Source organism: Curtobacterium sp. LFS079, assembly GCF_047977865.1.
GTDB lineage: Bacteria > Actinomycetota > Actinomycetes > Actinomycetales > Micrococcaceae > Arthrobacter.
The window spans coordinates 224232-280412 of sequence record NZ_JBFPFO010000001.1 but is presented as its reverse complement, the minus strand read 5'-3'; the positions used below and the strand labels follow the sequence as shown (position 1 = coordinate 280412).

General features: G+C 66.1%; 55 protein-coding genes and 1 tRNA gene (2 of these 56 running past the window's edge). 24 read left to right on the top strand and 32 right to left on the bottom strand.

Going from position 1 to position 56181, the window contains the following annotated elements:
• The 4 genes in view from ACNQPB_RS01330 to ACNQPB_RS01315 are tightly spaced (at most 29 nt apart) and all read left to right on the top strand, a layout consistent with a single transcriptional unit that may run on beyond the window.
• Nucleotides 1-360, top strand: partial view of a carbohydrate ABC transporter permease gene (locus tag ACNQPB_RS01330; protein ID WP_498748458.1) — the final stretch only. 645 nt of this gene lie to the left of the window's left edge; the window shows 360 of its 1005 coding nt (coding positions 646-1005); its start codon lies off the left edge, out of view; the stop codon is at nt 358-360.
• A complete protein-coding gene (locus tag ACNQPB_RS01325; RefSeq protein WP_498748457.1) occupies nt 357-1268 on the top strand; it encodes a carbohydrate ABC transporter permease in 912 nt (303 codons plus the stop codon). Before ACNQPB_RS01330 ends, ACNQPB_RS01325 begins: the two co-directional genes overlap by 4 nt.
• 6 nt (nt 1269-1274) lie before the next feature.
• The gene (locus tag ACNQPB_RS01320) at nt 1275-3335 is read left to right on the top strand and encodes a beta-galactosidase (protein ID WP_498748455.1); all 2061 of its coding nucleotides are present in this window, start codon (nt 1275-1277) and stop codon (nt 3333-3335) included.
• Between the two features lie 29 nt (nt 3336-3364).
• Nucleotides 3365-4147, top strand: coding sequence for a DeoR/GlpR family DNA-binding transcription regulator (locus ACNQPB_RS01315; protein WP_498748453.1), 783 nt, complete (start codon nt 3365-3367; stop codon nt 4145-4147).
• Between the two features lies 1 nt (nt 4148).
• On the opposite strand, the gene ACNQPB_RS01310 is transcribed toward ACNQPB_RS01315, so the two are convergent.
• The 4 genes from ACNQPB_RS01310 to ACNQPB_RS01295 all read right to left on the bottom strand — a co-directional run bounded on the left by ACNQPB_RS01310 (nt 4149) and on the right by ACNQPB_RS01295 (nt 8234).
• Nucleotides 4149-4793: a LacI family DNA-binding transcriptional regulator gene (locus ACNQPB_RS01310; RefSeq protein WP_498748452.1), complete on the bottom strand. Its 645-nt coding sequence runs from the start codon at nt 4791-4793 to the stop codon at nt 4149-4151.
• 11 nt (nt 4794-4804) lie between these two features.
• Complete coding sequence (gene galE, locus ACNQPB_RS01305) at nt 4805-5818, bottom strand: UDP-glucose 4-epimerase GalE (protein ID WP_498748450.1); 1014 nt, start codon at nt 5816-5818, stop codon at nt 4805-4807.
• A 153-nt stretch (nt 5819-5971) separates the two neighbouring features.
• The gene (locus ACNQPB_RS01300) at nt 5972-6991 is read right to left on the bottom strand and encodes a LacI family DNA-binding transcriptional regulator (protein ID WP_498748448.1); all 1020 of its coding nucleotides are present in this window, start codon (nt 6989-6991) and stop codon (nt 5972-5974) included.
• A 10-nt stretch (nt 6992-7001) separates the two neighbouring features.
• Nucleotides 7002-8234 carry a Gfo/Idh/MocA family protein gene (locus ACNQPB_RS01295; protein WP_498748446.1) on the bottom strand — a complete coding sequence of 411 codons (1233 nt, stop codon included), beginning with the start codon at nt 8232-8234 and terminating at the stop codon, nt 7002-7004.
• Nucleotides 8235-8425: 191 nt separating this feature from the next.
• On the opposite strand from ACNQPB_RS01295, the gene ACNQPB_RS01290 reads away from it, so the two are divergent.
• The 5 genes from ACNQPB_RS01290 to ACNQPB_RS01270 all read left to right on the top strand — a co-directional run bounded on the left by ACNQPB_RS01290 (nt 8426) and on the right by ACNQPB_RS01270 (nt 14538).
• Nucleotides 8426-9385 carry a carbohydrate ABC transporter permease gene (locus ACNQPB_RS01290; RefSeq protein WP_498748444.1) on the top strand — a complete coding sequence of 320 codons (960 nt, stop codon included), beginning with the start codon at nt 8426-8428 and terminating at the stop codon, nt 9383-9385.
• Nucleotides 9386-9394: 9 nt separating this feature from the next.
• A complete protein-coding gene (locus ACNQPB_RS01285; protein ID WP_498748442.1) occupies nt 9395-10360 on the top strand; it encodes a carbohydrate ABC transporter permease in 966 nt (321 codons plus the stop codon).
• Between the two features lie 67 nt (nt 10361-10427).
• Nucleotides 10428-11780, top strand: a complete 1353-nt coding sequence (locus ACNQPB_RS01280; RefSeq protein WP_498748441.1) for an ABC transporter substrate-binding protein — start codon at nt 10428-10430, stop codon at nt 11778-11780.
• Between the two features lie 94 nt (nt 11781-11874).
• Complete coding sequence (locus ACNQPB_RS01275; protein ID WP_498749061.1) at nt 11875-14085, top strand: alpha-galactosidase; 2211 nt, start codon at nt 11875-11877, stop codon at nt 14083-14085.
• A gap of 138 nt (nt 14086-14223) precedes the next feature.
• Nucleotides 14224-14538 (top strand): hypothetical protein, encoded by a 315-nt coding sequence (locus tag ACNQPB_RS01270; RefSeq protein WP_498748439.1) that lies wholly within the window; start codon nt 14224-14226, stop codon nt 14536-14538.
• Here the strand turns inward: ACNQPB_RS01270 and ACNQPB_RS01265 are convergent.
• Nucleotides 14533-14856 carry a putative quinol monooxygenase gene (locus ACNQPB_RS01265; RefSeq protein WP_498748437.1) on the bottom strand — a complete coding sequence of 108 codons (324 nt, stop codon included), beginning with the start codon at nt 14854-14856 and terminating at the stop codon, nt 14533-14535. The genes ACNQPB_RS01270 and ACNQPB_RS01265 overlap by 6 nt on opposite strands.
• Nucleotides 14857-14929: 73 nt before the next feature.
• Here ACNQPB_RS01265 and aroQ point away from each other — a divergent pair, with 73 nt between their 5' ends.
• On the top strand, nt 14930-15394 hold the full coding sequence (aroQ, locus tag ACNQPB_RS01260; RefSeq protein ID WP_498748435.1) for a type II 3-dehydroquinate dehydratase: 465 nt from the start codon (nt 14930-14932) through the stop codon (nt 15392-15394).
• A 17-nt stretch (nt 15395-15411) separates the two neighbouring features.
• Here aroQ and ACNQPB_RS01255 read toward each other — a convergent pair whose 3' ends face one another.
• The gene (locus tag ACNQPB_RS01255) at nt 15412-16596 is read right to left on the bottom strand and encodes a MarP family serine protease (protein WP_498748434.1); all 1185 of its coding nucleotides are present in this window, start codon (nt 16594-16596) and stop codon (nt 15412-15414) included.
• Between the two features lie 226 nt (nt 16597-16822).
• Between ACNQPB_RS01255 and ACNQPB_RS01250 the strand changes: the two genes are divergently transcribed.
• Nucleotides 16823-17500 (top strand): Crp/Fnr family transcriptional regulator, encoded by a 678-nt coding sequence (locus tag ACNQPB_RS01250; RefSeq protein WP_013602309.1) that lies wholly within the window; start codon nt 16823-16825, stop codon nt 17498-17500.
• 535 nt (nt 17501-18035) lie between these two features.
• On the opposite strand, the gene ACNQPB_RS01245 is transcribed toward ACNQPB_RS01250, so the two are convergent.
• Genes ACNQPB_RS01245 through sp36 form a run of 3 tightly spaced genes read right to left on the bottom strand, consistent with a single transcriptional unit; the run spans nt 18036 to nt 19658 of the window.
• Nucleotides 18036-18947 (bottom strand): NUDIX hydrolase, encoded by a 912-nt coding sequence (locus tag ACNQPB_RS01245; protein WP_498748432.1) that lies wholly within the window; start codon nt 18945-18947, stop codon nt 18036-18038.
• A 16-nt stretch (nt 18948-18963) separates the two neighbouring features.
• Nucleotides 18964-19500, bottom strand: coding sequence for a RidA family protein (locus tag ACNQPB_RS01240; RefSeq protein WP_498748430.1), 537 nt, complete (start codon nt 19498-19500; stop codon nt 18964-18966).
• 2 nt (nt 19501-19502) lie between these two features.
• The gene (sp36, locus tag ACNQPB_RS01235; protein ID WP_115789890.1) at nt 19503-19658 is read right to left on the bottom strand and encodes a Sp36 family protein; all 156 of its coding nucleotides are present in this window, start codon (nt 19656-19658) and stop codon (nt 19503-19505) included.
• 37 nt (nt 19659-19695) lie between these two features.
• On the opposite strand from sp36, the gene ACNQPB_RS01230 reads away from it, so the two are divergent.
• From ACNQPB_RS01230 to ACNQPB_RS01200, 7 genes are all read left to right on the top strand, one after another.
• Nucleotides 19696-21975: a transglycosylase domain-containing protein gene (locus tag ACNQPB_RS01230; protein ID WP_498748428.1), complete on the top strand. Its 2280-nt coding sequence runs from the start codon at nt 19696-19698 to the stop codon at nt 21973-21975.
• Nucleotides 21976-22923 carry a metallophosphoesterase gene (locus ACNQPB_RS01225; RefSeq protein WP_498748426.1) on the top strand — a complete coding sequence of 316 codons (948 nt, stop codon included), beginning with the start codon at nt 21976-21978 and terminating at the stop codon, nt 22921-22923. It begins immediately after the preceding gene.
• A 3-nt stretch (nt 22924-22926) separates the two neighbouring features.
• A complete protein-coding gene (locus ACNQPB_RS01220; RefSeq protein WP_498748424.1) occupies nt 22927-23808 on the top strand; it encodes a LysR family transcriptional regulator in 882 nt (293 codons plus the stop codon).
• 122 nt (nt 23809-23930) lie between these two features.
• The gene (locus ACNQPB_RS01215; RefSeq protein ID WP_498748423.1) at nt 23931-24632 is read left to right on the top strand and encodes a type 1 glutamine amidotransferase domain-containing protein; all 702 of its coding nucleotides are present in this window, start codon (nt 23931-23933) and stop codon (nt 24630-24632) included.
• A gap of 251 nt (nt 24633-24883) precedes the next feature.
• Complete coding sequence (locus ACNQPB_RS01210; RefSeq protein ID WP_498748421.1) at nt 24884-26698, top strand: ABC transporter ATP-binding protein; 1815 nt, start codon at nt 24884-24886, stop codon at nt 26696-26698.
• Nucleotides 26695-28524: an ABC transporter ATP-binding protein gene (locus ACNQPB_RS01205; protein ID WP_498748419.1), complete on the top strand. Its 1830-nt coding sequence runs from the start codon at nt 26695-26697 to the stop codon at nt 28522-28524. The genes ACNQPB_RS01210 and ACNQPB_RS01205 overlap by 4 nt, the downstream gene beginning before the upstream one ends.
• Nucleotides 28525-28617: 93 nt before the next feature.
• Nucleotides 28618-28694, top strand: a tRNA-Pro gene (locus tag ACNQPB_RS01200).
• Between the two features lie 192 nt (nt 28695-28886).
• Here ACNQPB_RS01200 and ACNQPB_RS01195 read toward each other — a convergent pair.
• Complete coding sequence (locus ACNQPB_RS01195; RefSeq protein ID WP_498748418.1) at nt 28887-29138, bottom strand: hypothetical protein; 252 nt, start codon at nt 29136-29138, stop codon at nt 28887-28889.
• 140 nt (nt 29139-29278) lie between these two features.
• On the opposite strand from ACNQPB_RS01195, the gene ACNQPB_RS01190 reads away from it, so the two are divergent.
• Nucleotides 29279-30556, top strand: a complete 1278-nt coding sequence (locus tag ACNQPB_RS01190; RefSeq protein WP_498748416.1) for a helix-turn-helix domain-containing protein — start codon at nt 29279-29281, stop codon at nt 30554-30556.
• A 40-nt stretch (nt 30557-30596) separates the two neighbouring features.
• Here the strand turns inward: ACNQPB_RS01190 and ACNQPB_RS01185 are convergent, their stop codons facing one another.
• Both ACNQPB_RS01185 and ACNQPB_RS01180 read right to left on the bottom strand, forming a co-directional pair.
• Nucleotides 30597-31031: a LapA family protein gene (locus ACNQPB_RS01185; RefSeq protein ID WP_498748415.1), complete on the bottom strand. Its 435-nt coding sequence runs from the start codon at nt 31029-31031 to the stop codon at nt 30597-30599.
• A gap of 73 nt (nt 31032-31104) precedes the next feature.
• Nucleotides 31105-32193 (bottom strand): fatty acid desaturase family protein, encoded by a 1089-nt coding sequence (locus ACNQPB_RS01180; RefSeq protein ID WP_498748413.1) that lies wholly within the window; start codon nt 32191-32193, stop codon nt 31105-31107.
• Nucleotides 32194-32635: 442 nt separating this feature from the next.
• Between ACNQPB_RS01180 and ACNQPB_RS01175 the strand changes: the two genes are divergently transcribed.
• A complete protein-coding gene (locus ACNQPB_RS01175) occupies nt 32636-32806 on the top strand; it encodes a hypothetical protein (RefSeq protein WP_498748412.1) in 171 nt (56 codons plus the stop codon).
• Nucleotides 32807-32999: 193 nt separating this feature from the next.
• Nucleotides 33000-33209, top strand: coding sequence for a hypothetical protein (locus ACNQPB_RS01170; RefSeq protein WP_498748410.1), 210 nt, complete (start codon nt 33000-33002; stop codon nt 33207-33209).
• A 29-nt stretch (nt 33210-33238) separates the two neighbouring features.
• Here ACNQPB_RS01170 and ACNQPB_RS01165 read toward each other — a convergent pair whose 3' ends face one another.
• The 5 genes from ACNQPB_RS01165 to ACNQPB_RS01145 form a co-directional block, all read right to left on the bottom strand.
• Nucleotides 33239-34192: a phosphoribosylaminoimidazolesuccinocarboxamide synthase gene (locus tag ACNQPB_RS01165; RefSeq protein WP_498748408.1), complete on the bottom strand. Its 954-nt coding sequence runs from the start codon at nt 34190-34192 to the stop codon at nt 33239-33241.
• Nucleotides 34192-35499 carry a phosphoribosylamine--glycine ligase gene (purD, locus tag ACNQPB_RS01160; RefSeq protein ID WP_498749059.1) on the bottom strand — a complete coding sequence of 436 codons (1308 nt, stop codon included), beginning with the start codon at nt 35497-35499 and terminating at the stop codon, nt 34192-34194. The genes ACNQPB_RS01165 and purD overlap by 1 nt, the downstream gene beginning before the upstream one ends.
• Before the next feature lie 35 nt (nt 35500-35534).
• Nucleotides 35535-36173, bottom strand: a complete 639-nt coding sequence (locus ACNQPB_RS01155; RefSeq protein ID WP_498748406.1) for a TetR/AcrR family transcriptional regulator — start codon at nt 36171-36173, stop codon at nt 35535-35537.
• A gap of 27 nt (nt 36174-36200) precedes the next feature.
• Nucleotides 36201-37670, bottom strand: coding sequence for an APC family permease (locus ACNQPB_RS01150; protein ID WP_498748404.1), 1470 nt, complete (start codon nt 37668-37670; stop codon nt 36201-36203).
• Nucleotides 37671-37806: 136 nt separating this feature from the next.
• Entirely contained in the window at nt 37807-39243 is a 1437-nt protein-coding gene (locus tag ACNQPB_RS01145; protein WP_498748403.1) for a sugar porter family MFS transporter, read from the bottom strand.
• Between the two features lie 102 nt (nt 39244-39345).
• On the opposite strand from ACNQPB_RS01145, the gene ACNQPB_RS01140 reads away from it, so the two are divergent.
• Nucleotides 39346-40059, top strand: a complete 714-nt coding sequence (locus ACNQPB_RS01140; RefSeq protein WP_498748401.1) for a GntR family transcriptional regulator — start codon at nt 39346-39348, stop codon at nt 40057-40059.
• A 103-nt stretch (nt 40060-40162) separates the two neighbouring features.
• Here ACNQPB_RS01140 and ACNQPB_RS01135 read toward each other — a convergent pair whose 3' ends face one another.
• From ACNQPB_RS01135 to ACNQPB_RS01105, 7 genes are all read right to left on the bottom strand, one after another.
• A complete protein-coding gene (locus ACNQPB_RS01135; protein WP_498748400.1) occupies nt 40163-40687 on the bottom strand; it encodes a flavin reductase family protein in 525 nt (174 codons plus the stop codon).
• A gap of 1 nt (nt 40688) precedes the next feature.
• Entirely contained in the window at nt 40689-41045 is a 357-nt protein-coding gene (locus ACNQPB_RS01130) for a cupin domain-containing protein (protein WP_498748399.1), read from the bottom strand.
• Between the two features lie 2 nt (nt 41046-41047).
• A complete protein-coding gene (locus ACNQPB_RS01125; RefSeq protein WP_498748397.1) occupies nt 41048-42514 on the bottom strand; it encodes a 4-hydroxyphenylacetate 3-hydroxylase family protein in 1467 nt (488 codons plus the stop codon).
• Nucleotides 42511-43194 (bottom strand): DUF2848 family protein, encoded by a 684-nt coding sequence (locus tag ACNQPB_RS01120; RefSeq protein ID WP_498748396.1) that lies wholly within the window; start codon nt 43192-43194, stop codon nt 42511-42513. The genes ACNQPB_RS01125 and ACNQPB_RS01120 overlap by 4 nt, the downstream gene beginning before the upstream one ends.
• Nucleotides 43195-43239: 45 nt before the next feature.
• The gene (locus ACNQPB_RS01115; protein ID WP_498748394.1) at nt 43240-44061 is read right to left on the bottom strand and encodes a carbon-nitrogen family hydrolase; all 822 of its coding nucleotides are present in this window, start codon (nt 44059-44061) and stop codon (nt 43240-43242) included.
• A 39-nt stretch (nt 44062-44100) separates the two neighbouring features.
• Nucleotides 44101-44757 (bottom strand): GntR family transcriptional regulator, encoded by a 657-nt coding sequence (locus tag ACNQPB_RS01110; RefSeq protein ID WP_498748392.1) that lies wholly within the window; start codon nt 44755-44757, stop codon nt 44101-44103.
• Nucleotides 44758-44837: 80 nt separating this feature from the next.
• Entirely contained in the window at nt 44838-46238 is a 1401-nt protein-coding gene (locus ACNQPB_RS01105) for an MFS transporter (RefSeq protein WP_498748390.1), read from the bottom strand.
• A gap of 306 nt (nt 46239-46544) precedes the next feature.
• Between ACNQPB_RS01105 and ACNQPB_RS01100 the strand changes: the two genes are divergently transcribed.
• Nucleotides 46545-47561, top strand: coding sequence for an asparaginase (locus tag ACNQPB_RS01100; protein WP_498748388.1), 1017 nt, complete (start codon nt 46545-46547; stop codon nt 47559-47561).
• A gap of 48 nt (nt 47562-47609) precedes the next feature.
• Nucleotides 47610-47981 carry a sterol carrier family protein gene (locus ACNQPB_RS01095; protein ID WP_498749057.1) on the top strand — a complete coding sequence of 124 codons (372 nt, stop codon included), beginning with the start codon at nt 47610-47612 and terminating at the stop codon, nt 47979-47981.
• Between the two features lie 72 nt (nt 47982-48053).
• Here the strand turns inward: ACNQPB_RS01095 and ACNQPB_RS01090 are convergent, their stop codons facing one another.
• The 8 genes from ACNQPB_RS01090 to ACNQPB_RS01055 form a co-directional block, all read right to left on the bottom strand.
• Nucleotides 48054-49544: a cation:dicarboxylate symporter family transporter gene (locus tag ACNQPB_RS01090; protein ID WP_498748386.1), complete on the bottom strand. Its 1491-nt coding sequence runs from the start codon at nt 49542-49544 to the stop codon at nt 48054-48056.
• A gap of 258 nt (nt 49545-49802) precedes the next feature.
• Nucleotides 49803-50531, bottom strand: a complete 729-nt coding sequence (locus ACNQPB_RS01085) for a maleate cis-trans isomerase family protein (RefSeq protein WP_498748384.1) — start codon at nt 50529-50531, stop codon at nt 49803-49805.
• Nucleotides 50532-50548: 17 nt separating this feature from the next.
• Nucleotides 50549-50863, bottom strand: a complete 315-nt coding sequence (locus ACNQPB_RS01080) for a hypothetical protein (protein WP_498748382.1) — start codon at nt 50861-50863, stop codon at nt 50549-50551.
• A 139-nt stretch (nt 50864-51002) separates the two neighbouring features.
• Nucleotides 51003-51764, bottom strand: coding sequence for an SDR family oxidoreductase (locus ACNQPB_RS01075; protein WP_498748380.1), 762 nt, complete (start codon nt 51762-51764; stop codon nt 51003-51005).
• A 9-nt stretch (nt 51765-51773) separates the two neighbouring features.
• Complete coding sequence (locus ACNQPB_RS01070) at nt 51774-52499, bottom strand: aspartate/glutamate racemase family protein (RefSeq protein WP_498748378.1); 726 nt, start codon at nt 52497-52499, stop codon at nt 51774-51776.
• A gap of 27 nt (nt 52500-52526) precedes the next feature.
• The gene (locus ACNQPB_RS01065; RefSeq protein WP_498748376.1) at nt 52527-54095 is read right to left on the bottom strand and encodes an NCS1 family nucleobase:cation symporter-1; all 1569 of its coding nucleotides are present in this window, start codon (nt 54093-54095) and stop codon (nt 52527-52529) included.
• Between the two features lie 273 nt (nt 54096-54368).
• Nucleotides 54369-55664 carry a hydroxymethylglutaryl-CoA lyase-like TIM-barrel protein gene (locus ACNQPB_RS01060; protein ID WP_498748374.1) on the bottom strand — a complete coding sequence of 432 codons (1296 nt, stop codon included), beginning with the start codon at nt 55662-55664 and terminating at the stop codon, nt 54369-54371.
• A 19-nt stretch (nt 55665-55683) separates the two neighbouring features.
• Nucleotides 55684-56181, bottom strand: partial view of a sugar phosphate isomerase/epimerase family protein gene (locus ACNQPB_RS01055; protein ID WP_498748372.1) — the 3' portion only. 651 nt of this gene lie beyond the right edge of the window; the window shows 498 of its 1149 coding nt (coding positions 652-1149); its start codon lies off the right edge, out of view; its stop codon occupies nt 55684-55686.

Here is a 56181-nt window from a genome sequence, read left to right as displayed (position 1 = left end):
ATCCTGTACCTGGCCGGGCTCAAAGGCGTGGACCCCTCGCTGCGCGAAGCCGCGTCGATCGACGGGGCCAACGCCGTACAGACCTTCTTCCGGGTGGTCTTCCCCGCCATGCGGCCCGTGAACATCGTGATCGTGGTGATCACCATCATTGAGTCGCTGCGGGCCTTCGACATCGTCTACATCATCAACCGCGGCACGAACGGCCTCGAACTGATCAGTGCCCTCGTGATCCAGAACCTCGTGGGCGAAGGCCAGGTGATCGGCGTCGGCTCGTCCCTGGCCGTGATCCTCCTGGTGATCTCGCTGATCCCGATCGTCTTCTACCTCATCCGCACCTTCGGCAAGGAGAGCAAGGCATGAGCACCCTCGCCAGCCCCGTATCGCGAACCACCGCCGCAAGCGGCATCCGGCGCAACACCGGCAAACGCCACTACGGCACCCATGTCTTCCTGTCGGTCATGGCCGTCATGTGGCTCATTCCCCTTGTCTGGTCCCTCTTCACCGCGCTCCGTCCCAAGGCGGATACCGATAAGTTCGGCTACTTCAGCTTCGGCGGGACGTTCAACTTCGACAACTTCGTACAGGCATGGACCCAGGGCGGGTTCTCGAAATACTTCCTGAACTCCGTGCTCATCACCGTCCCCTCGGTGGTGCTGACCTTGTTCTTTGCCTCCATGATGGCCTTCGCCGTGTCCCGGGTGAGCTGGAAGTTCAACATCACCCTGCTGATCATGTTCACGGCGGGAAACCTGCTGCCCCCGCAGGTCCTCGCCGCTCCCCTGTTCGAAATGTTCAAGCACCTCACCCTGCCCTATTCCTTCAGTGATTCCGGCAACCTGCTCAACACCTACATTTCGGTGATCGCGGTGGACACGGCGTTCCAGATCGGCTTCTGCACCTTCGTGCTGTCCAACTACATGAAGGCCCTCTCAGCCGACCTGACAGAGGCTGCCCTCGTGGACGGCGCCGGGATCTGGCGGCAGTACTGGAACATCATCCTTCCGCTGTGCCGGCCGGCCCTCGCCGCCCTGGGCACCCTGGAAGTCATCTTCATCTACAACGACTTCTTCTGGCCGCTGCTTTTCATCCAAAGCGGAGACAGGCTGCCCGTCACCACGGCCATCAACAACCTGCAGGGCGAGTTCCTCGCCAACTACAACCTGCTCGCGGCCGGCGCCACCATCACCGTCATACCCACCCTGATCATCTACCTCGTGCTGCAGCGCCAATTCGTGGCCGGACTCACGCTCGGTTCCAGCAAAGGATAAGAACGCATGACCATGGACTACATCGTCGACAAGCTGGGTGGCCGGATCGCCTTCGGCGGAGACTACAACCCCGAGCAATGGCCCGAGGAGGTGTGGAAACACGACGTCGCCCTCATGAAGGAAGCCGGGGTGAACCTGGTCAGCGTCGGCATCTTCAGCTGGGCCCTGTTGGAGCCGGAGGAAGGCCGCTACGAGTTCGGCTGGCTGGACACGGTCCTGGACCTGCTCCACGCCAACGGGATCAGCGTGGACCTCGCCAATGCGAGCGCCTCTCCGCCACCGTGGTTCAGCCGCAAGTACCCCGATTCGCTGCCGGTGGATGCCGACGGCGTGCGGCAGAGCTACGGTTCCCGGCAGGCCTTCGCGGCCTGCTCACCCGACTACCGGCGGGCTGCAGCAGCTCTGACGACGGCGATCGTGCAGCGCTTCGCCGGGCACCCCGCCGTCGTGATGTGGCATGTCCACAACGAATACGGCTGCCACAACCAGCCGGATTTCGGCCCGCACGCGGAGCGCGGTTTCCAGGAATGGCTGCAGCGGAAGTACGGCAGCCTGGACGCGCTCAACCAGGCGTGGGGCACCGCTTTCTGGTCGCAGCACTACTACGACTGGGCCGAGATCCTGCCGCCGCGCCGCTCCGGAACCTGGGTGAACCCCACCCAGCAGCTGGACTTCGCGAGGTTCTCCTCCGACGCGCTCCTCGAGTGCTTCAAGGCGGAGGCCGACATCATCCGTACCGGTTCCAAGCACCCCGTCACCACGAACTTCATGGGCTTCAACATGGGCCTGAGCGCTCCCGTGGACTATTGGCGCTGGTCCGGGCACATGGACGTCGTCTCGAATGACCATTATCTGATTGCCGCGGATGAACGGAACTTCCAGGAACTGGCCATGACCGCGGACCTCACCCGCGGCTGGGCGCAGGGGAAGCCGTGGCTCCTGATGGAACACTCCACCTCGGCGGTCAACTGGCAGCCCCGCAACGTGGCCAAGGCGCCCGGGGAAATGCTCCGCAATTCCCTGCAGCACGTGGCCCGCGGAACCGACGGCGTGCTGTTCTTCCAATGGCGCGCGTCACGGGCGGGTGCCGAAAAGTACCACTCGGGCCTGGTCCCGCACGCCGGCCGCGACACCAAGGTGTGGCGCGAGGTAGTGGAGCTCGGCCGCGCCCTGGAGAGCATCTCCGCGGTGGCCGGTTCCACGGTCCAGGCCGAGGCCTGCATCATCCACGACACCGATGCGCGCTGGGGCACGGAACTGGACTCGCATCCCAGCGAGGACGCCCGGAACCTCCCCGAAACGCGGCGCTGGCACGATGCCCTCTACCGGGCCGGCATCACCACCGACATCCGGCAAAGCACGGACGACCTTTCCGGCTACAAACTGGTGGTCGCGCCGATGCTGTACCTCGTCACCGATGAGGGCGCGGCCAGGCTCCACGAATACGTGGAGGCCGGCGGCACCCTGGTGCTCACGTACTTCTCCGGGATCGTCGATGCGAACGACCACATCCGCATGGACCCGGTCAACGGCGGAGGCTACCCCGGGGCGTTCTCCGAGCTGCTCGGGGTGAGCATCGAGGAATTCTTCCCCCTGCGTTCCGGCGATGCCGTGGCGTTGAGCCGCTTCGGTTCCGGGACACTGTGGAGCGAGTTGGGCAAGGCGGGCAGCGCGGAGGTCCTCGCGACGTTCGACGGCGGCGCGCGCACCGGCGGCGCGCGCATCGGCGTCGGGGGCTCCCCTGCGGTGACCCGCCGGGCGGGATCTGCCGGCCGGGGCGCCGCCTACTACGTGGCCACCAGCCTGGGGCGCGAAGGATTGTCCGAACTGGTCGAACTCCTCTGCGCGGACGCGGGCGTGGAGCCGGTGCTGGGCGTCAGGCCTCCGGAAGACGTGGAAATCGTCCGCAGGAGCAACGGCGCCAAGGATTGGACCTTCGTCATCAACCACGGCGTGCAGGATGTCACGGTACCGCTCGACGGCGTCGACCTCCTGGCCGGGGCACCCACCGGAGGTACGCTAAACCTTACTGCCGGAGGCGTCGCCGTCGTCGAGTCTTCCCGCTAGCCCGTAACCGACCGTCCAGAAAGGCTCCGATGCTCCAGGCAGCCCGCCACACCGCCATTGTCGACGCCGTCCAGCGCGAACGGGTCGTGCGCGTCACGGACCTGGCCCAGTCCCTAGGCGTCTCGGCCATGACTGTGCGGCGGGACATCGAAAGCCTCGAAGAGGCCGGGCTCGTGGAGCGCATCCATGGCGGCGCGAAGCTGCCCGGCGATGCCCGTACGCACGAGCCCGGCTTCGAACAGAAGTCCACCCAGGCCATTACCGAGAAGCAGGCCATCGCCCTCGAGGCGGCGAAGCTGGTCAAGGAGGGTTCGGCAATTGGCCTGAGCGCCGGAACCACCACATACGAGCTCGCCAAGCTCCTGCTGGACGGGCCTCGGATCACGGTGGTCACCAACTCGATCAGGATTGCCGAGTTGTTCCACCACGATCCCGGCACCGGCCGGCGCGGCACCTCGGTAATCGTCACCGGCGGGGAACGCACGCCGTCGGACGCGCTTGTGGGTCCGATCGCGACGTCGGCGCTGAAGCAGCTGCATCTGGACACCCTGTTCCTGGGCGTGCACGGCATGGATGCCGAGGCGGGCTTCACCACCCCCAACCTGCAGGAAGCGGAGACCAACAAAGCGTTCATGACCTCGGCACGCAACGTGGTGGTCCTGGCCGACAACAGCAAGTGGGGAACCGTGGGCATCGCCTCGATCGCCGGGCTGGAAGACGCCGATGAGCTGATCACTGACGCGGGGCTTGGTGAGGAAGCCCGCCGGGTCCTGGCCGACGGCGTCGGGAAGCTGCGGATCGCCGAAGCTTAGGCTACCGGGCGCCTGCTGCGAGGTAGTCGACGGCGAGCCTGACGCCGTGGCTGCCTGCACCGGCGATCACCGCCGAGCAGACTGCCGACAGCCGGCTCGCCCACGCTTCGCCCGGCCGGTAGGGATTCCCGGCGATGACCTCGACGACGGGACACTGGGCGGCGGCCACCGCATCGCGCAGTGCCGCTGAAGCGTGCACGGCACGGCCGGCGCCGACGACGATCCCCAGCACGGATGGATCGACGCCTTGGAGGATGCCTGCCGCAGCTGCACCGTCCGCCGCCGCCACGCACCGGACGCTGATTCCGTTCGCCGCCCCGGATCTCTCCGGGGCAGCGCCCGGGCTGGCACCTTCCGCGGCGACGTCCGGATCCGTGAGGATGAGGATGGTTCCCCTGCGCTCCGGCACCTGGCCGGGACGTGAAGACCACCGGGCACCGCGGCTGCGGCCCAGCTCGGATGCCGCCGTCGACGGAACATAGCCCAGGCCGGACGCGGCCTCCAGCACCCGTTGCCGGGTGGCGGCTGCTACCGGGGCAACCCCGCGCAGGGCGCGCGACACCGTGGCCGTCGAGACGCCCGCGGCCTCAGCCACGTCACGGATGTCGGCAACCCTGGCTGGTGCGGATCCGGCGCGAACCACCATCGAAGGTCGCCTTAGCCCTTGTAGCCGTGGGGGTTGTTTTTTTGCCAGCGCCAGTGGTCTTGGCACATCTGGTCGATGGTTTTGGTGGTGGACCAGCCCAGGTCTGCCAGGGCGGAGGATGCGTCGGCCCAGAAGGCGGGCAGGTCCCCGGCGCGGCGGCCCGTGATCTCGTAAGGGAGGGGGTGGCCGACGGCTTTTTCGAAGGAGTGCAGCATGTCCAGCACGGAGGTGCCGCGGCCCGAGCCCAGGTTCCAGCGGTGCACGCCGGGCCGGGCGGCGATGTAATCCAGGGCGGCGACGTGGCCCTGGGCGAGGTCCACGACGTGGATGTAGTCGCGCAGGCAGGTCCCGTCGGGGGTGTCGTAGTCCCCGCCGAAGACCATGAGTTTCTCGCGCCGGCCCACGGCGACCTGGGCGATGAAGGGGACCAGGTTGTTCGGGATGCCCTGGGGGTCCTCGCCGATCCGGCCCGAGGGGTGGGCGCCGGCGGGGTTGAAGTAGCGCAGCAGTGCCACATGCCAGCGTCCGTCGGCGGCGCCGAGGTCGGTGAGGATGTCCTCGATCTGTTCCTTGGTGCGCCCGTAGGGGTTGTTCGCCCCGATGTCCATTTTCTCGATGTACGGGACCGGGTTGTGTTCCCCGTACACGGTGGCCGAGGAAGAGAACACGATCGTGCGCACGTTGTGGGCGTCCATGGCCCGCAGCAGGTTCAGGGTGCCCACGATGTTGTTGTAGTAGTAGTTCAAGGGTTCCCGCACGGACTCGCCCACGGCCTTGAGCCCGGCGAAATGGATCACCGCGTCAATGCTGTGGGCCTGGAAGATGCCCTCCAGGGCCGGTTCGTCCAGCAGGTCCGCCTCGTGGAACACCGCGGCGCGTCCGGCCAGTTCCGCGACCCGGCGCAGGGATTCCTCGGAGGAGTTGGCCAGGTTGTCCACCACGACCACCTCGTGGCCGGACTCCAGCAGGGACAGGACCGTGTGCGAGCCGATATAGCCCGTGCCGCCGGTAACAAGAATTCTCATGGCTTCCTTCGTGCGGAGTTGGAGGTGGGCTTGCCAAAAATCTACCCGGGTAAACACCAAACGGGAAGCAATTTTGTTAGCTTTTGTTCAGAAAGTTTCTGATTTGTTTGCACCGTAGGCGCCACCGGTGCCGCAGGCGCAGTCAGGCGGGGCCTAGTGGGAGCCGCAGGAGCGGCGCAGGACCAGCTCGCAGTCGAACACCTGCTTGCGCGCCGGCTCGTCCCGGCCGGAGCCGATGATTGCCGCGACCCCGGCCTCGGCCATCTCCTTGATGGGCTGGCGGACCGTGCTCAGCGGGGGCCAGCAGAACTCGGCTTCCTCGGAACCGTCAAAGGACATGACCGCCACGTCCTCCGGCACCCGGAGCCCGGCTTCCTGGACCGCGCGGAGGAAGCCTATGGCCTGCTGGTCCGAACTGATGAAGACGGCCGTGGGCCGCCGCTCCAAGGCCGCGAACCACCTGCCGGCCTCGTATCCGCCCTGGCGGTCAAAGCTGCAGCGGAAAACCTGGCCGTCGCGCACGCCGAGGTCCTGGAGCGCCATCCTCCAGCCCAGCTCGCGCAGGTCCAGCACGTTGTCGGTCGTAATGCCCTGCACCAGGGCAATGTCCCGGTGCCCATGGCCCGCCAGGTGCGCCACGGCGCGCCGCGAACTCTGCACGAACTCGGGGCCGATCGCATCGAATCCTGGAAATTCCTCGGAGAAGTTCAGCAGCACGGTGGGAATGCCGCGGCCTTCCAGCTCGGCGACGTCGGGCTTCTGGTTGATCACCGAACAGAGGAACACGCCGTCCACCTGGCGGTCCACGAAGTTCCGCAGGTGCCGGCGCTCCACCATGACCGAATCACGGGAGTCACCAAGGATCATCGCGAAGCCACGCTCCTCCGCCGCCTGTTCCACGGCTTCGGCCAAGCTGGCGAAGAAGGGGTTGCTGATCTTGGGCACCACCATTCCCAGGATCTGGGAGGTGCCCTTCTTCAGGGCCCGAGCGGTGACATTGGGCCTGTAGCCGAGAGTCGCAATGGCCTGCCGGACCTTCTCCTGCGTGGCCGGAGCCACGTTCTTCGGCCCGCCGTTGACCACGTAGCTCACGACGGCGGTGCTGACGCCCGCCAGGCGGGCGACGTCCGTGCGCGTGACGACGGGTCTTGGGGAGGCGGAGAGGTCCGGCATAGCCAACATGCTAGTTGCGAACAGCCTCTTCGCGCGGCGAGGCGAGGTTTTCCGGGGCGTCGCCGAAGTCCCGGATCGGCAGGCGTTCGCCGCCACGCAGGGCCGACTGGTGGGCCACGATTCCGGGCAGGGTGTAGCGGGCGGCTTCCCAGGCGTTGACCGGGGGCAGCGTTCCGGCTGCCACCGCGGTGACGAAGTCGTCCACCAGGAAGCTGTGGCTGCCTTCATGTCCGCTGGGCAGGGCCCGCAGTTCCTCGGGCAGGCGGGAGGGATCGTGCACCGGAGCCAGGCCTGAGACGAAGGCGTCCCGCAGCGCGGGGTCGACATCCGCCAGCGACGGATCGTCCAGGGGGAGGCTGGGCAGGGTGTTGATCTGCCCGCTGACGTCGGTGACGCCTTCCTTGTCCTGCCAGACGGCAGTTTCCACGATCTGCTCGAAGCTACCCTCGGTGCCGAAGTACCGGAAGCGGCTCTCGCGCAGGTGGGAGGGGTAGCCGACGCGGCGGAACTCGTTGATGCGGACGCTGCCGCCGCCGTCGAGCTCGAAGAGAGCCGTGGCGTTGGAGAAGTCGTTGCCGAACATGCTGACGTCCTTGTCGAAGACGCCGTCGCCGCGGTCGTCACGGACGCCGATGCAGCTCACGCTGGTGAGGTGCCCGCCGATGCCGCCGAGCACGCCGCCCACTGAGTGCGTGGGGTAGAGCATGGGCGGGTAGCTGGCGGTCTTGTGCCAGTCCTCACCGCCGCTGTACTGGTAGGCGGCATAGAAGCCGAGATCCATGTCGTGGACGTAGTCGCCCTCGGCATAGAAGATGCGGCCGAAGGCGCCGGCGCCCTTCTGCTGCCGCGCGTAGATGGTGGCGGGGTTGTAGTAGCTGGTCTCCCCCATCATGTACGTCAGGCCGGTCTCTCGGACGGCCTCGATGATCGCGGCGATCTCATCCTCGCTGATGGCCATCGGGACTGCGGAGTAGACGTGCTTTCCTGCGCGGAGGGCCTGAACCACCAGCGGACCGTGCGTCCAGCGCTGGGTGAAGATGGCGACGGCGTCGACATCGCTGGCGAGCATCGCCTCGAAGCTGGGAAAAGTCCCCGCAAGCTGCTGCCGCTCCACCAGGGTGGACGCCCGCTCCGGCAGTACGTCCGTGACATACACCTCCGAAATGATGGGGTGCGCATTGAACAGCTTGGTGAACTGGCCGGAAAACTGGCCGGCACCTACCACGCCGAGTGAAAACGTCATTGTCTGGCTCCTCCTTGGGCCTCAACGGTGTTGGATTCATCGAGTCTGGCAGCGCGATCTACTCGAGTCAACAAAAACGAAAGAAACGGAAGAAATTCTCACAAAATTTCACAAACACCCTTGACGCTCCAAAATCTACTCGTGTAGATTCGAGGCAGTTGTTAGCCATGTCACACTCGGAAAGGTCAAAGATGACCACGCTCACCAAACAACCCGATCCGGGGCTCTCGGCCGGTGCGCCGCAGAAGTCCCAGAGACGGCGCAAGCCGGCCGCGGACTTCCGCGGCATCGGCGACCTCAAAACCGCACTCTTCTTCATCGCCCCGGCAATGCTCGGTTTCGTACTCTTCTACCTGGTCCCCACCATCCGCGGGATCTACCTGAGCTTCACTGAATACAGCATCCTCGGAGACCCGGAATGGATCGGGACCAAGAACTACGAGCACATTGCCAAGGACCCGCTGTTCTGGAACGCCCTCGGCGTCACCAGCCAGTACGTCATCATCAACATCGCGCTGCAGACAATCCTCGCCTTGGGCATCGCCCTACTCATGCACCGGGTGGCGAAATCCACCCTCATCCGCGGGGCCCTCCTGATGCCGTACCTGATGGCCAACGTCATCGCTGCCCTGCTGTGGTTCTGGATGCTCGATTACCAGATCGGCATCGTCAACCAACTCATCGAATGGCTCGGACTGCCCCGCGTGGCCTTCTTCGGCAGCGAACAATGGGCCATCCCCACCCAGGCGCTGATCAACACCTGGCGCCACATGGGCTACACCGCCCTGCTGATCTTCGCCGGCCTGCAGGCCATCCCCAACAGCGTCTACGAGGCCGCCAGCATCGACGGTTCCAAGGCCGTCAGCACCTTCTGGCGGATCACGCTTCCCCTGCTGCGCCCGGTACTCGTGCTGGTCCTGGTGGTCACCGTCATCGGATCCTTCCAGGTCTTCGACACCGTGGCCGTCACCACCGCCGGCGGTCCCGTCAACGCCACCCGGGTGCTGCAGTTCTACATCTACCAGCGCGCCTTCAACGAACAGGACTTCGGCTACGGCTCGGCCCTGGCCGTCATCCTCTTCCTCATCCTCGCCCTCGTGGCCTTCATCCAGATGAAGTTCCTCCGCGGCAACCAGTCGGACCTGGACTAAGGACACCCCATGACCACCACAGCCACCCGCCCGGCGGAGAACCGCCGTCGTCCTTTCACCCGTCGTCCTTTCATAAGGAACCGCCCTTCCACACGGAACCGTCCCTTCAACTGGCGCCGCACCATCGCCTGGGTCCTGCTTGCCGTGGCCATCGCCGTCAGCGTCCTGCCCTTCTACTGGGTGCTGCGCACGGCCCTGTCCACCAACGGTTCCCTCGCCGCGAACTCCGCCAGCCTGCTTCCGGCCGATTTCAACCTCGGCGCCTTCAAGCGCGTGTTCGGCCTGCAGACCGCCTCGGAAGCCATTGCCGAAGGCGGCTCGGGCGCATCCATCAACTTCTGGCAGTACCTCTGGAACTCACTGCTGTTCTCCAGCATCACCACCGCCGGCGCCGTCTTCTTCAGCTCGATGGCCGCCTACGCCTTCTCCCGGCTGCGCTGGAAAGGCCGCGACGGCGTATTCTCCCTGTTCCTGGGCACCATGCTGGTTCCGCCGATCTTCACCGCGCTGCCGAACTTCCTGCTCGTGAAGAACCTGGGCCTGCTCAATACGATGCTCGGCATGGTGCTGCCGTACCTGTTCATGACCCCCTTTGCCATTTTCTTCATGCGCCAGTTCTTCCTGAACATGTCCCGCGAAGTGGAAGAGGCGGCCATGCTCGACGGCGCCAAGCACTGGCGGATCTTCTTCCAGATCGTCATGCCCAACGCCGCCGCCCCCATCGCCACCCTGGCCTTGCTGACCTTCATGGGCCAGTGGAACGAGTACTTCTGGCCGCTGCTGGTGGGCACCACCGAAGAAACCCGCGTGCTCACCGTGGGCCTGGGCGTCTTCAAGTCCCAGGCACCGCAAGGCGCCCCCGACTGGTCCGGCCTGATGGCCGCCACCCTCGTTTCGGCCACCCCGGTGCTGATCCTCTTCGCCATCTTCGGCAAGAAGATCGTCAACTCCATCGGCTTCAACGGCACCAAATAGCTTTCCCTCCCCAACCCCGCAACAGCTCCACCCACCCGGCTCAAGGCCGTCCCCGAAAGGACCCACCATGATCAACAAGAAAGCAATCGGCGCCGCCGCCGTCGCTGCTGCCGCAGCCCTGGCACTCTCCGCCTGCGGAGGCGGAAGCAGCGGCGGCGGGGAATCCGCCAAGGGCGAGATCAGCTACTGGCTGTGGGACGCCAACCAGCTTCCTGCCTACCAGCAGTGCGCCACGGACTTCCACAAGGCCAACCCGGACATCACCGTGAAGATCACCCAGACCGGCTGGGACGACTACTGGGGCAAGATCACCAACGGCATGGCCTCCGGCACCGCCCCGGACGTTTTCACCGACCACCTCGCCAAGTACCCGGACTTCATCAAGACCAAGCAGCTCCTGGCGCTGGACGACGCCGTCGCCAACGACAAGGTGGACCTCGGCCAGTACAACGACGGCCTCGCGGACCTGTGGGTGGGCCAGGACGGCAAGCGCTACGGCCTGCCGAAGGACTGGGACACCATCGCGCTGTTCTACAACAAGAAGATGGCCGCCGACGCCGGACTCACCCCGGAGCAGATGGGCTCCCTGACCTGGAACCCGCAGGACGGCGGCACGTACGAAAAGGCCATCGCCCACCTCACCGTGGACAAGAGCGGCAAACGCGGGGACGAGCCCGGCTTCGACAAGAACAAAGTGGCCGTCTACGGCCTGGGCTTGGAATCCTCGGGCGCCGGCATGGGCCAGACCCAGTGGAGCTTCCTCACCGCTACCACCGGCTGGACCCACACCGACAAGAACCCGTGGGGCACGCACTTCAACTACGACGACAAGAAGTTCCAGGACACCATCGCCTGGTGGGCTTCCCTGGCGGAGAAGGGCTACATGCCCAAGCTGGAAACCACCGTGGGTGCGAATGCTGCGGACAACTTCGGTGCGGGCAAGGCCGCCATCAACACCTCCGGCTCCTGGATGATCGGCCAGTACTCCGGCTACAAGGGCATCCAGCTGGGCATCGCCCCCACGCCGACCGGCGCCGAGGGCAAGCGTGCCTCGATGTTCAACGGCCTCGCTGACTCCATCTGGGCCGGCACCAAGAAGAAGGACGCCGCCGTCAAGTGGGTCGAGTACCTCGGCTCCGCCGCCTGCCAGGACGTGGTTGCCTCCAAGGCCGTCGTCTTCCCGGCGGTCAAGGGCTCCTCCGACAAGGCCGCCGCAGCATTCAAGGCCAAGGGCGTGGACGTCAGCGCCTTCACCCAGCACGTGAAAGACAAGACCACTTTCCTGTTCCCCATCACGGACAACGCTGCCAAGATCGAAGGCATCATGAAGCCTGCCATGGACGGTGTGGTTGCCGGCAAGTCCCCGGCCAGCTCCCTGACAGCGGCGAACGATCAGGTCAACGCCCTCTTCGCCAAGTAAGACCCCTGGGGGCCCGGGAACGGCCGGGCCCCCAGGCAACACATCCAGCACACGCACCACCTGAAAGAAGACGCCACCAATGGACCCCCTGCACCTGCACCCCCTGCATCTGCGCTCCTCCGGTACGAGCCTCCTGCTCGCGTTCCACACCGGTGAGGCCCAGATAGTCCATTGGGGCGCCGACCTCGGCGAAGCCCTCCCGGACCTGGGGCTCCTCGCAGCTCCGGTACCGCACTCGGCCCTCGACACCCCCGTGATCGGCGGCCTGCTCCCCCAGGCCTCTTCTGGCTGGCTCGGCCGGCCCGGCCTGCGCGGGCAGCGCTCCGAGGCCGGCGTGCCCGGCTTCGCCTTCTCCCCCGCACTGCGGGTCGTGTCTGCAGAGCGCGTCGTCCCTGAAGAGCACGACGGCGGGGACACCGCCGTCGTCCTCCAGGCCGATCCGGAGGCGGGCGTCGAAGTCCGCACCACCATCCGCCTGAACCGCGGCGGGCTCCTGGAACTCAGCCACACCCTCACGAACACCGGCGAAACGCCCTACCAGCTCGACGAACTCGGCCTGGTGCTCCCGGTTCCGGGCGACGCCGTCGAGCTCCTTGACCTCACTGGCCGCTGGTGCCGCGAAAACCACCCGCAGCGCCACCGCATCGCCCAGGGAACCTGGGTGCGCTCAGGCCGGCACGGCCGCACCGGGCACGATTCCTCGCTGCTGGTGGCCGCAGGCACCGAAGGCTTCGCCAACCGCTCAGGCCGGGTCTGGGCCGTGCACTTCGGCTGGTCCGGAAACCACGAACAGTACCTCGACACCATCGCCGACGGCCGCCGCATGCTCGGCGCGTCCGAGCTGCTTGGCTCCGGCGAGATCGTCCTCGCGCCCGGCGCGGAGTACACCACCCCCGTGCTCTACGCCGCGTACTCGGACCACGGACTGGACGGCGTCACCGAACGTTTCTACGACTGGTTCCGCGCCCGCCCGCAGCACGTGGGCACGCAGGGCTCCGCCGGTGGTTCCGGCAAGGCCCGTCCGGTGGTCCTGAACACCTGGGAAGCCGTCTATTTCGACCACCGGATCGAGCCGCTCATCGAGCTCGCAGAGTCTGCCGCGGAACTTGGCGTGGAGCGCTTCGTGCTCGACGACGGCTGGTTCCGCGGGCGCCGCGACGACCACGCCGGGCTGGGCGACTGGTATGTGGACGAGACCGTCTGGCCCGAAGGCCTCACTCCGCTGATCGACGCGGTGAATTCCCGCGGCATGGAGTTCGGGCTGTGGGTCGAGCCGGAGATGGTGAACCTGGATTCCGACGTCGCCCGGGCGCACCCGGACTGGATCGTCGGCCCGGCCGCGGCATCGCACAAGGACGGGGGGCGCCTGCCGCTCGAATGGCGGAACCAGCACATCATCGACCTCGCGAACCCGCAGGCCTGGCAGTACATCTACGACCGCATCGATGCCCTGTTGCGCGAAAACAAGATCGCGTACCTCAAGTGGGACCAGAACCGGGACCTCACCGAGCACGGCCACCGCGGCCGGCCCTCCGTGCACGAGCAGACCCTCGCCGCGTACCGGCTCTTCGACGCGCTGAAGGCCGCCCACCCGCAGGTGGAAATCGAGTCCTGCTCCTCCGGCGGCGCCCGGGTGGACCTGGGCATCCTGCAGCGCACTGACCGCGTCTGGGCCTCGGACTGCAACGATGCCCTGGAGCGCCAGACCATCCAGCGCTGGACCCAGGCCGTGCTGCCGCCGGAGCTCGTGGGCGCCCATGTCGGCCCCACCCATGCCCACACCACCGGCCGCACGCACAGCATTTCCTTCCGCGCCATCACCGCGCTCTTCGGGCACTTCGGCATGGAATGGGACATCCGCCAGGCCACCGAGCATGACCGGGCCGTGCTGCGCCGTGCGATCACGCTCTACAAAAAGCACCGCGGGCTGCTGCATTCAGGCGTGCGCGTCAACGCGGACCTGGGCGAGCCGAACCTGCAACTGCACGGCGTGGTGGCGCAGGACCGTTCCGAAGCCCTGTTCGCCGCCGTCGTCCTTGCCTCGCTCGCTGCCGAGATGCCCGGCCGGGTGGGCCTGCCCGGCCTGGACCCGGAACGGACGTACCGGGTGGAGGCAGTCATGCCGGCCTCGGAGGAGCCTGCCGCCGTGGACGGCGACGCCGACAGCCCCTTCGCCCAGATCGCGCCTCCCGCATGGCTCGACGGCGGCCTGACCGCCAGCGGCCGCTTCCTCGCCGAAGTGGGGCTTCCGCTGCCCGTACTGCGGCCCGAGCATGCATTGCTGCTGAGGGTCACGGCGGCCTAGTCCCGTCCACGTTGCGAGGCCCGCTCTACGTCCTTTGCCTTGCACATTGGACGTAGAGCGGGCCTCGCAACTGCCTCTCCCTTGGGAATGTGGGCGTACGCTGAGATTTCAGGGTCCTTCCACTGCTTGGAGGCTGCCATGGATGCTGAATTCGCCACTGTCAAAGGCCATGACGTCACCACCATCACCTGCATCTGCGGCAATACCGTCAGCAAGGATGGACTGATCCAGGCGAACTCGAAGGGCATCCCGATCTATGCCGGCGACGACATCCCCGACGGCCTGGCGGCTTGGCCGGACGACGGGGAGCTGTTCACCCTCTGCCCGTCATGCGGGCGGGTATACCGCGACTCCGTGGTGGAGCAAACAGGCAAGGCACCAGTGGCTTTCAGGGTGGATGTCACCGCTGGGCCGATCGCCGAGGCCATCCGTCTCCATTGGGAAAGGTCATGAACGCGTCCCGCCGCCAATTCCCTCGATTGTGTACCGTCGTTCGATCCCGGCCGTTGCACGGCCCCATTCGCTGGCGTTGACACGTGCCTGATGGGCCCGGAAGGCCTCGACGTCACGAAACCGCTCTTCGACCCGCCAGATAAGCAGATCCCCGGTCCTCTTCACCTCGAAGGACAGACAGCCGTCTTCAGCCCGGGTCAACTCAATGTGCAGCGGAAGGTGTTTGGCGACTGTTTCCGCTTGGGCAACATCGCTGCACACAAGCTCTCCGCTGAGGGTTACTTCCGGCATCGTTTTCCTTTCAGTTCCGAGCGCCACGGACGCTCCACAAAGACGTAACGCTAACGCCTGGGTGCAGTGGGCGGGCCACGCAACGCGATAGATTGCAGCCATGACTGACGCTTCCTCCGCCACCGCTACCGGCCGCACCATCCTCGTCCTGAACGGTCCCAACCTGAACCTGCTGGGGACCCGCGAGCCCGAAAAGTACGGCACCTCCACGCTGGCCGATGTCGAGCAGATCGCCATGGACGCCGCCGCCGCACACGGGTACACGGTGGATTGCGTCCAATCCAACCACGAGGGCGACCTCCTGGACGCCATCCACGCGGCACGCGGCACAGCCGCCGGAATCGTCATCAACGCCGGCGCGTACACACACACTTCAGTGGCGCTGCGGGACGCCCTGGCGGCCGTCGAGCTTCCCGCCGTCGAGGTCCACATCACCAATGTGCACAAGCGCGAGGAATTCCGGCACCACTCCTACCTGTCCCCCGTCTGCACCGCCGTGATCGTGGGCGCGGGGGTTCAGGGTTACAAGCTGGCCATCGATTTCCTGGCCGGCGCGGTTGCCTAGCGCGACCTCCCCGAAGGCTACTTCCGCGTGCACTGCCCGGGCGAGACCGCCGCGTTGAGTGACGGCGCCTGGGCGGCCACCGGGGCAAGCTCCTCCATGGTCAGCGCGTAACCGACGGCCACATCCGAGGTGGTCTTGGCGAAAATGACTCCGGACACCCGGCCCTGCTGGGACAACAGCGGCCCGCCCGAGTTACCCGGCTGCACATCGCCGGCGAGCTTGTAGACCTGTTCAGGCGCCGGGTTGTTGCCATAGATGTCCGGCACCAGCAGCGTGGACACCCCTTGGACGGCGGCCGGCTTGGACTGGAACGACCCGCCGTGCGGGTACCCTGCAAAAGCCGCGGACGAGCCTGTGGGCAGGTCCGACCCCAGCTGCAGCGGCGCGGTGGGCAGGCCCTCAACCGCGACGACGGCGAGGTCCCGCTTGCTGTCGAAATACACCACCCGGCCCGGCATCGCACCGCCGTCGGGCGTTTCCACCACCGGCTGCGGCACACCGGCCACCACGTGGGCGTTGGTCACGACGCGCCCGGGCGACACAACGAATCCGCTGCCCGTCTGGTTCTGGCCGCACTGGTAGGCGGTGCCGGCGATCTTCAGCACCGAACGCGCGGCGTTGTTCAGGGCAGGCGTGTCGGTACTGGCGTCGGGAACGGGAACCGGCGCCACCGGGCCGATCCCCTCGATGATCTTGGGAATCCCGTTGCCCATCACTGCCGAACGCAACTGCGCGACGGCGGCCTTGACCGGGTTGGGGGTCAGCGCGTCGATGGAGCGGATCACCTTGGATTCGGCGAGTTGCTGGGAGACGAACGGCACCCCCAGCGACGCGATGCTGACCGAGAGCATGGACATCACCAGCGCCGCGACGGCAACGCTGGCGAAGCCGCCGAGCAGGCGGTCCAGGGCGTGCAGCGGCTGGATCCGCACGGCCTTGCGGATCTTCTGTCCCACCCAGGTGCCCAGGCCGTGCCCGAGCACGATCAGCACCAGCGCGGTGGCAACAATGGCGGTCAGGCGCCAGCCGCTGTCCGGCACCCAGCCGCTCACGAGGGGAACGGAGACGACGGCGGCCATCGCCCCGGCGGCAAAACCCGCCACACCTCCCAGAGTGACCAGGAAACCATTGCGCAGGCCATAGATCAGGTAGGAAAGGAGCGTCAGAATCAACGCCAGATCCAGGATGGTCAAGCCGAACACCAATGCTCCTCACAGCCGGGGTAAGCCCCAATTGTAAATGCGGACCCTGACACCCAGCCGACAGCCGGGACCCCGCAGCGGCCCGTGGTATCCCTCACGATGCAGGCCATTTTCGGTGAAATCCGCCTGATTTCGGGCGTTTCGGCTGCCAAGTACGTCACAGAGCCCGAAAAATTCTGGAACAATGACTGGAGCGCCACTGCCGAACTTTTACTCAGGAGATTTCATGGACATCGAGGTACTGCGCCGCGCACCCCTCTTCGCCACCCTTGACGACGACGCCTTCCGTCTGCTCACGGACGAGCTGACCGAAGTGGACCTTTCCCGCGGGGCTTCGGTGTTCCGCGAGGGCGACCAGGGTGACCAGCTCTACTTCATCGTGTCCGGCAAGGTGAAGCTCGGCCGCACCTCCCCCGATGGCCGCGAGTCCCTGCTGGCCATCCTCGGCCCGGGCGAACTCTTCGGCGAAATGGCCCTGTTCGATCCCAGCCCGCGCACCGCCACGGCCACCGCCGTTTCGGAAACCCGTCTGGCCGGCCTGAAGAACGAAAGCCTCAACACGCTGCTGCGCACCCGCCCCGAGGTGTCCGCCCAGCTCCTGCAGGCACTGGCCCGCCGCCTGCGCCGCACCAACGATTCCCTCTCCGACCTCGTCTTCTCGGACGTCCCCGGCCGCGTTGCCAAAGCACTGCTGGACCTGGCTGACCGCTTCGGCCGCCCCGCCACCGACGGCGTCCTCGTAGCCCACGAGCTCACCCAGGAAGAACTGGCCCAGCTCGTCGGCGCTTCCCGCGAAACCGTCAACAAGGCCCTCGCCGAATTCGTCCAGCGCGGCTGGCTGCGCCTGGAAGCACGCGCCGTCGTCATCCTGGACATGCAGCGCCTGCGCCAGCGCTCCCGCTAAGCCGTCAAGCACGAAGGCCGGTTCCGCTTGGAACCGGCCTTCTGCGTTTCTTGCGTCCGTTGTGGTCACCTTGGGTGGCGGAGACGGCTCCCGCGGTGCGCACCTCCGTTGTGGTCACCTGAGACGCAGACAACGGCCCTCCGCCGTCGCTTAGACACAACGCAAAGGGGCACCTGCGGTCGCTGAGCGACCTCCGGCACCCGATGCGTTGCGATGCGCTCCTCTGCAGAGACCCGCCGCCTGCTTGCCGGACCCCCCCGTTGGGCTCCTAGGCAAGCAGGCACCCGAGGTGCGAGACATGGCGGACGGCGGTCCTTCCGAAAGGAGCGCATCGCGGTCGATCGCGTCGCGCAGGTCGCTCAGCGACCGAAGCGGCGCCTATCGGCCGTAAGCGTCGTCCCGAGGGCCCCGACGCGAGCTTGCGAGTGTTGGGAAGGGACCTACGCGCTAAGCGACGCGGAAGGGCCGTCTCCGCCACCCAAGGCGACCACAGCGGATCGCCCCAAAGGCGACCCCGGAGAGGCAAGGAAGAGGGTCAGCGCTCCCGGTGGGGTTCTCCTGCGACCGTGTGGGCTGCTTCGACTTCGAGCATCAGCACGCCGTTTTCTTCGACCAGTCGGGGCTGGTAGACGTGGTGCTTGCGCTTGTAGCTGAGGTAGGCAATGCAGCCCTGGGCGGCGGCCATCTTTTCGAGCATGATTTCCGAGCCCGGGACGAGGAGCTGGCCCAGGGTGAGGCCGATGGTGTTTTCCTGGCCGATTTCGTCGCCGAGGGTGGTGGTGTCGCGTTCGGCGATGAGTTCGAAGGCACGGACCCACCGGCCCCAGACGCCCTTGCTCTGGAGGAGGGACGGGCTCTGGCCGACGGGGACAGTGGCTGCGAAGTAGCGGGTGTTGAAGCGGCGGTGCGCGAAATCGGGGCTGAGCCAATTGACCAGCGGCTTGAGCAGGTCGGTGCGCAGGGAGAGCCCGCGCTTGGCCAGGACGTCGGTGAAGGACTTGTCCTGGTTGGCGACGGCCTCGCGGGCCTTCATCCATTCCGGCGTGGACGTTGCTTCCACCGTGGTGGAAAGGTCCGGTCCGGCGAGGAGGACGCCGGTTTCTTCGAACAGTTCGCGGATGGCTCCCACCACGTGGCGGCGGGCCAGCCCGACGTCGGTGGTTCCGAGCGCCTCGGCCCACTGCTGGGGTGACGGGCCCAGCCAGCCGAGGGCGTCGTCGTCGCTGGTGTCCAGCGAGCCGCCCGGGAAGGAGACCACGCCGAGCGGGGAGGAACCGGGGCGGTACCCCATCCACGTCTCCAGGCCGCCAGGAGCGTCACGGAGCAGGACTACTGACGATGCGTATCGCGCGGCGCGGGGACTCCGTTCGCCGAGCTGGAGCCAGTTCCGTGCTGCCCCCTCAAGTTCAGGGGGCAACACGAACAGGCGTCGGGCTAGCTGAGGCAATTGCTGTGACCGGTTCCTAGCTGAATTCCGCGATCAGTTCGACCTCGACGGGAGAGTCGAGCGGCAGAACCGCAACGCCGACGGCGGAGCGTGCGTGGATGCCGGCGTCGCCGAAGACCTTGCCCAGGAGTTCGGAGGCGCCGTTGATGACGGCGGGCTGGCCGGTGAAAGCGGGGTCGGAGGAAACGAAGCCGACCACCTTGACGATCCGGGTGACGCGGTCGAGGTCGCCGATGACACTCTTGACCGCGGCCAGGGCGTTGATGGCGCACACTTCGGCGTAAAGCTTTGCGTCTTCCGGAGCAACAGTGGCTTCCTCGGACTGGCCTTCGTCGCCGGTGGAGACCTTGCCCGTAGCTGGGAGTTTGCCATTAACAAACGGCAGCTGGCCGGAGGTGTAGACGTAGTTGCCGGAAATAACCGCCGGAACGTAGGCGGCTACCGGTGCGGCCACCTCCGGAAGGACGAGGCCGAGTTCTGCGAGGCGGCGCTCGACGGCGGAGGCCGGAGCCGGAGTTTCCGCGCCAGATGTGGTTTCTGCGGGGCTTGTCATAGTTACTGCTTCTCCCTCTTAAGGTAGGCCACAAGACCATTTCCATCGGGTCCGGTGACTACCTGAACAAGTTCCCAGCCATCCTCGCCCCAGGTGTCGAGGATCTGTTTCGTGGCGTGAATAATGAGCGGAATCGTCGCGTACTCCCATTTGGTCATGAGAGAAAGCGTAGCCCTTGCCGGTAAAGTGGAAAACATGGTGACTCGCAAGAACCCCATATTCGATACTGCCACCACCCTGGGAAAGATCATCGCATTCCTCGGCGTGAGTGCCGTTTGCGGTGTCCTGGTGGCAGGCCTGCTGGTCCCCGCGGCCGCCCTTTCGGGCAGCACGGCCAGCGGCTCCATCCAGTTCTTCGACACGCTGCCGGCGGAGCTCCAAGTGAACCCGCCCAGCCAGTCCACCAACATCCTGGCCAGCGACGGTTCCAAGATCGCCTCGATTTACAAGGAGAACCGCACCAGGGTGCCGCTGGACCAGATGAGTCCCTTCATCAAGGACGCAATCGTCGCGGTCGAAGACAGCCGCTTCTACGAACACGGCGGCATTGACACCACCGGCATCCTGCGTGCCGTGGTCAGCACCGCGCGTGGCCAGAAGCAGGGCGCGTCCACCATCACGCAGCAGTACGTGAACAACGTCATCAACGAATCGCTTGTCTCCCAAGGCAAGGAGAACGACGTCAAGCTCAACGGCGTCAACAAGGGCGTGGGCGACAAGCTGCGCGAAATGAAGCTTGCGATCGCTCTGGAGAAGAAGTTCTCCAAGGAGCAGATCCTCGAGGGGTACCTCAACATCGTCTTCTTCAACCGGGATGCCTACGGCATTGAGGCCGCGTCCCGGTTCTTCTTCAGCACCACGGCCAAGAACCTCACCCTGCCCCAGGCAGCGCTCCTGGCCGGCGTCGTCAACAGCCCCTCCTACTACGACCCCATCACGAACCCGGACCACGCCAAGTCCCGCCGCGACCTCGTGCTGCAGCTCATGTTGAACCAGGGCAAGATCAAGAAGGCCGACTACGACAAGGCCGTGGCCACGCCGGTCACCACCAAGGTCACCCCGGCCCGCCAGGGTTGTGCATACGCCACCTCCGCGCCGTACTTCTGTGACTACGTGCTGCACCTGCTGCTGAACAACCCGGCCTACGGTGCCACTCCTGACGAGCGCACCAACCGGGTCATGCGCGGCGGCCTGACCATCAAGACCACCCTGGACCCCAAGGCCCAGGCCGTGGCGCAGCAGCAGGTCAATGCTTCCGCCGGCGCCAACCCGGACAAGTGGGGTGCCGCGCTGGTTTCGGTCCAGCCGAAGACCGGCAAGATCGTTTCGATGGCCCAGAACACGGTGTGGTTGCCTGCAGCGGGCAAGTTCCAGGCAGAACAGAACTTCAACGTGGACGTCCTGGACGCCAACGGCAATGACCTCAACGGCCTGGGCGGTTTCCAGACCGGCTCTACCATGAAGCCCTTCACTTTCGCGGAATGGCTCAACGAGGGCAAGTCCATGAATACGACGATCAACGCTGCGGTCCGAAAGTACCCGATCGATTTCCCGTGGCGGAACACCTGCCCCACCCCGACCAACGGCTGGTATGACAGCAATGTGGACGGCAGCCAGGACCTGCAGAACAACGAAGACGGTTACTACCGCCCCATGAGCGTGCTGTACGGCCTGATGAACTCGATCAACACGGCGACGTTCGCCTCGGCCTCACAGCTGGACCTGTGCGGCATCCAGAAGATCGTGGACGCCACCGGCATCCACGAAGGCCTGCCTGCCCGGGACAAGGACGGAAAGGTCACCAACCCGCACCCGCAGATCCCGATGACCACGCTGGCCAACCTGCTGGGCTCCCGCCAGACGGCACCGCTGACCATGGCCAGCGCCTTCGCGACCTTCGCCAACGACGGCCGCTACTGCGAGCCGATCGCCATCGAGTCCGTGACGGATTCCTCCGGCGCCAAGCTTCCGGCGCAGTCCAGCAACTGCCGGGAGGCCATTTCCCCGGAGGTCGCGCATGGTGTCAGCAAGGGCCTGCAGGAAGTGTTGAACAGGGGCTCGGGTTTCTGGATCCAGCCGCGTATCTCTACGAGCACCACCTTCCCTGTTGCGGCCAAGACCGGTACCAACAACTCGAACGGCTCCACTTGGGTGGTCGGTTACACCACGGGCCTGGCCACCGCCACCTGGTTCGGCGACCCGCTGGGTGACCAGGGACGCTACGGCCGTAACCTCACCATCAACGGCAAGTTCTACCCGAACATCGACGGCTACATGATTGCCGGCCCGCAGTTTGCCAACTACATGCTGCAGGTGGCCCCTCGCTACGGCACGGATCCGTTCCCTGCGCCCCCCTCGAATCTCGACTATGTCGCCCCGGCACCGACCCCGACGCCGAAGGACACCAAGAGCGGCGACACGAAGAGCGGAGACACGGGTACAGGCAACAAGGGCACCAGCCCGAAGGACAAATAGTTGACCGCCCAGGGAAATCTGGCAGGCCGCGTTCGTGATTTCGGACGCGGCCTTGCCGTCACTGCCGCCGTCGGCGCCACGGCGGGCGCAGCTGCCGCCGCCTACGGCTGGTGGGAGAAGGACCAGTTCACCCTGCGCGAGGAAACCCTTCCGATCCTCCCGGCCGGTTCGGCGCCGATGCGGGTGCTGCACCTGAGCGACATCCACTTCGTGCCTGGCCAACACAAGAAGGCGGCCTGGCTCCAGTCCCTGGCGGACCTGGCGCCCGATCTGGTGGTCAACACCGGCGACAACCTCAGCCACCCCAAGGCCATCGACCCGGTGCTGGAGGCGCTGCGCCCGCTGCTGGCCCTGCCCGGCGTATTCGTCCCGGGCTCCAATGACTACTACGCCCCCGTCATCAAGAACCCCATCAGCTACTTCCTGGGCCCCAGCCGACTGCGCGAGGACCCCGTCAAACTGGACTGGCCTCGCCTGCGTTCCGGTTTCGGAATGTCCGGCTGGATCGACCTCACCAACCGGCACCAGTCCGTTCCGCTGAACGGCGTCCGCCTGGATTTCTCCGGCGTCGACGATCCCCATCTCAATCGGGAACGCTATGCCGGGTGGCCCCGCGGCACCGCCGGCCAGGACCAGCGCCCGCACCTGCGCATCGCCGTCATCCATGCGCCCTACCAGCGCGTGCTCGACCACTTCACCGAGGCTGACGCGGACCTGATCCTGGCCGGCCACACCCACGGCGGACAGCTCTGCATCCCCGGCTACGGCGCGCTGGTCTCCAACTGCGACCTTCCCACCTGGCGCGCCAAGGGCCTGAACGACTGGGAAAGCAAGGGACACACGACGCCGGTGAACGTCTCCGGCGGGATCGGCACCTCGCGCTTCGCTCCGGTGCGGATCGCCTGCCGCCCGGAGGCCGTACTGCTGACGCTGGCCCCGCGCGCCTAGCTGATGGCCGCGCCGGACCTCGAACACCTCCGGACCTTCGTCACGGTGTACCGCACGGGGTCGTTCACCGAGGCCTCGGTCTTGATCGGCATCTCGCAGCCCACCGTCACCAGCCACATCCGGGCGCTCGAGACAAGCCTGGGCTATCCGCTCTTCACCCGGCAACGCACCGGCGTCGCTCCCACAACGCGGGCGGAAACGCTAGTCCGCGAAGTTGCCCCACACGTCGACGCACTGGACGACATCACCAGCCCGTTTTCCGGAACCGGAAAGGCAGCAGCCATCCAGTTCGGCGGTCCGGCGGAACTCACCGGCCACTTGCTCCTTCCCCGCCTCAAGGAGCTGACGGATGCGGCGGGAGCGTCCATCAGGATCAACTTCGGCCTGGCCGATGAACTCCTTGAGCAGCTGCGCATCGGAACCCTGGACGTGGTGCTCAGCGCGGTGCTACCGCGTGTCCGCGGCATCCAGTCAGAACCGTTCTTCGACGAGGAATTCGCCCTGGTGGCGGCGCCCGTGTGGGCTGAAACCGCAGGTCTTGAAGAGCACTTCAACGGCATCCCGGTGGTGGCCTACGCGGAGAACCTGCCGATCATCCGGCGCTACTGGCGCGCGGTGTTCGGGCAGCGTCCCGCCGGGCTGAAGACAGCCGCCGTCATCCCGGACCTCCGGGGCATCCGCGCTGCCGTGGAATCCGGCCTGGGCATGTCGGTGCTGCCGGCCTACCTCATCGGTAAGGAGCTCGCGGAAGGCTCCCTCGTGCAGTTGCACTCCCCTGAGGTACCGCCGCTCAACACAGTGCACCTGGCTATGCGCTCCGGCGAACTCGGCCGCAACCCGAGCCTGCGTTCCTTCGTAAGGGCGCTCCAAACCCTCAAGCCCTAATAGCGATTCCCCCGGAACTTCCCGCTAGGAAGCAGCATCAGGAATCCGATGGGCCGCCAAGATTTTCCGATCACCGGGCGGGCAGTGCCGCAGGCATACTCAGTGGCGTCGAAAGGAACACAATGTCCAAGATCCTCATGGTCGCCACGGCGGCAGATTCCCTCGCCCTCGCCGACGGCTCCGAACACGCCACCGGCTTCTGGGCCGAAGAACTCGTTGTCGCCCACCGCGAACTGACCACCGCGGGCCACGACGTCGTCATCTCAACCCCCGCAGGTAAGCGCGCCCCGGTGGATCCCGGCTCGCTCATCGTCGCGAATGTGGGCAGCGAAGAGACGGTGACGGAGCTTTCCTCCTACCTGGACGGAATCGCCGCCGAACTGAAGGCTCCGCTGTCGCTCGAAGATGTGACGGCGGCGGACTACGCCGCGATTGTTCTGCCAGGCGGCCACGGCCCCATGGCCGACCTGGCCTTCGACTCCGCTTTGGGTGCCATCCTGGGAGAAGCGGACGACGCCGGCATGGTCATCGCGCCGTTCTGCCACGGACCGGCGGGACTGCTGAGCGCTGTCCGCCCCGACGGCAGTTTCGTCTTTGCCGGCCGCAAGCTCACCGTCTTCACCGACGATGAAGAACTCACCGGCGGCCTGGGCGAAAACACCCCGTGGTTCGTTGCGGCCAAACTGCGGGAACGCGGAGCCGTGACCGAAGCCGGTGCCGCCTGGACCAGCTATGTAGTGCGCGACGGAAACCTCATCAGCGGCCAGAACCCGCAGTCCAGCGCCGCGGTGGCAGCCGCCGTCATCGACGCAATGCAAGGCTGAACCCGCCCCACAAACAGCACCAAGGCCGTTCCCGGAATACCGGGAGCGGCCTTCCTGTTTCCCCGAATAATCCGACTTGCGAGGTTACGGATCACGCGATTACGGATCACGATAAGTGGTAAAACATTTCACCCACTGCTGGTTTCTCCTGTGAAGGGAATCACGCATGGCATAGGGTAGTTGCTGAAGGAAACTACCTCCACCGTCTGAAGATCCACACCGACTGAAGATCCAGCTGTTGAGAAGCGGGCATGTCCAAGCAAACGTCTTTCTTTACGTCCATCAAACGCCTCTATCCCCATGTCCGGCCGATCATCCCCCGGCTTTTCCTGGGCCTGCTCAGCGCCCTGCTCGCCAGCGTGGTGGCCTTGGCCATCCCGCAGGTCCTCCGGGTCCTGGTCAATGACTTCCTCAAGCCCGGCGGCACGGGAAGCGCGGTGTGGATTTCCGCCGTCGTGGTCCTGCTTCTCGGCACCGCCGAGGCGGGGCTGGTGGCGCTCCGGCGCCAGTTCGTCATCAACCCAGCCACGACGGTGGAGACCCGCATGCGGGTCTCCCTCTACGGCCACCTGCAGGACCTCACTGTGTCCTTCCACGACCGCTGGGGCTCGGGGCAGCTGCTTTCCCGCGCGATGAGCGACCTGAACTTCCTGCGCCGCTGGATGGCTTTCGGCGCAATCATGCTGGTGGTCACTACCCTGACCGTGGCGATCGGCGTCGGCGTCATGTTCACCATGAGCTGGCAGCTGGCACTGATCTTCCTGGCCGCGGCCCTGCCGATCATGGTCTACTCCTTCCGGTTCCGGCGGCGGTTCAGCCTGGTGGCGCGGCTCAGCCAGGACCAGGCCGGCGACCTCGCCACCACCGTCGAGGAATCGGTGCACGGCATCCGTGTCCTCAAGGCCTTCGGGCGCAGCCGCGAGGCGCTGGAAAACTTCAACGGCCAGGCTGAGGAACTGCGGCAGACCGAGATTGCCAAGGCCAAGCAGCAGGCGGAGTTCAGCCTGGTGGTGACCTTGCTGCCGGAGCTGGCCCTCGGGATCGGGCTCGTCGTCGGGATCATGCTGGCCTCCACCGGCGAGCTGAGCATCGGGTCCCTGGTGGCCTTCTTCGCCACCGCCGCGGTGGTGGCGGCGCCGGTGGAATTCTCCGGAATGCTGCTGGCGATGGCCCTGACGGCCAAGACCGCCCTGGACCGCCACTTCGAGGTCATGGACACGGTCAACACCATCGCCGGTCCGGAGTCGCCGCGGACCCCACGCGAGGTGCGCGGCGGCTTGCGCTTCGACCACGCCTCCTTCGCGTTCGACGACGGCGGTCCCCTCCTGCACGACATCACCCTGGACATCCGCCCGGGCGAGACGATGGCCCTGGTGGGTGTCACGGGAAGCGGCAAGAGCGCCCTGCTCCAGCTGGTGCCCCGCCTCTACGACGCCTCCGGCGGCTCGGTGCGGATCGACGGCGTGGACGTGCGGGACTTCAGCCTCGAGGAGCTGAGGACGGTGGTGGCCGTGGCCTTCGAAGACACCACCCTGTTTTCCAGTTCCGTGCGGGAAAATGTGCTCCTCGGCGCCCCGGTAGCTTCGGAAGCCGCGCTGGACGAGGCCCTGGATGTGGCCCAGGCGCATTTTGCGTACTCCCTGCCTGAGGGCGTGGACACCCTGATCGGCGAAGAGGGGCTCAGCCTGTCCGGCGGGCAGCGCCAGCGTATCGCCCTGGCCCGGGCGATCGCCGCCAGGCCGCGCGTACTGGTTCTGGACGACCCGCTCTCGGCACTGGATGTCAACACCGAGGAACTCGTCGAGGCCCGGCTCCGCGAAGTCCTCAAGGACACCACCACGCTGATCGTCGCGCACCGGCCGTCCACCGTTGCCCTCGCAGACCGCGTGGCCCTGCTCGAGGACGGGCGGATTTCCGACGTCGGGACCCACACCGAGCTCCTGGCAAGGAACCCGCACTACCGCTTCGTGATCGCGAGCCTCGACGAAGGCCCGAAGGACCTGGACAGCCACCTTGAAGACAGCGAACTGGACGAACTGGAAGAAGCCGGGGAGGCACGGCGATGAGTAGTTTCGGTACATCCAACGAAGACAACGCACACCTCAGCCGCTCCGACAGCAAGGCCGTCCGCCGCCGCTCCCTCGCGCTGCTGGGTTCGCTGATCAAGCCCGTGCGCATCAGCTTCTGGCTCACGCTGGCCATGGTGGTGCTGTCCCAGGCCACCAGGGTGGCAGGTCCGGCCATCATTGCCTTCGGCATCGACCACGCCCTGCCGGCACTGCAGTCGGGCAGCAACGGACCGCTCGTGCTCGCGGGTGTCTTCTACCTCGCGGCCGCGGTGGCAACGGCTGTCCTCACGGCGCTCTACGTCACGTCCACGGCGCGGCTGAGCCAGACCATGCTCCTGGACCTGCGCCTGCGGGTATTCCGCCACACCCAGCGGCTCAGCCTCGAGTTCCACGAACGGTACACATCGGGGCGCATCATCGCCCGGCAGACCTCCGATCTTGAAGCCCTCCGCGAACTGCTGGACTCCGGCGTCAGCTCCCTGGCGTCCGGACTGCTGTTCATGGTCTTCACGGCCATCACGGTCTTCGCCCTCGACTGGCGCAGCGGATTCATCATGCTCGCCGCCGGCGTCCCGATGTTCTTCCTGGCCCGCTGGTACCAGAAGCACTCGCAGATCGCTTTCCGGGAATCACGCGTGGTTTCCGCGCGGCTGATCGTGCACTTCATCGAGACCATGACCGGCATCCGCGCCGTCAAGGCCTTCCGCAAGGAGCGGCAGAACGCCGAGCGCTACGGCGAACTCTCGGAGGATTACCGCAGGGTCACGGTGCGGTCGATCAACCTCAACGGCATCTTCCAGCCAGGCCTGGTGCTGATCGGCAACGTGTGCGTCGCCGTCGTGCTGCTCTTCGGCGGCTTCCGGGTGCTCAGCGGGGAACTCGCCGTCGGCGTCCTCCTGGCCCTGATCCTGTCCACCAAACGCTTCTTCCAGCCCGTGGACCAGATGGCCATGTTCTACAACTCCTTCCAAAGCGCCCAGGCAGCCCTGGAGAAGGTGTCGGGACTGCTGGAGGAGGTTCCGACGGTGCGGCCGCCGAAGAACCCGGTTCCGCTGCCCCGCGCCCGCGGCGAGATCGCTTTCCGCGACGTGGAGTTCGGCTATGGTGCCGGCAAGACGGTGGTGCCCCGGCTTAACCTGCACATTCCCGCAGGCCAGACCGTGGCCCTCGTGGGCCAGACCGGTGCCGGCAAATCCACGCTCGCGAAGCTGATCGCCCGCTTCTACGACGTCACCGGCGGTTCCCTGACCCTCGACGGCGTGGAACTGCGGGATCTGGACGGCAGCGATCTGCGCCGCGCCGTGGTCATGGTCACCCAGGAGGCGTTCCTTTTCAGCGGTTCGGTGGCGGACAACATCGCCCTGGGACGCCCAGACGCTTCGCGTGCCGAAATCGAAGCGGCCGCCCGTGCCGTCGGCGCCCACGACTTCATCGCGGGGCTGCCCGAAGGCTATGACACCGACGTCAACAAGCGCGGCGGACGTGTTTCAGCCGGGCAGCGCCAGCTGATCAGCTTCGCCCGGGCGTTCCTCGCGGCGCCGGCGGTACTGATCCTTGACGAGGCCACGTCGTCCCTGGACATCCCTTCCGAACGCCTGGTGCAGGCCGGGCTCTCCAGGCTTCTCGCAGGCAGTAAACCAGGCGGGGCATCCGGGCGCACGGCGATCATCATCGCGCACCGCCTCTCCACCGTGGAATCCGCCGACAGGGTGCTGGTCATCCACGACGGAGAAGTGGTGGAAGACGGTTCCCCCGCAGAACTAATCAGCGGCGGCGGTCGCTTCGCGGCGCTGCACGGAGCCTGGCGGGAGTCGCTCGTCTAAGGGATCGTGGAGACGCTCCGGCGGCGCGGGGCGCCGATTTCGCATCCGGGGCACGGATCCGCTATCCTTGAACACGTTGCTTTTGCAGCGGATCGGGATGTAGCGCAGCTTGGTAGCGCGCTTCGTTCGGGACGAAGAGGTCGCAGGTTCAAATCCTGTCATCCCGACCAATTACAGAAGGGTCTTCCATTTGGGAGGCCCTTCTTGTTTAAGCAAAACAATTCGCTGCCCGGTTTTTCCGGAGGCCAGTCAAAAACATTCCATTGGCCTGTTTAACCATTTTGCGCCCGGCCCGCCGGCAACCCAAAAAGAAATCACCCCGGCGCCCAGACGCCGGGGTGATTTCTCAAATCAGTTGAATATTACATGGGGTCCGGCCAGTTGCCGATGGCCTGGGCGCGCATGGGGTCCGGCCAGTTGCCGATGGCCTGGGCGCGCATCGGATCAGGCCAGTTGCCGATGGCCTGTGAGCGCATGGGATCGGGCCAATTGCCGATGCTGAGCACGGTATGGATGGCGTTTGCTACAGGGGCTGCGGAGATGACGGCCGGAGCCGCTGCCGTGAATGCAAGAGCGCCCGCCAAGGCGACAGATGCAGCGATCTTCTTGAACATGGTTTTCCCTCGATGCGAGTCGGATTCGTTATGGAAATTAGTGCGGTCCCTGTTGACACACATTGTAAAATGTTTTCCACAGAGGCTGTCAAGGTTAACTCGCAAAGACAGCGCTAAAGCGCCATATCTAGGAGGACGCGGTGGGCAACGGATTCGGAGAAAAGCTCCGTGCCGAGCGGCTCGAACGAGGACTCACCCAGGCCGAACTGGGTAGGGACCTCTACTCCCCCAGCTATATTTCGTTGCTGGAGACCGGCCGCCGCGAACCCACTGCCGAGGTTATCGAAGAACTCGCCCGCCGGCTCGAGCTGGCACCCAAGGCTTTGGAAGCCTGGAGCCAGCCGGTGTCCGTCAGCGATGCCGAATACGTACTTGCCGGCCTCTACGCGCGCCAGGCCTGGGACCTCCGGGACTACCCGCTGGCGGCCAGCCACGCAGCGGCCGCGGCGCAGATCGCATTGGAAGCACGCAACACCAGTGCTTGGTGGAACATGACCTACATGCAGGCCGAATGCGTTATGAAGCAAGGCCAGCTCAAAGAGTGCCAGAAGATCATCCAGCATCTCCTGGAGCACCCCATGGCCACCGAATCGGCGGGCCTCGGCGTCCGCGCCCGCCAGATGCTCGCCGCGGTCTGCCACGGTCAGGGGCAGCTGGCCACCGCCGTCGAACATGCCACCGAGGCGGTCCAGCTCAGCCTGCAGCTCCCCAAGGGCTCCACCCTGATCATCGGCGCGCACCGGGCCCTCATCGGTGCGCTGGCCGAAAGCGGCAAGCTGGACGAGGCCTGGAAATACTGCGAATCCATGATGGCGCAGATGGACGAGCATTCCATGTCCCAGCTCGCGGGCGAGGTTGCCTGGGTGGTGGGCAACGTGGCGTTCATGCGGCACGACTATGCCGAGGGCATCAAGCACCACGAACGCGCAGCGAAGCTCCTCTCCCCCGCGAACGATATCGAACTCTGGGCCCGCTTCAACAAGGCCTCGGCTGCCGTCAGGTTGTCCTCCGGCATCGTGGAACCCGAGACGCTCTCGGCCATCGAGCGCGCGGAGCTCGCCTTGTCGATCGTGGGCGGCAACAAGACCGACCAGCTGGAAGTGGCGTTCATCCGTGCCCGATGGCTCTACCTCACGGGAGATATCCTGGCCGCCGTCGACAAGCTCCGTGAAATCCACGCGGACCGTGGCGAGCTGGCCCGGCACACCGCTGGCGAGGTGTCCTTCCTGCTCGGCAAGGCCCTCAAGGCCGCGGGCGAGAACGCAGATGCCCTGGTCTACCTTGAGGAAGCGCAGGCGGACTTCACGGCCGCGGGTGCAGCGGACCGCGTCCAGCAGGCGATGGATTCGCTTCTGGAGATCCGCCTCGCCGAACGGCGCGCCCAGGCGGCCAGCCACGCTGCGAACTCCCCCAAGTAGCCGAATCCCGGAAAAAAGACAGGGTCCCCGTAGGGTCCATTCATGCCTCGGGCCGATGACGGCGCGTCCGCTGGGGGCCACCTTCTTTGATCGTTCCCTGAAGGGGCGGTTGGCTGCGCTTGGTGAGCTGCCTAACTTTGCGGGCGTTGGAGCGGAGTTGGATGATCCTTGCCGCGCCCGCGACAGCTACGACTATTCCCCCGCCCACGCTGGCGATGAATAGTGCCATTCCCAGAGCGAGCGTGCCTTCGAGGCCGAGGAACATTACCCTGGCGGGTTCCTGATTCTGCAGGATGAAGATGATCAGCAGCACTAGCATGATGAGCGCTACGACAACGGCCACCCAGACCACACCGGACCGGGTTGGCTTGGGCCTTGCCACAGTGGGAAGGGAGGAGGCGGTTTCCGAAGTCGCTCCTGCCTGGGGCTGCTGCTTCGGCGGCAGGCTTCCGGGCGTCACTGGTTCCGATGCCATTATTGGTCACTTTCCTCTCGGTACACTTCAATCCTCCGCTCTTGAGCGGCCCGCGGCACCCCCGCGCCTCCATTCATCGTGGCCTGTGGTTTTCCGCAACGGGGCATTCGAATGGTCCACCAGCCATCAGGCCGACGGCGTTCAGGTAACGGACCACGATCGCGTAGGAGGCGATGAGGTTGGTCTCGGTGTAGGGGATTCCCTGCTCCAGGCAGGTGGAGCGCACCAACGTGGCTGCACGGTGCAGGTATGGACGGGGCATATCCGGGAACAGATGGTGTTCGATCTGGCGGTTTAGCCCACCCATGAGAGTGTCCATGAACCAGCCCCCGGCGATGTTGCGTCCCGTAATTACCTGACGGTGAAGGAAGTCCGCTCGGCTGGATGCTGGCATGACGGGCATGCCCTTGTGGTTGGGCGCGAACGAGGCGCCCATGTAGAACCCGAATACGCCCACCTGCACGCCGAGGAACGCGAACGCCATGCCAACGGGCAGGATCCAGAACACGAGCACCGGAACCAAGAGCAGCCGCATCGTTAGCAGCGGGATCTCGACCCACCGGTGATCAACGCTCCCGCGGCGAAACAGGTACTTCAACGAATCAACGTGCAGGCTCAGGCCAAGGAAGAACAGCAGTGGGAACAGCAGCCATCCCTGCCGGCGCGTCACCCCGATCATCAAGCCGGTACGCGAAGCCGCCGCCTGCGGATGGAAGGCGATCGCCCCGGTGTGGATATCCGGATCCTTATCGATCATATTGGGGTGGTTGTGGTGACGGGTATGCTTCCGGGTCCACATGGCGTAGCTGATCCCCACCAAACCGGTCCCGATAAGGCGGGCGGACCACTCATTCATACCCTTGGATGCGAAAATCTGACGGTGTGCTGCTTCGTGGGCCAGAAATCCAAACTGGGTCAGCACCACGCCCATGCTGGCGGCGATCAGCAGTTGGAACCAGGTGTCCGCAAGCAGGATGAATCCGGTCCAGGTGCCCGCCCAGGCTGCCATCAGTATGACGAAGACGGTGATGTAGAAACCGCGCCTGCGTCGTAGCAAGCCGGCCTGCCGCACCTGCTTGAGGAGAAGGACGTAACTGTTGACCACTTGGTTCGGGGACTGGCGCTGGCGTGGATTTTCAGCCTCTGAAGGTGCTTTTTCCATGATGCCTCGAACCGCTCGGGGGCGCAGCGCTGTAGATCCGGCGCTACCTACCCTTGCCCAAAGAATACGCCCGCGTGGACCGGGGCGGAATGGCCTTGCACCCCGCGCAGATTCATTTCGTTTGTAAGCTGCCGGCACTCGCGGATACCTTGGCGGTCCAGGGCAGGAAATTGCCCGGCCACGTGGTGCGGCGCCGCAGGAAGAAGCCTTCGGCTGGTGGCCTTGATAAGGGTGCTGGTAAGTGCAATTAATGATCTTGTGGCCATGGTCGGCGCCCCAACACAACAGGGGCAGGCCTGCCGTTCACAAAACGAGCCCTTCGAAGGTGCCGGGGGCGCCTTGCGAGGAACCAACAGCCGCGATTGGGCTGTACTGAACATATCGCAAGGGGAATCCGAAAACCTCGGTGCGGATTCCCGCAAGGAAACGGAATGCGTTCACCATGAACACGCTTCTAATTGTTGTAGGCGTCATCGCCATAGTCCTGCTCTTGGTCGGCGGATTCACGCCGTCACTGAGCTTCCTGCTGTGGGTTGGCGTGATCGTCTTGGCCCTCGCCGCCATCGGCTGGCTCCTCAGCTTCACCTCCCGACGGCGATCCCACGGCGTCTAAGGCTGGCTTGGTCAGGAGTCCGGTCTTCTCCCCCAGTCCGGACCTCCCGACCCGCAGCCTTCCCAGCCCTGGCCGTCAAGGCCAGTCACCTCCACCGCCGGGAACCGTTGGCCGGGTTTCCGGCACGCAGGACGCCGGCCCCGTAGCCACGGACCGGCGTCTCTCAAGTCGCAAGCAGTCAAGGAACAATGCAATGAACGGGAATCCCAGAGACCCGGCACCGAGCGAGGTGCCCCCGGACCCCACCGCAAGTCCGCGCGAGGGCTTCCCGTTCGATGCCACGCAGGACCCTCCCGTGGAGGACCCCGACGCCAACCCTACGGATGGCCCGGGAACCAATCCGCAGGAGCGCCCCGAGGGGAACCCTGCCTTGGAAGATCCGCAGAAACGCCCGGGACGGTAGGCGACGACGCCCACTTGCTACCGGTCGTGTCAGGCGAAGCTGCGGCCGGTGAGCTTCTCGTATGCCTCGACGTAGCGGGCGCGGGTGCGTTCGACGACGTCGGCCGGCAGCGCGGGCGGCGGGGTGTCGGATGCGCGGTCCCAGCCCGATTCGGCGGACGTCAGCCAGTCCCGGACGTACTGCTTGTCGAAGGACGGCTGCGCCTTGCCCGGTTCGTAGCTTGCGGCGTCCCAGAAGCGCGAGGAGTCCGGGGTGAGGACCTCGTCGCCCAGGGTGATGACGCCGCTGGCGGCGTCCACACCGAACTCCACTTTGGTGTCGGCCAGGATGATGCCGCGGCCCCGGGCGATTTCCTCAGCCCTGGCGTAGATGGCAAGCGTGAGTTCGCGGAGCCGGTCGGCGACGTCGGGACCCACAGCGTCCACTACGGCCTCGAAGGTGATGTTCTCGTCGTGCTCGCCCACCTCGGCCTTGGCCGACGGCGTGAAGATGGCTTCCGCCAGGCGGGAACCGTCAACCAGGCCCTCCGGCAGCGGGATGCTGCACACGGTGCGGGACTCCTTGTATTCGGCCAGGCCGGAGCCCGTGAGGTAGCCGCGGGCGATGCACTCGACGGGGAACATGTCCAGCTTCTTGCAGATCATGGCCCGGCCCTCGACGGCTTCGGGAACACCGCCGGCCACGGTGGAGGCCAGCACGTGGTGCTCCACTCCGAGCTGATCGAACCACCACAGGCTCAGCTGTGTGAGGATCCGGCCCTTGTCCGGGATCTCGCTGGAGAGGACGTGGTCGTACGCGCTGATCCGGTCGCTGGCCACCACCAGGACGCAGTCCTGGCCCATCTGTTCCCTGATCGATTCGTCGGCGGGCACGTAGAGGTCGCGGACCTTGCCGGAGTAGACGTGCATCCAGCCGGGAAGGTCGAGCGTCTCCGCGGCAAAGCCGCCCTTGTTCGATTCGGTGCTGTTGAGTTCGGTCATCATCAGCCCTTCACCGCCGGGATGGTACCCGTGGTCGGGGATACCCGGATTTCGCCGCGGGCTGCCTTGCCTGCGATGTCAGTGCGGTACTGGCTGCCTTCGAGCTGGACCAGCTCGACGCCGTCGTACGCCCGTTCGCGGGCCTCCACCAGGTCACTGCCGAGCGCGACGACGGCGAGCACGCGCCCGCCGGCGGAGACAACCCGTCCTTCCTCGTCCAGCTTGGTGCCGGCGTGGATGACGTGGACGCCCTCAAGGCCTTCGGCCTTCTTCAGTCCGGTGATACGGTCGCCGGTGCGCGGGGTGTCCGGGTAGTTTTCGGCCGCGACGACGACGGCGACTGCGGACTCCCTGGACCAGCGCAGCTCTTCCGCGGTGTCCAGTTCGCCCTTGGCAGCCGCCAGCATGAGGGAACCGAGCGGGGTCTTGAGTCGGGCCAGGACGGCCTGCGTTTCGGGGTCCCCGAAGCGGGCGTTGAATTCGATGACGCGGGTGCCGCGGGAGGTCAGGGCCAGGCCGCAGTACAGCACGCCGACGAAGGGGGTGCCGCGGCGGGCCATCTCGTCCACGGTGGGCTGGGCCACGCGGTCGATGACTTCCTGGACCAGGCCTTCGGGCGCCCAGTCCAGCGGGGTGTAGGCGCCCATGCCGCCGGTGTTGGGGCCTTCGTCATTGTCGAAGATGCGCTTGAAGTCCTGCGCGGGGGAAAGCGGCACGGTGGTGCGGCCGTCGCAGAGGACGAAGAGGGAGACCTCGGGGCCATCCAGGTACTCCTCGATGACCACGGTTCCGCCGGCGTCGAAGCAGGCCTGGGCGTGGGCCAGGGCCTCGGCGCGGTCGTTGGTGACCACGACGCCCTTGCCGGCCGCCAGGCCGTCGTCCTTGACCACGTGCGGGGCGCCGAAGGTGTCCAGCGCGTCGGCGGCCTCCTCGGCGTTGGTGGCGACGCGGGCCATCGCGGTGGGCACGCCGGCTTCGGCCATGACCTCCTTGGCGAAGGCCTTCGATGCTTCGAGCTGGGCTGCGGCCTTGCTGGGGCCGAACACCGGGATGCCGGCTTCGCGCACGGCGTCGGATACACCGGCTGCGAGCGGGGCCTCGGGACCTACGACCACCAGGTCCACCGTGAGCTTGCCGGCCAGCTGGGCGACGGCGGCGGGATCGTTGCCGTCGATGGCGTGCGTGGGGACCAGCTTGGCGATGCCGGCGTTGCCCGGAGCCGCGTGGACCTCGGACACGTTTGGATCTTCGAGCAGGGAGCGGACAATGGCGTGTTCGCGGCCGCCGGGGCCAATGACGAGTACCTTCACAGTCTCCAAGGGTACTTTGTGCGGCCTGCCGGGACCTAAGCGGTGTCCCGGATGGCCGCCTTCAATCCCGCCGCGAGGACGTCGGCGAGGAAGGCGAAGCGATCGGTCCTGCTGGCGGCCACGGCGTCCAGTGCCATGGACAGGTGGGGGTAGTCCTCATGCCCGGCCTCGCCGACGCTCCACGCCGCCTCCATGGTGAAGGCGTCGAGGCTGGCGCCGATTGCTGCGCTGTCCAGGGCTTCGATCGCGGGGATGATCAGATGCAATGGGGTTCCGGCGTTTTCGAAGGCCTCCACAAAGCTGTCGTACAGGCCGAGGGCGGCCGGGTGGGTGACCGGCTGGATAAGCAGCAGCGGCAGGAGGCCGGGCACCTGGCGATAGGCAGTGAACATTGACTCGAAGGTCTGGCGGATGACGCCGTCGAGCGTGTCCGGGAACCGTTCCGGCACCGGGGCGCGCTCCACGAGCGCACCCCGGGCCAGCTCGATGATTTCCTGGCGGCCGCTGACGTGCTTGTAGAAGGAGGACTGGGTGACCTCGAGCCGCTCGGCGAGCTTGGGCAGTGAGAGGTCCTCCCCCGCCTCGAACATGGCCAGGGCGGCGCGGCCGATGGCCTTACGCGAAAGCCTCGGGGTGAGGGGGCGCCCCATCTTCTTCTTCGCCGAAGTCTGCATCCCTCCAGCCTAGGGTCAAGGGGCGGTTCACTCAGCGTGTCCGATGCGCTGGTAGGCGGCCGGGTTGACGCGCCGGAGGACGACGGCGAGCACAACTCCTGCGGCGAACACCAGCGGGGCAATGACCAGCAGCGTGGTGTTGACCGGGTCTCCGGCGGGCAGCCCGGTGAGCAGTTCCGCGTTGGCCGCCATGAGGAAGGACACCACCACCATGAGCACCGTGGCGATGATCGCCGAGGGAACCACATACCAGCGCAGGGTCCTGTCCCGGCGGCGGACGAAGAAGACCACGACGCCGATTCCGGTCAGCGCCTGCAGGAAGAGGATGCCCAGCACGCCGGGGGTGTTGGTCCAGATGAGGAACTGGGTGAACGGGTCGAGCTGGAAGACGGCCGCGGCGCCCACCAGGACGAGGGCGAGGATGGTCTGTTCGACTCCGGCGACCGACGGCGTGCTGTACCGCGGGCTGATCCGGCCGGAATGCTTGGGAAAGATGCCCTCGCGGCTGAGTGAGAGCGTGTAGCGGTTGATGGTGTTGTGGAAGGAAAGCTGGGAGGCGAAGATGCTGGTCACGATCAGGACGCTCATGAGGCTGACGCACCAGTTGCCCGCGAATTGGCCGGCCATGATGTAGGCGGTGTCGCCGGTGTCGAGGTGGCCGGCGGCGAAGTCCTGGATGGCCTTGGGGCCGAAGGCCTGCACCATCATCCACACGGAGAAGGCGTAGAACGCTCCGATGAACGCGATGGAGATGTAGGTGGCGCGGGGGACGCTGCGGTCCGGGTCGCGGGCTTCTTCCCGGTAGAGGGCGCCGGATTCGAAACCCATGAAGGCCGAGAAGCCGAGGGAAATGACCGCGGCGAACTGCGGGGAGAAGATGGCCTCGGGGCTGAAGGAATCGAAACCGATGCCTTGGGCTCCGCCCTTGCCGAGCACGAAAACGGCCACGATCGCCACGATCACCGTTTCCAGGGTGAGAAGGACCGCGAGCACCTTGGCGCCGACGTCGATGCCGCGCCAGCCCAGGTACCAGACGGCGGCGATGGCCACGAAGGCGTAGAGCCACCACGGCAGCGAGACGCCGGTGAGGCCCTTGACGGCGAGGTCCGCCTGGATGCCGAGCAGCCCGTAGAGGCCGATCTGGAGGCCGTTGTAGCTGATCCAGGCGGTGAGCCCGGAACCGAGGCCGATCACCCGGCCAACCGTCTTGGAGATGTAGCCGTAGAAGCCGCTGTAGGACTTGACGTGCCGGGTGAGCGCCATGAAGCCGATGGCGAAGAGTGCCAGGCCCAGCGCGGCGACGATGTAGATGACCGGTGCGGCCACGCCGCCGACCGCGAGCGCGAGCGGGGCGATGCCCACCACGATGGTCAGCGGAGCGGCGGCGGACACGAGCATGTAGACGATGTCCCGCGTGCCGATCGCGTTCTTTTTCAGGCCGCCGGGGGCGGTGTTGGTGGACGGCGCCGTTGCCGTCTCATCTTTAGTGAAAGCCATTCACTTATGTTGATGCAGATCACATAGCCGGTCAAGAGGCAGTGGGCAAGTCACAGGATTTTTGACGTTCCATGATGCCGTTAAACGCCTGGGAGCATGCCCGTTCGGGCATGCTCCCAGGTGTGTGCGCCGGGGCTCAGCGCTGGACTGCCGCGGCCTCTACAGGAGCTTCCTTGGCTTCCCAGCGGCCGCCGTTCTCCCAGAAGATCCGGATGTCCTCGAGGTTGCGGCCCTTGGTTTCGGGGGCCAGGCGGCGGACGAAGAAGAATGCCGCCACGGCCAGGGCGCCGAAGACGGCGAAGGTGCCGGCCCCGCCCAGTCGCTGGAGCATGGTGAGGAAGAAGGCGGAAACCACCACGTTGGCGATCAGGTCCGAGGTGAGCATGGTGCTCGCGCCGAGGGAACGCAGGCGGGCCGGGAAGCTTTCGCCGGCGTAGACCCACACCAGGGCACCGAAGCCGAAGGTGAAGCCCACGGTGAAGAGCAGGACGCCCAGGAAACCGAGCACCGTGAGGGCGCCGCCGAAGGACTGGCCGGCCAGGAAGACGCCGATCAGAAGCGCGTTGGCTACTACCATCATGCCGATGCCGCCGAGCAGGATCGGCCGCCGGCCCACCCTGTCAACGAGGGCAAGGGAGACGAACACGGCCACGAGGGATGCCGCCTGGACCAGGGCCGGCAGGAGCAGCAGGGCCTCATTGCCACTGAATCCCATGGCTTCAAAGATGCGCGGGCTGTAGTAGACCACGGCGTTGATGCCGGTGATCTGGATGAAGAAGCCCAGGCCCACCACGAACACGGTGGCGCGCAGGAAGGGCTTGCGGAGCATTTCCTTGAGGGCGCCGGACCTGGCTCCGGACTTGCGTCCGCCGGATTCCTCGGCGAGCGCGGCCCGCATGCCCTCGATCTCGGCGTCGATGTCGGAGTCCGGCTCGATCGTGGTGAGGGTGCGGCGGGCTTCCTCGAAGCGGCCCTTCATGACGTACCAGCGCGGGGTGTCCGGGAGCCGGAGGAGGATGGCCAGCACTGCCACCGCGGGAACTGCGGCCAGGCCCAGCATCCAGCGCCATTCGCCGGTGGAGGACAGCGCCCAGGAGGCGATGTAGCCCAGGATGATCCCGATGACGGTGGCCACCTGGTAGGCGACGAGCATGGCGCCGCGCACCTTGGCCGGCGAGCTCTCGGCGACGAAGACGGGGACGACCACCACGGAGATGCCGATGGTCAGGCCCAGGAACAGGCGGGCGATCATCAGGACCGGAATGCCGGGGGCGAACGCGCTCAGCAGGGCGAAGCCGGCGTATGAAGCGGCGACTGCCACCATGGACGCCTTGCGGCCGATGCGGTTGGAGAGCCAGCCGCCCATCAGGGCGCCAAGCACTTCGCCAACGACGACGGCGGTGGTCACCATCTCCTGGTCGCTCGTGGAGAGGTGGAATTCCTTGGTCAGGAACAGCAAGGCGCCGGCGATATTGGACAGATCGTAGCCGTAGATCACGCCGACGGCGGCTGCAGTCGCGCCGATCAGGAGGCCGAGCCGCGGGGTGCTGCGCAGGTCATTCAGGAGAGACATCGGTGTCCTCGGGGTCTGGGAGACAGGGGGCTGAATTGGTGTAGACCAACTTGAATTAGATTGGCATAGACCAATCTGCCCGTCAAGAGTTAAGATCGGACGGTGAGCGAACTGCCGAAGTACTACGTCTACAAAATGCAGATCCTGGAGATGATCGCGGACCTGCCTCCGGGCTCCCTCATCCCCACGGAACGCACCCTCGCGCTGGACTTCGGCACCTCCCGCACCACCGTCCGCAAGGCCATCGGCGAACTCGTGGCCGAAGGCAAGCTCACGCGCACCCAGGGCTCGGGCACTTACACGGGCGGGCCCAAGATCACGCACGTGCGGCAGCTGACGTCATTCACCGAGGACGCGCAAGCGATCGGCTACACCCCGTCGTCGGAAATCCTGGACATCGAGCAGCTCCATGTTGACGGAAGCCATGCGGTTGAGGCCGAGCACATGCAGCTGGGGCCCGGGGAACCATTCGTGCGGGTGCAGCGCGTGCGCCTTGGCAACGGCGAGCCGCTCGGCCTGGAAACCGCGTGCATCCCGGGCAAGCTGGAGGGTTTCGACGAGCGGCTGCGCGAGCGCGGCTCGCTCTACGCCACCCTGCGCGAAGACTTCGGGATCCGGATCACTGAAGTGGAGGACGGCGTCGAGACCTACCTTGCGGGCCCCGAGGAGGCCAGGCTCCTCAAGGTCGAGATGGGCTCGCCGCTCCTGCGGATCGACCGCACGGGATTCGACGACGCCGGCAAGGTGGTCGAGTGGACCGTCGGCCGCTTCTGCGGGGACCGCTTCCGCTTCGTGGCGCGCACGCGGGCAGCTTGAGGCGGCAGTCCGCCGTCGGGAGTTAACACCATCAGGTTAAAAGCGACAGGCCGCCGCCCTTCCAGAAATCGGAAGGGCGGCGGCCTGAGCTGCGTCCGAGGCCCTAGAACGTCCAGGGCATCGCGTCGTGGTTGAAGTCGCGGAACGAGCCGAACTTGCCGGCGTTGAAGGCCAGGCCTTCGCCGTCCCGGTCGCGGCAGGAGACAACCTGGCCGAAGAACACCTGGTGGTCGCCGACGTCGTACTGGTGGACCACTTTGCACTCGGCCTGCGACAGTGCCCCGGCCACCACCGAGAGGCCGCCCTCCGTGGTGTCGAAGGACCCGGCTTCGAAGCGGGCTCCGCCGCGGGTGGCGAACTGCCGGGCCACAGCTTCCTGCTTGGCGCCGAGGATCGAGATGGCGAACTTTCCGCTGGCCAGCACGGCGTCGCCGGTGCGTGTGTTGAAGTTCAGCGAGATCATCAGGATCGGCGGGTCCAGGCTGATGGACGTGAGCGAGTTGATGGTCATGCCGTACTGCTCGCCGTCGTGCTCAGTGGTCACCACGGCCACGCCGGTGAGGAAGCGGCCCATGGTCCGGCGCATGGCCAGCCCGTCGGGCTCGGCGAAGACTGCTGGAGTAACCATGTCAGTTCTTTCCATCCTGGTAGTAGCGCACTTCGAACATCCTGGCTCCGTTCTCGGAGATCCACGGTCCGTGTTCCATGCCCGGCGGACGGGTGGCCCAGTCGCCGGCCTTGAAGGTCCTGCCCAGGCGCTGGTCCACGAAGGAGCCCTCGAAGATGAAGACCTCTTCCCAGAAATCGTGGGTCAGGGCGCCGTTGGGCGAAGTGTCCGTGCCCGGCTCGAACTTCAGGATCCGGGTGACGGAATCGTTGGAGTCATCCCGCGCCAGGATGGCCTCGGAGAGACCCTCGATGTGCGGATTGCACGGGGTGAACTCCACCGAGGAAGTGGGGGTGAATTCGAACTCCGGCTTTGCCATGGCTAGTTCTCCTCCTTGCGGCCGTCCACGTCGTAGCCGGCGAGGAACTCGTCCAGCTCGGCGACGTGCTTTTCGTAGCCGTAGTTGCGGTAGGTGTAGGCACCCTTCACCACGAACGGTGCGCCGGCGTAGAACAGCTCGTACTGCTGGTGGCGGCCGCCGAACTCGGTGCCGATGATGTCCCAGGCCAGGCGGAAGAGCTTGATGCGTTCCTCGCTGCTGACGTTCGGGGACGCAACGTACTTCTCGACGTCGGCCGCGGTCACCTCGCTCTTCATGTCCGCCACGCCGGAGGGCAGCTGGAGCACGCCGCCGCCGGCCAGGTCGCGGAGGATCTGGATGACGCGCGGGTAGGTCTCGGACTGCAGGCCCATGATGCCGTAAAGGGCACGCTTGCCCGGAACCAGCATGCCGGAATCGTCGGCTTCGGCGCTGTACTCGGCGGCGAGAAGGGCAGACTCGACAGAGGAGACCAGGGCGGCGAGCTCGCCGAGCTTCTCCTGGACGCCGGGGATCCGGTCCGTTCCGTTGACGGCGGCGATCTTGCGGGCGACGGCGGCGATGAACTGCAGCTTCACCGTCAGGCGGGTCTGCGCCTGCCAGTTGCCCAGGGCATGGGCGCCGGTGTCGAAGAACTGGCGGCGCAGGGTGTCGATGTTCCGGTTGATGAACACGCGGTCCCACGGCACCAGCACGTCGTCGAAGATCACCAGGGCATCGGATTCGTCGTAGCGGCTGGTGAGCGGGTAGTCGAACTCGCTCGTGGTGCTCGTTGCGTAGGGGCGGCGGCAGAGGAACTTCAGGCCCTTGGTGGCTGCCGGCAGCGCGAAGCTGATGGCGAAGTCCACATCGTCCGGGCCCAGCGGCTTGATGCAGGTGACGAACACTTCGTCGGCGATCGCGCCGCCGGTCGCGAGCATCTGCGAACCGCGCACGATCAGGCCCTCTTCGGTCTCCCCGACCACGCCCACCTGGATGTTGTCGCCCTCCCAGCCGGACGCCGTCGTCGCCCGCGAATACTGCGGCGGGATGATCGCGTAGGAGACGTACAGGTCCTCCCGCAGGATGCGCTCGTAGTAGCGGGTGAGGTTGCCGGCGTAGTCGCGTTCCTCGCTGGCGAAGACCTCCGGGTGCGCGCCGAAGGCGGCGAAGAAGGTGCCCACGTGGTCGGGGCTGCGGCCCACCCAGCCGTGGGTGTGCTTGGCCCAGCGCTCCACGGCCAGGCGGCGGAGCTTCAGTTCCTCGGCGCTGCGCGGGATGCTGAAGACCCGGTTGGCCGTGCCACCGATTTCCTCGCTGTGGTACTGCATGCCGTTGGTCGGGTCCGCGGCGATGTCGAAGAGCTCGGCGATGGTGCGGGCCACGTTGCGGAATGCGGGGTGTTCGGCGACGTTGTCGACAACCGCGCCGTCAATCAATACCGTGCGCCCGTCGTTGAGCGTCTTGATGTACTCGTCTCCGGTCCTCATGACTGCTGTCCTTTCGTGATGATGTACGTGTGGTCGAGGGTGTTTCCATTGGGGAAGGTCAGTTCGATGCGCCATTCGCGCCCGTAGATGAACTCGCCGCCGATCACCGGCAGGGTTCCGCCGAGGCAGACGAAGTCGCCGTCGCCGATGTCGGTGCGCTCCAGGAGCAGCCCGACGACGTTGGCCGGCGTGCGGAGTCCGTCCAGCGTGCCGTCCTGGTACAGGCGGCCGTCCACCCAGCTGCGGGCGCGGCACTCGTCCAGCGAGAGGCTTTCGAGTTCGGGGATCGCGACGACAGTGCCGGCCACCGGTTTGGGGCAGGCCCGCTTCGAATCGCCGATGTCGAAGGTTTCGACATGCCGGTCCGTGTGGTCCGAGGCGATGCCGAGGTAGTAGCGGCCGCCTTGCCGGATGTAGAGCGGCTCGATCTCGCCGGAGGTCTTCTCCCCCGCGATGTCCAGCGCCCCCGCCGGGCTGACCGTGACGCTTTCCACGGGATAGAACATGGGTACGGCGGGCGGCGGTGCCACGCCGATGGCGGCGAGTTCGTCGATGTGGTGCTGGACGGCGGCGGCGTCGCGGCCGGTGTATCCGGCGACGACGGCGGTGAAGTCGGTGAGCTCGATCGTCTCACCAGTGCCCGCGACGTCGAACGCCAGCGTTTCGGTGTTTGTCTTCATGGGTGGGTCTTTCCTGTTTGCTTCGTGCTGCTCAGTAGTTCAAAGTCAGTGGGCCAGGCCCGAGTAGTCCGGGAGGCGGTCGGCGATGACCGGGAATTCGCTGCGGACGGCCCGCACCGCGGCGGGGTCGATGCTCGCGCGGAGCACTTCCTCACCGCCGCCGGCCTCGGCGATGAGGCGGCCGGCGGGGTCGACTATGCGGCTGGTGCCGCCGAGTTCGACGCCTTCCTGGACGCCTGCGGCGTTGCAGGCGAGCACGAAAACCTGGTGTTCGATGGCGCGTGCGGAGGTCAGCAGGCGCCAATGCTCCCGGCGGGCGGCCGGCCAGGCGGCGGGAACCACCACGATTTCTGCACCCCGGACGCTCAGCTCGGACCACAGGCCCGGGAAGCGCAGGTCGTAGCAGGTGGTGCCGGCGATCTGGCCGAACGGAGTGCCGGCCACGGGAAGGGAGTCGCCGGGGGTGAGCAGTTCGGCTTCGAGGGATTTGTAGCCGAAGACGTGGAGCTTGGAGTACTTGTGGGCCACGTTGCCCTGCGGGTCCACCAGCACGGAGGTGTTGCGGAGTACCGGTGCGTCCGCCGTGCCGTTCTTCCCGGCCCCGGCGGCGCGTTCGACGATGCTGCCGACGTGGACGTAGCTCTGCAGCTCCCTGGCCACGGCGGCGCACATTGCCACGGTGGGCCCGTCAACCGTTTCGGAAAGCTCCGGGTACTGGTTGAAGTGGAAGTAGCCGGCGCTCCACAGCTCGGGCAGGACGATCAGGTCCGCGCCGCGCTGTTCGCGCAGCAGGGCCTCCGCCCGCTCGATGCGTTGGGCCTGCGTCTCGTTGTCCGGGCTGGACAACTGGACGAGAGCGATGTCCATGTGGTGCTCCTGGTTTCTCGGGGCTGTTCCCTGACGGGTTCAGCGTTGAATGCGTGTGGGTATTGCTTTGAGGACGGTGAGGGTGGAGTCCAGGTGGTTCCGGACCGCGGCGGAGGCCCGCTGCGAATCCTGGCTGCGGATCGCCTCGACGATCGCACGATGTTCCTCCACCACGTGGTCGCTGCGGCCGTGGCTATCCTGGACGGCTTTGACGCCCATGCGCTGCTGCTTGAAGCGCTGGGAATCGTAGAGCTCCTCCAGGGCGGGGTTCCCGGCTGCGTGCACGATCTGCTTGTGGAAGCTGATATCCCACTCGATGAAAGCCACCGGATCCGCGAGGCTTTCCTCCTGGGTGTGCAGGAGTTGTTCGAGTTCCGGTCCGAGGTACCCGTTGGCGGTGACCTTGCGGACCGCCCAGTCCTCGATGACCTGGCGGACCTCCATCATGCTTTCGATGTCCTGCGCGGTCAGGGCCGGAACGTAGGCGCCCTTGTGCGGGACCCTGCGCAGCAGCCCGGCCCCCTCAAGCCGGAGGAGGGCTTCACGCACCGGGGTCCTGGAGACTCCGGCGGCTTCGGCAATGGCATTCTCGCTGAGGAAGGCTTCCTGGTCCCAGGGCAGGGAGGAGATCTCCTTGCGCAGCCAAAGGTAGGCGGTTTCCGGTGCCGTGGGAGCCGGCTTCTGGAAGATGCTCACGTGTTCCTCGATTCTGAATGCCTCAAACTGGACTGGTGGCCGTCCGTGGCGGCGGTTGGCCGCCACGGACAGTGCTTACATCATGACTGTGCCACCTTCTGGGCGGACGTGGGGTCGGTCTCCTGCCCGGACGTGGGGTTTCCGCCCGGCGGGTCAAGATCGCTGAGCTTGATGTCCTTGGTCTCCTTGGCAAAGGAGACGGACAGGATGGAGATCAGGCCCATGCCCACGAGGTAGAGGGCGATTGCCTGCCCGGTGCCGAATGCCTTGTAGAGGGCCAGGGCGATGATCGGCGAGAGCGAACCCGCGATCAGGGAGGCCACGTTGTAGGCCACCGAGGTGCCGCTGTAGCGGACCTTCGTGGGGAACAGTTCGGAGAAGAAGGCACCGATCACCGAGCTGTACGCGGCGAAGATCAAGAGCCCGCCGACGGCCGCCAGGATGATGGCCAGGGGCTGCCGGGTGTCCAGCAGGGCGAAGAAGGCGAAGCCCCACACCACGGTTGCCGCGGACGCGGCGATCATCATGGGCTTGCGGCCGATCCTGTCCGCGAAGATTGCCAGCAGCGGAATCGCCACCACTGCCACGCCCTGGCCGATCATGACGGCGGTGAGGCCGGTCTGCCTGTCGATCTTGAGGATGTCCGTGACGTAGGTGATCAGGAACAGGGAGTAGATGTAGAAGCCGGCGTTTTCACCCATGCGGCTGCCGGTGGCGATGAGGATCTCGCGCCAGTTGCCGCGGAAGAGTTCCGCCAGCGGCAGCTTGGCGCTCTTGGCGTGCTCGACGTCGGCATTGGCCTGGGAGGCCTGGAACAGCGGGGTTTCCTGGACGTAGAGCCGCAGGACCAGGCCGATGATCACCAGCAGGGCCGACAGGCCGAAGGCGATCCGCCAGCCCCAGGCAAGGAATTCCGCCTGCGGCATCGTCGCCGAAAGCACTGCCAGGACGCCGGCCGCCATAAGGTTGCCCAGCGGTGGGCCGACGTTCGGCCAGGAAGCCCAGAAGGCGCGCTTGGTGCTGTCATCGCTGTACTCCGAGACCAGGAGCACGGCGCCGCCCCATTCGCCGCCGAGGGCAAAGCCCTGCACGAGCCGCAGGAGCAGCAGGATCAGGGGTGCAGCAACGCCGATTGAAGCGTACGGCGGGATCAGGGCGATGAGGGCCGTGGCGGCGCCCATCAGGAGGAGGCTGGCCACCAGGGTGGACTTGCGGCCGTGCTTGTCGCCGAGATGGCCAAGGACGATCGCGCCGAGGGGACGTGCGATGAAGCCCGCGGCGAAGGTGCCGAGGGCAAGCATGGTGCCGACAAAAGGATCGGCGACGGGGAAGAACAGCTTGTTGAAGACCAGTGCGGCTGCGGTGCCGTAGAGGAAGAAGTCGTACCACTCCACGGCGGTGCCGGCGAGGCTGGACGCAGCCACGGCAGGGAGCGAAGTGTGCTTGCGCACCACCCGGTCCTTTTCAAACACATTGCTCATTAGGGAAGTCCTCGATGTGAACGGAACAGCTCGAATTGAACGGAACATTGTTGGCGGTTCGCCGGGATCTTCGCTCGGTGCGCACCCGCGCGGATCCAGGCTGCCGGACGTCTCGACCGCTTCCGTGATGTGTCTCACCGGAAGCTGTATAGAAACTGTAGACTAGTTGTATACAGCTTGTCTACAGGAGATTCCCGACGGCGGTCCGCGCCCTCCGCCGAGCGGCCCCGGGCGGGCCCCAGCGCCCAGTCCGCTCCCAAACTTCGCTGCGCTCAGTTCGGGGCCCTCGCGGACTAGGCTTAGCTCATGCCCACGTCTCCGCAGGAAACCTTCGCGGCCGAGTCCGCCGTCGAGCTGGCCGTCATCGAACGCAGCGGCTTCATTGAATCGCGGCACATCGGCTCGGCCGTGGTCCTGGCCGGAGACGGCAGCGTGGTGGAGGAACTGGGCGACATCACCACCCCCATCTATGCCCGTTCCACCCTCAAGCCGTTCCAGGCGCTGGCTTCCATGCAGTCCGGCGTTCCGCTGCGCGGCGCCCAGGTGGCCCTGGCCTGCGCCAGCCACACAGGGTCCTTGGACCACATGGACGTGGTGGAGGGCATGCTCAAGGCCGCAGGCGTCCGCGAAGAACAGCTGCAGTGCCCGGCGGCGTGGCCCCAGGACGAAACCGCCCGGAACTGGCTGGTCCGCTCCGAGCGGGGCAAATCCAAGCTGGCATTCAACTGCTCGGGCAAGCACGCGGCATTCCTCTGGGCCTGCACGGAGAACGGCTGGGATACCCGCAGCTACCTTGAGCCGAACCACCCTTTGCAGCAAAGGGTCCGCGCGGTGATCGAGGAATACAGCGGGGAATCCATTGCGCACTTGGGCATCGACGGCTGCGGCGCTCCCGTGGCGGCGCTGTCCCTGACCGGACTGGCCCGCGCCTACTCGCGGCTGGCAAAGGCGCCGCGGGATCCGAACTCGAACGCCCGCGCGGCGACCATTGCCACCTCCATGCTGGATTACCCCTGGGCGGTCCAGGGCCGGGGCGAGGCCAACACCGTGATCATGGACGACCTGGGCATCCTTGCCAAGATCGGCGCCGAAGGCGTCCTCGTGCTCGCCACACCAACCGGCGCCACCGCGGCCGTCAAGATGCTGGACGGCAACCTGCGCGCCACCAGCTTGGTGGGCCTGACGCTGCTGGCGGTGAGCGGCGCCGTCGACGTTCCGGAGGTCTCCAGCGTGCTGGAGAAGGTGGTGGACCCGGTGCTGGGCGGCGGACATCCGGTGGGCCGCATCCGCCTCGGCAAGGCGCTGCTGTCCCTGCTGGACTGAATACACCGCAAATTGAACACACCGCAAATGACAGGAAAGGCTTCGACCATGGCCGTTGCCCGCCGTCGGGTACCGCTCGAGGAAGGCCGCGCCGCCCTGGCGGCATGGCAAAGCCGCGGCGAAGGGGATGCCCCCCTGCCGCGCAACACACTCGCGGCGGCCGTCCGCTACACCCTCGAAGAGCTCACCGCCCGTGCCCCCGGCAACTCGGTGGAGGTCCGCGTGCCGCCGTTCGGCGTCGCGCAGTGCGTCGAGGGGCCCCGCCACACCCGCGGCACGCCGCCGAACGTGATCGAGTGCGACGCCGCCACCTGGCTTGCCCTGGTAAGCGGCCGGCTGGCCTGGCCGGACGCCGTCGACGCCGGCCGGGTCGCCGCTTCAGGGCTGCGCGCCGATCTCTCGGAGCTGCTGCCGTTCTAGCCGGAATGCAAAAAAAGGCGGCGGTTCCGGTAAGCCGGAACCGCCGCCTTTCTTGCATCAGAGCGAGGACGATCAGTCGGGTGAAATCGGCGATTCCTCGCGCTGGCCCGGCCGGCTCATCTCAAAGCGCGGAATGTCGCCGGAGGCCGGGCCGCCGCGGAACTTCGGGGAGGGCTGCTGGCCTTCGCTGAGGCGTTCGAGTTCCTGCTTCTCGAAGACTTCTTCCTTGCCCAGCATGATGGCGGAGTCCTCGTTGGTGATTTCACCGCGGAAGGCGCGGACCATGACGCTGCGGTCGAACTGGCCTTCCCACTTGGCCACGATGAACGTCGCCACGCAGTTGCCCATGAGGTTGACCACCACGCGCATGGAGTCCATGAGGCGGTCGGCGCCCAGGAGGAGTGCGACGCCGGCCACCGGGAAGATGCCGAGTGCGGCCGCCGTGGCGGACAGGGCCAGGAACGAGGAGCCCGGAACGCCGGCCATGCCCTTGGAAGTCAGGAGCAGCACGCCGAGTGCAGCCAGCTGCTGGCCGAGATCGAGGTGGTGGCCGAAGGCCTGGGCCAGGAACAGCAGCGAGATGGACAGGTAGATCGCGGCGCCGTCGAGGTTGAAGGAGTAGCCGGTGGGGACCACCAGGCCGGTGGTGGCCCGGGAGCACCCCGCGTTGGTCAGCTTGGTCATGATGCGCGGCATCACGGCTTCCGTGGATGCGGTGCCCAGGGCGAGGAGGAATTCCTCGCGGGTGTATTTCAGGAACTGCCACAGGGGAACCCGGGCGAAGGTCCAGGCCACGACGAACAGCAGGCCGATGAAGATGATCGCGGCCCCGTAGCAGGCGGCGATCAGCAGGGCGTAGGTGCCCAGCGTGTCCAGTCCGTACTGGCCGATGATGAACGCCATGGCGCCGAAGGCGCCGATCGGGGCCACCTTCATGATCCAGGACATGATCTTGAAGATCAGTTCAAGGACGGTCTCCATGAGGCTGATGACCGGCATGCAGCGCTGGCGCCCGATCACCACGATGGCCGCGCCGAAGAATACTGAGAAGAACAGCACCTGGAGCAGGCTGTTGTTGGCAAAGGCGCCGATCACGCTGGTGGGGATGACATCGAGCAGGAAGCTGGCCGCATCCTTCGGGACCGCGTGGCCGGTCTTGGCGTCCACGGCATCCTGGGACAACGTGGCCGGGTCGATGTGCAGGCCCGCACCGGGCTGGACGATGTTGCCGACAATCAGGCCGAATACCAGGGCGAAAAGGGTCGCTGCCGTGAAGTAGAGGAGGGCTTTGACCCCGACCCTTCCGACCGCCTTGACGTCGCCGACCGCGGAGATACCCGTGACGATCACGAGGAAGATCAGCGGAGCGATGATCATCTTGATGAGTTGAATGAATCCATCGCCCAAGGGCCGGAGGGTGGAGCCGATGTTCGGCCAGAAATGGCCTATCAGCACACCTGCGACGACGGCGATCAGAATTTGGAAGAAGAGCGACTTGTACAGTGGCTTCTTCTTCTGCGGGGCCGAACTCGCCTTCAGCGCCGCGGAGTCTGGGATCTTCATTGATCTGAACCAATCATTCGGGACATCCCCAATTTCGGGGCTGATTTCAATGTAACGAGCCTCACACAATTCCGCAAGGGGGAAATTAATTTCCATTTTATGAAAGTTTTGGTATCCCAAAAAATCCGGGCGCCAGGGCTGCGTACCGACGAACCACAGCCCCCAACCCTGACTCCGGGCACGACAAACACCCCCGGGATTCCCGGGGGTGTTGCAGGCACCGCTTCAGTTTTCGAGCCCTGCTACATCAACGCCCGGCTACCTCAGCGCAACGGGCGCGCCGTCGCGGAGAAGGCAACCGAAGCCCTCCACGGGCACGTCTCCGAGCAGGCGGAGCGCGCCCCACAACGTGGCCGCGATGCTGTCGAAGACGGGGATTCCCAGCTCCTCCTCCAGGCCCTCGACGACGGATGCGCCGTCAGCGTTGGTGCAGAGGATTGTGGCGGCGTCCGCCTTTCCTGCGACCTTCCGGACCCCTTCGGCCAGGGTGGCCCCGGGGATCCGGGCGAAGGCCCGGTTCTCTTCGATGCCAAGGTGTGATTCGGCAACCACGTAGACGCCGCAGGCGGCATACTCCGCCGCGATCCGCGCATTCACCTCGGCGGTGTACGGCGTGGCCAGGCCAAGCTTGGCGACCCCGTAGGCCCGGCAGGCTTCCAGCAGCGAAAGGGTGGTACTCGTTGACGGCACCCCGGAGATCCGGGAAAGGTTGTCGCAGATCTCCCGGTCGCGCTGGACTCCGAGCCAGGAACCGCTGCTGGCGTTCCACACGACAGCGTCGACCCCGGCGTCTGCCAGCTGGCGCGCCGCCGTCGCCATCCCTTCGCCGCCGAGTCGCGAACTGAAGCCCGGATCCGCGATATCCACCCGCGCAAAATGCACCGAGACGCCGGGAACCTGGCCGAGAAGCCGGTAGGTCACCGGCTCCACGCAGGTATTCGACGTCGGGACGACCATGCCGATCCGCAGGATCTCACCCGCGCCCATGCCGCTCCTTCGGGGCATCAGTTTGCTCCGGGGCGCCCGCGGCCCACAGCACTTCCGACGGCCTGGATCTCGGGGACAGCCCTGGCCCTGCCGGCGGCCGACCGCCGCAGGGCAGTCAGAGCGAAAGCCATCGCGGCGAAGGCCGGCATGGCCAAGCGGAGCAAGCCTTCACCGGACGCCAGGAAAGGCGCCCCGGCAACAGCCATGAAAAGGAAGGCCGAAACACCTGCGACGGCGGTGCCGAGGATTCGGAGAAAACGCGGCCTGAACAACCGCCTGACGCTTTGCAGGGCCTGGCTCGCCTGGGCGGCGGCAGCGACTGGGATCTTCATTGATCTGGTCCAATCCGTTGGGAACGGCCCCAGGATTCGGGGTGGGATCAAATGTAATCCGCCTCACACTAATTCCGCAAGGGGGAACTGCAATTCCACAATGCGAAATTTCACAGGCGCCCGCGACCGGCCGAACGGCTCAGCCTCGCCCGATGAACGGCATCCCCGAAGCGGTCACCAGCAGCGAGCCGACATTGGCCGAGGCCGGCATCCCGGCCATGAGGAGCACCGCGCGGGCGGCGTCCTCCACCGGGAACATGGGTTCCACGCGGCGGCTGCCGTCGGCCTGCAGCGCACCGGAGCCGACGCCGATCGTGTCCATGATCTCGGTACGGGTGTTGCCGATGTCGATCTGGCCGCAGCTGATCCCGTACGGGCGCCCATCCAGATCGATGCTCTTTGTCAGCCCGCTGATGGCGTGCTTGCTCACTGTGTAGGCCACCGAGAGCGGCCTGGGCGAATGCGCGGAAATGGAGCCGTTGTTGATGATGCGGCCGCCCTGCGGTTCCTGTGCCTTCATGGTGCGGACCGCCTCCGCGGCGCAAAGCATCGCCCCGGTGACGTTGATGGCCAGGGTGCTTTCCCATCCGGCCAGGTCCATTTCGTCCACGCTGCCCGAGGGGCCGAAGATGCCGGCGTTGTTGAAGAGGACGTCCACCCTCCCCCAGCGCCGGCGGGTCTCCTCGAAAAGATGCGCGACGCCGTCGGGCAGTGTCACGTCGCAGGGCACCACGAGCGCCTGGGGATGGCCGGCAGCGGTCTCCTTGAGGGGAGCGTCCCGCCGGCCCGCCAGGGCCACCGACCAGCCTTCGGCAAGCATGAGCCGGGCGACCGCACGCCCGATGCCGGAACCGGCTCCGGTGACGACGGCGACACGCGGGGTCTGTGCTGTTTCACTCATACCTGAACCCTATGCGCCGGCAATGGGCCAGCCCACGACCGTCTTGGGCCGCGGCGCAGCATAGGTGCGCACCTTCGAGGTGGAGAGGCCCAGCCGGACCAGCGACTCGGCGATGGTCACCGCGGCGGCCACGCCGTCGACCACGGGCACGCCGCAGCGCTGGCGGATCTGCTCGTCAAGGCCCGCCATGCCCCCGCAGCCGAGGACGATCACCTCGGCCTTGTCGTCGCGGACGGCACGCTCTGCCTGTTCCACGATCGCTTCCACCGCACGGTCCGGGTGCTCCTCGAGTTCCAGGACGGCCATGCCGCTGGCGCGCACGGAGGCGCAGCGGGCATCGAGGCCTGCCAGCTTCAGGCGGTCCTCAATGAGCGGAACGGCGCGGTCCAGGGTGGTGACCACGGAGTACTTGTGGCCCAGGAACATCGCCGTGCTGGCCGCGGCCTCGGTGATGTCCACGACCGGGACGTCGAGGAGTTCCTGCAGGCCCTCGCGGCCGTGCTCGCCATAGCCTGCCTGGACAACGGCGTCGTACGGTTCCGGGTAGCTGAGCACCTTGTCCATGACGGCGATCGCAGCGAGGTAGCTTTCGAAGTTGCCTTCACAGGAATCGGCACCGAAGCGGGGTGTCAGCCCCACGATTTCGGTGCCCGGCGCGGCGGCGGCCGCCGCCTGGGCTGCGATGGAATCAGTCATGGTTTGGGTGGTGTTCACGTTGGCGACAAGGATGCGCATCGTTTTTCCTCTCGGCAAGCGGCGTTCTTAGTGGGTGCTGACGACGGCGATCGGCTCGCCGGAGACGTCGTCGTGGTTCTGCTTCCGGTCCGAGAGCAGATAGTACGCAATGGCGGCCATGCCTGCTCCGAAGAACCAGGCGAACGGCGCAACGGCTTCCAGTGCCGGGACGAAGGCAATCAGGATGGCGACGGCAGCGGCGGGGATCATGGCGGCGATCGCCCTGGGGTTCACGCCCTTCTTGTAGAAGTAGGGGCTGCCGGGAGCGTCGCTGTAAAGCGCCGGAACGTCCACCTTGCCGCGGCGCAGGAGCCAGTAATCGGCCATGACCACGCCGAACAGCGGGCCGAGGAGGGCGCCGAGGCCGCCCAGGAAGTACACGATCACCAGCGGGTTGTTGTAGAGGTTCCACGGCAGGATGACCAGCCCGATGGTGCCGCTGACCCACGCGGCTTTGCGGAAGTCCAGGTGCTTCGGGAAAAGGTTGGTCAGGGCGTAGACCGGGGCCACGAAGTTCGCCATCAGGTTCACGGCGATGGTGAGGATGAGGACCGCGAGGCAGGCCAAGACCAGCAGGAAGGTGTTGGGAATGCTCTGGATGATCTGCGAGGGGCTCTCGATGACGGTGCCGTTGATCTTGTACTGGCCGCCGGCCAGGACCACCACGATGGCGCCGAAGACGAGCATGTTGATCGGGAGGCCCCAGAAGTTGCCGCGGACGATCGATTTCTTGCTGACCGAGGAGCGGGTGAAGTCGCAGAAGTTCAGCACGAAGGTGCCGTAGATGGAAACCCACAGGGCACCGCCGGCGAAGATGGTGCGCCACATCTCGCCGCCTTCAAGGCCCTTGATCCCGGTCCACTGGATGGAACCGTGCGCCTCGAAGAAGATCCAGGCTGCCAGGAGCACCATGGTGACCAGGATGACGGGGCCGGCAAAGGCCTCGTACTTGCGGATCATTTCCATGCCGAAGCTGACGATGATGAGCTGGATGATCCAGAGCGCAACGAAGGTCAGCCAGCCCAGCGTGGACAGGCCCAGGATCGAGTTGCTGTCCAGGTCCTTCAGGCCCGGGATCATGGCCACGAGCATGACGCGGAACACCACGGAGGCCAGGAAGGTCTGGATGCCGAACCAGGCCACTGCAACGGCGCCGCGGATGAGGCTTGCAAGCTGCGCGCCGCGGATGCCGAAGCTGATGCGGCTCATCACCGGAAAGGGCACGCCGGTCTTGTATCCCATGAAACCGGAGAAGCTCAGGAGCGCGAACAGCAGCGCCGCACCGACGCCGAGGGCCACCAGGATCTGCCAGCCACCCAGTCCGAGGGAGAACAGGCCCACCGCGAAGGCGTAGTTGCCGAGGCTGTGGACGTCATTGGCCCAGAGGGTGAAGATGCTGTAACTGGTCCAGCGCCGCCCCTCCTTCTTGGTGGGGGCCAGATCCAGGTTGTACAGGCTGGGGCTGATGGCGCGGCCCGCCGCCGTGGAGGCTGCTTCGCACAGGGCTTCATTGCCCGCCGCGGGATGAACGGAACCTTTGGGCAACAGCGCCTGTTCCGGAGCCGATGCGTTGCCGACCGGGGATGTCGAATTCATCGTTGGTCTCCACTTCTAAACGTTACTTCACAGGAAGTTCCGCCACGGCTGAACGGCTCTTCGCCGAGCAATTCCATATGGCGGAATCAGATTTTTGAATGGTGAAATAACGATATGATCCCGGTCACCCCTCCGTCAAGGTGAGCCAGACCTCACCGTGGTCACAATCAAGCCTCGGGCCTCCTTCACGTCCGGCCGGAAAGGGGCATGCCCGGCCTCAACGGGACCGGGCATGCTGGCTTCCGACTTTCCTGCGGTGTGGTTGTCACCCCCTCATCGCTGGCTCACTTGGCGCGAAAAGTCCACCGTCTCCTGGCACACGGCCGAGGCCTGCTCGGGGGTCAGCCAGCGCGGGTACTCCGGGATCGCGTCGATGGCATCGTTGAGGGCCTTGTAGACGGATTCCACTTCCCCTCCATTGAGCTCAAGGCCCAGGTTGGCGGCGAGCTGGCGCACCATGGCGCGGGTGCTCAGGCGGTCCCAGACCCAGCGGATGTCGGCGCCCACCACGTCCGCGTGGAGGCAGCCGGAGATCGGCGGGAAGGTCCGGACACCGTCCCGCAAGGAGCTGAGCACGTCCGCGGTGGTGCTCTTCAGGTAGGCGTAGCCTCCGGTCACCGGCTTGAGGGCAGGGTTCGGGAGGCCGGTCTCCCGGTACACCAGGTCCGAAAGTGCCTGCAGGCCGGACAGCTTGATGCCGGTGTCCACGCCGTAGAGGACCTCCAGACTGGTGGCAACCTCCTCCAGCGGCGGGAAGCCACAGCGGTAGGAGACCCCGTTCACGGAGACATCGGGCCCTGCGCCCGCGGCGGCGGCCGCGATGGCCCCTGCTGTTCCGAGGCCGAAGTCGTCATGCACGTGCATGGTCAGCGGCACTTCGGTGGTGAGGCGGGAACGGAAGCGTCGGATGAACACCCGCATGGCCTCCGGGCTCAGGCTGCTGGTGGAGTCCATGAGATCGATCCTCTTGGCACCGAGGGCCACAGCCTCGTTGGCCACGCGCATCATGCTGTCGAAGCCCCGCCGGCCGGCCTGGGCCAGGGTGACGGTCCACTCCAGGCCGGAGGAGGTGGCGTACTCCACCACCTCGGCCAACTGGCGCAGCTGCCGGGCTTCGCTCTCAGGGGACGACGCCTCCACGATACCCGGTGCGATGACCTTGGCGCCGATGGACAGCAGGAGATCCACGGTGGAACGTGGGTCGATGCGCGGAGTGCCCTCGCCGTTGCCCAGCAGGGTGTCGGCATAGACGTTGCAGGTGAAGGCGAAGCCGCCGGCCAGGACTTCCCGGACCATTTCCAGTTCCCGGGCATTGGGGGTGTCGTCGCCCCACCAGTCCAGGTTGAGGCTCTCGTCCTTGATGCCGATGTCTTCCAGCGCCTGGGCGATCCTGAGGAAACCGTCGATGGTTGTCTGGGCCCCGGCCGTGTAGTTCGTCTTGCGCAGCGTGCTGTCTATCAGGCCCAACGGCTTGGGGAAGTCGAAGTCGCGGGTGACCTCGTCGTCGAAGTTCACGGGGCTGACCCAGTGGCTCCCCTCCAGCCGGTATTCGCGGTTGGGGTTGATCATGGTGTGTCCTTTGCTGAAATCAGTGGCCGGCGGTGGCGGTCTCCGCCAGCGGAGTGTGCAGGGGGAAGCCGGCATCGCTGATGATGGACCGGGCCATGCGGGCGCCGGTCTTGATGCATTCCACGGCCTCGGCATATTCGTAAGGCTGGGTGAGGTAACTCCGCCAGTCGGCCACCTCGCCGGAGGCGACCCGCTGCTCATAACGGTGGATCATGTCCAGGTAGGCAGCCAGCTCCTCGACCGTCAGGTCCGGGTGGCCCTTCAGGAACTCCGGGTGGAAGGCCTCGATCACCCGCGGGCGCTGGCTCGGGGCCTTGTCCAGATAGGACTGCGGGTTCTCGATGGTGACATTCATGGCCGGGTTGGCGGCCACGATGATCGGCAGCACAGCGGCGAAGTCCACCACCCCCTCACCGTACGGCCGCAGCTGGTGGACCAGGCCGCCGTCGTCATGTGCCACATAGGCATCTTTGAGGTGCGTCTGCCGGACGTACGGCGCAACGCGCCGCGCCGCGAA

Bases quoted from the DNA above. Each gene is read 5' to 3' on its own strand.
- ACNQPB_RS01325 (WP_498748457.1), top strand. From the start codon at position 357: ATGAGCACCCTCGCCAGCCCCGTATCGCGAACCACCGCCGCAAGCGGC.
- ACNQPB_RS01320 (WP_498748455.1), top strand. From the start codon at position 1,275: ATGACCATGGACTACATCGTCGACAAGCTGGGTGGCCGGATCGCCTTC.
- ACNQPB_RS01315 (WP_498748453.1), top strand. From the start codon at position 3,365: ATGCTCCAGGCAGCCCGCCACACCGCCATTGTCGACGCCGTCCAGCGC.
- ACNQPB_RS01310 (WP_498748452.1), bottom strand. From the start codon at position 4,793: ATGGTGGTTCGCGCCGGATCCGCACCAGCCAGGGTTGCCGACATCCGT.
- galE (WP_498748450.1), bottom strand. From the start codon at position 5,818: ATGAGAATTCTTGTTACCGGCGGCACGGGCTATATCGGCTCGCACACG.
- ACNQPB_RS01300 (WP_498748448.1), bottom strand. From the start codon at position 6,991: ATGCCGGACCTCTCCGCCTCCCCAAGACCCGTCGTCACGCGCACGGAC.
- ACNQPB_RS01295 (WP_498748446.1), bottom strand. From the start codon at position 8,234: ATGACGTTTTCACTCGGCGTGGTAGGTGCCGGCCAGTTTTCCGGCCAG.
- ACNQPB_RS01290 (WP_498748444.1), top strand. From the start codon at position 8,426: ATGACCACGCTCACCAAACAACCCGATCCGGGGCTCTCGGCCGGTGCG.
- ACNQPB_RS01285 (WP_498748442.1), top strand. From the start codon at position 9,395: ATGACCACCACAGCCACCCGCCCGGCGGAGAACCGCCGTCGTCCTTTC.
- ACNQPB_RS01280 (WP_498748441.1), top strand. From the start codon at position 10,428: ATGATCAACAAGAAAGCAATCGGCGCCGCCGCCGTCGCTGCTGCCGCA.
- ACNQPB_RS01270 (WP_498748439.1), top strand. From the start codon at position 14,224: ATGGATGCTGAATTCGCCACTGTCAAAGGCCATGACGTCACCACCATC.
- aroQ (WP_498748435.1), top strand. From the start codon at position 14,930: ATGACTGACGCTTCCTCCGCCACCGCTACCGGCCGCACCATCCTCGTC.
- ACNQPB_RS01250 (WP_013602309.1), top strand. From the start codon at position 16,823: ATGGACATCGAGGTACTGCGCCGCGCACCCCTCTTCGCCACCCTTGAC.
- ACNQPB_RS01240 (WP_498748430.1), bottom strand. From the start codon at position 19,500: ATGACAAGCCCCGCAGAAACCACATCTGGCGCGGAAACTCCGGCTCCG.
- sp36 (WP_115789890.1), bottom strand. From the start codon at position 19,658: ATGACCAAATGGGAGTACGCGACGATTCCGCTCATTATTCACGCCACG.
- ACNQPB_RS01230 (WP_498748428.1), top strand. From the start codon at position 19,696: ATGGTGACTCGCAAGAACCCCATATTCGATACTGCCACCACCCTGGGA.
- ACNQPB_RS01220 (WP_498748424.1), top strand. From the start codon at position 22,927: ATGGCCGCGCCGGACCTCGAACACCTCCGGACCTTCGTCACGGTGTAC.
- ACNQPB_RS01215 (WP_498748423.1), top strand. From the start codon at position 23,931: ATGTCCAAGATCCTCATGGTCGCCACGGCGGCAGATTCCCTCGCCCTC.
- ACNQPB_RS01210 (WP_498748421.1), top strand. From the start codon at position 24,884: ATGTCCAAGCAAACGTCTTTCTTTACGTCCATCAAACGCCTCTATCCC.
- ACNQPB_RS01205 (WP_498748419.1), top strand. From the start codon at position 26,695: ATGAGTAGTTTCGGTACATCCAACGAAGACAACGCACACCTCAGCCGC.
- ACNQPB_RS01195 (WP_498748418.1), bottom strand. From the start codon at position 29,138: ATGTTCAAGAAGATCGCTGCATCTGTCGCCTTGGCGGGCGCTCTTGCA.
- ACNQPB_RS01185 (WP_498748415.1), bottom strand. From the start codon at position 31,031: ATGGCATCGGAACCAGTGACGCCCGGAAGCCTGCCGCCGAAGCAGCAG.
- ACNQPB_RS01180 (WP_498748413.1), bottom strand. From the start codon at position 32,193: ATGGAAAAAGCACCTTCAGAGGCTGAAAATCCACGCCAGCGCCAGTCC.
- ACNQPB_RS01175 (WP_498748412.1), top strand. From the start codon at position 32,636: ATGAACACGCTTCTAATTGTTGTAGGCGTCATCGCCATAGTCCTGCTC.
- ACNQPB_RS01170 (WP_498748410.1), top strand. From the start codon at position 33,000: ATGAACGGGAATCCCAGAGACCCGGCACCGAGCGAGGTGCCCCCGGAC.
- ACNQPB_RS01165 (WP_498748408.1), bottom strand. From the start codon at position 34,192: ATGATGACCGAACTCAACAGCACCGAATCGAACAAGGGCGGCTTTGCC.
- ACNQPB_RS01155 (WP_498748406.1), bottom strand. From the start codon at position 36,173: ATGCAGACTTCGGCGAAGAAGAAGATGGGGCGCCCCCTCACCCCGAGG.
- ACNQPB_RS01150 (WP_498748404.1), bottom strand. From the start codon at position 37,670: ATGGCTTTCACTAAAGATGAGACGGCAACGGCGCCGTCCACCAACACC.
- ACNQPB_RS01145 (WP_498748403.1), bottom strand. From the start codon at position 39,243: ATGTCTCTCCTGAATGACCTGCGCAGCACCCCGCGGCTCGGCCTCCTG.
- ACNQPB_RS01135 (WP_498748400.1), bottom strand. From the start codon at position 40,687: ATGGTTACTCCAGCAGTCTTCGCCGAGCCCGACGGGCTGGCCATGCGC.
- ACNQPB_RS01130 (WP_498748399.1), bottom strand. From the start codon at position 41,045: ATGGCAAAGCCGGAGTTCGAATTCACCCCCACTTCCTCGGTGGAGTTC.
- ACNQPB_RS01125 (WP_498748397.1), bottom strand. From the start codon at position 42,514: ATGAGGACCGGAGACGAGTACATCAAGACGCTCAACGACGGGCGCACG.
- ACNQPB_RS01120 (WP_498748396.1), bottom strand. From the start codon at position 43,194: ATGAAGACAAACACCGAAACGCTGGCGTTCGACGTCGCGGGCACTGGT.
- ACNQPB_RS01115 (WP_498748394.1), bottom strand. From the start codon at position 44,061: ATGGACATCGCTCTCGTCCAGTTGTCCAGCCCGGACAACGAGACGCAG.
- ACNQPB_RS01105 (WP_498748390.1), bottom strand. From the start codon at position 46,238: ATGAGCAATGTGTTTGAAAAGGACCGGGTGGTGCGCAAGCACACTTCG.
- ACNQPB_RS01100 (WP_498748388.1), top strand. From the start codon at position 46,545: ATGCCCACGTCTCCGCAGGAAACCTTCGCGGCCGAGTCCGCCGTCGAG.
- ACNQPB_RS01095 (WP_498749057.1), top strand. From the start codon at position 47,610: ATGGCCGTTGCCCGCCGTCGGGTACCGCTCGAGGAAGGCCGCGCCGCC.
- ACNQPB_RS01090 (WP_498748386.1), bottom strand. From the start codon at position 49,544: ATGAAGATCCCAGACTCCGCGGCGCTGAAGGCGAGTTCGGCCCCGCAG.
- ACNQPB_RS01085 (WP_498748384.1), bottom strand. From the start codon at position 50,531: ATGGGCGCGGGTGAGATCCTGCGGATCGGCATGGTCGTCCCGACGTCG.
- ACNQPB_RS01080 (WP_498748382.1), bottom strand. From the start codon at position 50,863: ATGAAGATCCCAGTCGCTGCCGCCGCCCAGGCGAGCCAGGCCCTGCAA.
- ACNQPB_RS01075 (WP_498748380.1), bottom strand. From the start codon at position 51,764: ATGAGTGAAACAGCACAGACCCCGCGTGTCGCCGTCGTCACCGGAGCC.
- ACNQPB_RS01070 (WP_498748378.1), bottom strand. From the start codon at position 52,499: ATGCGCATCCTTGTCGCCAACGTGAACACCACCCAAACCATGACTGAT.
- ACNQPB_RS01065 (WP_498748376.1), bottom strand. From the start codon at position 54,095: ATGAATTCGACATCCCCGGTCGGCAACGCATCGGCTCCGGAACAGGCG.
- ACNQPB_RS01060 (WP_498748374.1), bottom strand. From the start codon at position 55,664: ATGATCAACCCCAACCGCGAATACCGGCTGGAGGGGAGCCACTGGGTC.